This is a genomic window from Streptomyces sp. NBC_00104, from assembly GCF_045160825.1.
Classification (GTDB): domain Bacteria; phylum Actinomycetota; class Actinomycetes; order Streptomycetales; family Streptomycetaceae; genus Streptomyces.
Map to the genome: position 1 here is coordinate 3,164,101 of NZ_CP108215.1, position 57,254 is coordinate 3,221,354.

General features: G+C 71.2%; 47 protein-coding genes, 1 other RNA gene and 3 pseudogenes (2 of these 51 only partly in view). 25 read left to right on the forward strand and 26 right to left on the reverse strand.

Features of this window, described 5'->3' with window-relative positions:
- From lanKC to OG272_RS13740, 4 genes are all read left to right on the forward strand, one after another.
- Nucleotides 1-2,199: the 3' portion of a class III lanthionine synthetase LanKC gene (gene lanKC, locus OG272_RS13725; protein ID WP_405896017.1), read on the forward strand. Its footprint begins 420 nt before the window's first position; the window shows 2,199 of its 2,619 coding nt (coding positions 421-2,619); its start codon lies off the left edge, out of view; its stop codon occupies nucleotides 2,197-2,199.
- Nucleotides 2,200-2,205: 6 nt separating this feature from the next.
- Entirely contained in the window at nucleotides 2,206-2,343 is a 138-nt protein-coding gene (locus OG272_RS13730; RefSeq protein ID WP_326583229.1) for a SapB/AmfS family lanthipeptide, read from the forward strand.
- Nucleotides 2,344-2,576: 233 nt separating this feature from the next.
- On the forward strand, nucleotides 2,577-4,415 hold the full coding sequence (locus OG272_RS13735) for an ABC transporter ATP-binding protein (RefSeq protein WP_405893440.1): 1,839 nt from the start codon (nucleotides 2,577-2,579) through the stop codon (nucleotides 4,413-4,415).
- Nucleotides 4,412-6,223, forward strand: coding sequence for an ATP-binding cassette domain-containing protein (locus OG272_RS13740; RefSeq protein WP_405893442.1), 1,812 nt, complete (start codon nucleotides 4,412-4,414; stop codon nucleotides 6,221-6,223). The genes OG272_RS13735 and OG272_RS13740 overlap by 4 nt, the downstream gene beginning before the upstream one ends.
- Before the next feature lie 71 nt (nucleotides 6,224-6,294).
- Here OG272_RS13740 and OG272_RS13745 read toward each other — a convergent pair whose 3' ends face one another.
- The 3 genes and pseudogenes from OG272_RS13745 to OG272_RS13755 all read right to left on the reverse strand — a co-directional run bounded on the left by OG272_RS13745 (nucleotide 6,295) and on the right by OG272_RS13755 (nucleotide 8,521).
- Nucleotides 6,295-6,903, reverse strand: a complete 609-nt coding sequence (locus OG272_RS13745; protein ID WP_327730036.1) for a response regulator transcription factor — start codon at nucleotides 6,901-6,903, stop codon at nucleotides 6,295-6,297.
- 135 nt (nucleotides 6,904-7,038) lie between these two features.
- Nucleotides 7,039-7,127 (reverse strand): annotated as a pseudogene (locus OG272_RS13750) (VOC family protein); the annotation flags it as partial.
- A 143-nt stretch (nucleotides 7,128-7,270) separates the two neighbouring features.
- The gene (locus tag OG272_RS13755) at nucleotides 7,271-8,521 is read right to left on the reverse strand and encodes a hypothetical protein (RefSeq protein WP_327730035.1); all 1,251 of its coding nucleotides are present in this window, start codon (nucleotides 8,519-8,521) and stop codon (nucleotides 7,271-7,273) included.
- Nucleotides 8,522-8,643: 122 nt separating this feature from the next.
- Between OG272_RS13755 and OG272_RS13760 the strand changes: the two genes are divergently transcribed.
- Nucleotides 8,644-8,865, forward strand: coding sequence for a hypothetical protein (locus tag OG272_RS13760; RefSeq protein ID WP_327730034.1), 222 nt, complete (start codon nucleotides 8,644-8,646; stop codon nucleotides 8,863-8,865).
- A 113-nt stretch (nucleotides 8,866-8,978) separates the two neighbouring features.
- Here the strand turns inward: OG272_RS13760 and OG272_RS13765 are convergent, their stop codons facing one another.
- Nucleotides 8,979-9,263, reverse strand: coding sequence for a hypothetical protein (locus OG272_RS13765; protein ID WP_405893445.1), 285 nt, complete (start codon nucleotides 9,261-9,263; stop codon nucleotides 8,979-8,981).
- A gap of 28 nt (nucleotides 9,264-9,291) precedes the next feature.
- Here OG272_RS13765 and OG272_RS13770 point away from each other — a divergent pair, with 28 nt between their 5' ends.
- Nucleotides 9,292-9,627: a hypothetical protein gene (locus OG272_RS13770; protein ID WP_405893447.1), complete on the forward strand. Its 336-nt coding sequence runs from the start codon at nucleotides 9,292-9,294 to the stop codon at nucleotides 9,625-9,627.
- Between the two features lie 98 nt (nucleotides 9,628-9,725).
- On the opposite strand, the gene OG272_RS13775 is transcribed toward OG272_RS13770, so the two are convergent.
- From OG272_RS13775 to OG272_RS13790, 4 genes are all read right to left on the reverse strand, one after another.
- Entirely contained in the window at nucleotides 9,726-11,120 is a 1,395-nt protein-coding gene (locus tag OG272_RS13775) for a TIGR02679 family protein (RefSeq protein WP_405893449.1), read from the reverse strand.
- Between the two features lie 88 nt (nucleotides 11,121-11,208).
- Entirely contained in the window at nucleotides 11,209-15,519 is a 4,311-nt protein-coding gene (locus tag OG272_RS13780; protein WP_405893451.1) for a TIGR02680 family protein, read from the reverse strand.
- Entirely contained in the window at nucleotides 15,516-17,003 is a 1,488-nt protein-coding gene (locus OG272_RS13785) for a TIGR02678 family protein (RefSeq protein WP_327730031.1), read from the reverse strand. Before OG272_RS13785 ends, OG272_RS13780 begins: the two co-directional genes overlap by 4 nt.
- The gene (locus tag OG272_RS13790) at nucleotides 17,003-18,754 is read right to left on the reverse strand and encodes a TIGR02677 family protein (protein WP_405893453.1); all 1,752 of its coding nucleotides are present in this window, start codon (nucleotides 18,752-18,754) and stop codon (nucleotides 17,003-17,005) included. Before OG272_RS13790 ends, OG272_RS13785 begins: the two co-directional genes overlap by 1 nt.
- A 241-nt stretch (nucleotides 18,755-18,995) precedes the next feature.
- On the opposite strand from OG272_RS13790, the gene OG272_RS13795 reads away from it, so the two are divergent.
- Nucleotides 18,996-19,160, forward strand: a complete 165-nt coding sequence (locus OG272_RS13795; protein ID WP_326583220.1) for a hypothetical protein — start codon at nucleotides 18,996-18,998, stop codon at nucleotides 19,158-19,160.
- A gap of 17 nt (nucleotides 19,161-19,177) precedes the next feature.
- Here the strand turns inward: OG272_RS13795 and OG272_RS13800 are convergent, their stop codons facing one another.
- Complete coding sequence (locus OG272_RS13800; RefSeq protein ID WP_405893455.1) at nucleotides 19,178-21,766, reverse strand: DUF262 domain-containing protein; 2,589 nt, start codon at nucleotides 21,764-21,766, stop codon at nucleotides 19,178-19,180.
- 104 nt (nucleotides 21,767-21,870) lie between these two features.
- Between OG272_RS13800 and OG272_RS13805 the strand changes: the two genes are divergently transcribed.
- From OG272_RS13805 to OG272_RS13820, 4 genes are all read left to right on the forward strand, one after another.
- Entirely contained in the window at nucleotides 21,871-24,060 is a 2,190-nt protein-coding gene (locus tag OG272_RS13805) for a UvrD-helicase domain-containing protein (protein ID WP_405893457.1), read from the forward strand.
- Between the two features lie 368 nt (nucleotides 24,061-24,428).
- Nucleotides 24,429-24,572, forward strand: coding sequence for a hypothetical protein (locus OG272_RS13810; RefSeq protein WP_405896145.1), 144 nt, complete (start codon nucleotides 24,429-24,431; stop codon nucleotides 24,570-24,572).
- A 98-nt stretch (nucleotides 24,573-24,670) separates the two neighbouring features.
- Nucleotides 24,671-25,021, forward strand: a complete 351-nt coding sequence (locus OG272_RS13815) for a type II toxin-antitoxin system Phd/YefM family antitoxin (RefSeq protein WP_326583217.1) — start codon at nucleotides 24,671-24,673, stop codon at nucleotides 25,019-25,021.
- Entirely contained in the window at nucleotides 25,018-25,587 is a 570-nt protein-coding gene (locus tag OG272_RS13820; RefSeq protein ID WP_405893460.1) for a Fic/DOC family protein, read from the forward strand. Before OG272_RS13815 ends, OG272_RS13820 begins: the two co-directional genes overlap by 4 nt.
- A gap of 911 nt (nucleotides 25,588-26,498) precedes the next feature.
- Here the strand turns inward: OG272_RS13820 and OG272_RS13825 are convergent.
- Nucleotides 26,499-26,885, reverse strand: coding sequence for a helix-turn-helix domain-containing protein (locus OG272_RS13825; protein ID WP_326583215.1), 387 nt, complete (start codon nucleotides 26,883-26,885; stop codon nucleotides 26,499-26,501).
- A gap of 283 nt (nucleotides 26,886-27,168) precedes the next feature.
- Here OG272_RS13825 and OG272_RS13830 point away from each other — a divergent pair, with 283 nt between their 5' ends.
- On the forward strand, nucleotides 27,169-28,074 hold the full coding sequence (locus OG272_RS13830; RefSeq protein ID WP_328222878.1) for an NADP-dependent oxidoreductase: 906 nt from the start codon (nucleotides 27,169-27,171) through the stop codon (nucleotides 28,072-28,074).
- A 439-nt stretch (nucleotides 28,075-28,513) separates the two neighbouring features.
- On the opposite strand, the gene rnpB is transcribed toward OG272_RS13830, so the two are convergent.
- The 4 genes and pseudogenes from rnpB to OG272_RS13850 form a co-directional block, all read right to left on the reverse strand.
- Nucleotides 28,514-28,928: RNase P RNA component class A (rnpB, locus tag OG272_RS13835), an RNA gene on the reverse strand.
- A gap of 233 nt (nucleotides 28,929-29,161) precedes the next feature.
- Nucleotides 29,162-30,010: pseudogene (locus OG272_RS13840) on the reverse strand (DMT family transporter); the annotation flags it as partial.
- Between the two features lie 71 nt (nucleotides 30,011-30,081).
- The gene (locus OG272_RS13845) at nucleotides 30,082-30,897 is read right to left on the reverse strand and encodes an AraC family transcriptional regulator (protein ID WP_328222880.1); all 816 of its coding nucleotides are present in this window, start codon (nucleotides 30,895-30,897) and stop codon (nucleotides 30,082-30,084) included.
- Between the two features lie 59 nt (nucleotides 30,898-30,956).
- A complete protein-coding gene (locus tag OG272_RS13850; RefSeq protein ID WP_327730004.1) occupies nucleotides 30,957-31,535 on the reverse strand; it encodes a Uma2 family endonuclease in 579 nt (192 codons plus the stop codon).
- Nucleotides 31,536-31,701: 166 nt separating this feature from the next.
- On the opposite strand from OG272_RS13850, the gene OG272_RS13855 reads away from it, so the two are divergent.
- Nucleotides 31,702-32,523 carry a MerR family transcriptional regulator gene (locus OG272_RS13855; RefSeq protein ID WP_405893463.1) on the forward strand — a complete coding sequence of 274 codons (822 nt, stop codon included), beginning with the start codon at nucleotides 31,702-31,704 and terminating at the stop codon, nucleotides 32,521-32,523.
- Entirely contained in the window at nucleotides 32,520-33,167 is a 648-nt protein-coding gene (locus OG272_RS13860; protein ID WP_327730002.1) for a hypothetical protein, read from the forward strand. Before OG272_RS13855 ends, OG272_RS13860 begins: the two co-directional genes overlap by 4 nt.
- Here OG272_RS13860 and OG272_RS13865 read toward each other — a convergent pair.
- On the reverse strand, nucleotides 33,118-34,596 hold the full coding sequence (locus OG272_RS13865) for an RNB domain-containing ribonuclease (protein WP_327730001.1): 1,479 nt from the start codon (nucleotides 34,594-34,596) through the stop codon (nucleotides 33,118-33,120). The two genes, OG272_RS13860 and OG272_RS13865, sit on opposite strands and share 50 nt — an antisense overlap.
- A gap of 321 nt (nucleotides 34,597-34,917) precedes the next feature.
- On the opposite strand from OG272_RS13865, the gene yaaA reads away from it, so the two are divergent.
- Nucleotides 34,918-35,706 (forward strand): peroxide stress protein YaaA, encoded by a 789-nt coding sequence (yaaA, locus tag OG272_RS13870; RefSeq protein WP_405893466.1) that lies wholly within the window; start codon nucleotides 34,918-34,920, stop codon nucleotides 35,704-35,706.
- A 156-nt stretch (nucleotides 35,707-35,862) separates the two neighbouring features.
- Complete coding sequence (eda, locus tag OG272_RS13875) at nucleotides 35,863-36,507, forward strand: bifunctional 4-hydroxy-2-oxoglutarate aldolase/2-dehydro-3-deoxy-phosphogluconate aldolase (RefSeq protein WP_327729999.1); 645 nt, start codon at nucleotides 35,863-35,865, stop codon at nucleotides 36,505-36,507.
- A gap of 173 nt (nucleotides 36,508-36,680) precedes the next feature.
- On the opposite strand, the gene OG272_RS13880 is transcribed toward eda, so the two are convergent.
- The 3 genes from OG272_RS13880 to OG272_RS13890 are packed head-to-tail and all read right to left on the reverse strand — an operon-like array spanning nucleotide 36,681 to nucleotide 39,869.
- Complete coding sequence (locus OG272_RS13880) at nucleotides 36,681-38,147, reverse strand: bifunctional RNase H/acid phosphatase (RefSeq protein WP_405893468.1); 1,467 nt, start codon at nucleotides 38,145-38,147, stop codon at nucleotides 36,681-36,683.
- 58 nt (nucleotides 38,148-38,205) lie between these two features.
- Nucleotides 38,206-38,949 (reverse strand): C4-type zinc ribbon domain-containing protein, encoded by a 744-nt coding sequence (locus OG272_RS13885; RefSeq protein WP_326585854.1) that lies wholly within the window; start codon nucleotides 38,947-38,949, stop codon nucleotides 38,206-38,208.
- A complete protein-coding gene (locus OG272_RS13890) occupies nucleotides 38,946-39,869 on the reverse strand; it encodes a Nif3-like dinuclear metal center hexameric protein (protein WP_327729997.1) in 924 nt (307 codons plus the stop codon). Before OG272_RS13890 ends, OG272_RS13885 begins: the two co-directional genes overlap by 4 nt.
- A gap of 251 nt (nucleotides 39,870-40,120) precedes the next feature.
- Between OG272_RS13890 and OG272_RS13895 the strand changes: the two genes are divergently transcribed.
- Nucleotides 40,121-41,575 carry a hypothetical protein gene (locus OG272_RS13895; RefSeq protein ID WP_405893471.1) on the forward strand — a complete coding sequence of 485 codons (1,455 nt, stop codon included), beginning with the start codon at nucleotides 40,121-40,123 and terminating at the stop codon, nucleotides 41,573-41,575.
- A gap of 131 nt (nucleotides 41,576-41,706) precedes the next feature.
- On the forward strand, nucleotides 41,707-41,871 hold the full coding sequence (locus OG272_RS13900) for a hypothetical protein (protein ID WP_326583204.1): 165 nt from the start codon (nucleotides 41,707-41,709) through the stop codon (nucleotides 41,869-41,871).
- Between the two features lie 254 nt (nucleotides 41,872-42,125).
- Here the strand turns inward: OG272_RS13900 and OG272_RS13905 are convergent, their stop codons facing one another.
- The 5 genes from OG272_RS13905 to OG272_RS13925 all read right to left on the reverse strand — a co-directional run bounded on the left by OG272_RS13905 (nucleotide 42,126) and on the right by OG272_RS13925 (nucleotide 47,140).
- Nucleotides 42,126-43,103, reverse strand: a complete 978-nt coding sequence (locus OG272_RS13905) for a 3-oxoacyl-ACP reductase (RefSeq protein ID WP_405893473.1) — start codon at nucleotides 43,101-43,103, stop codon at nucleotides 42,126-42,128.
- 35 nt (nucleotides 43,104-43,138) lie between these two features.
- On the reverse strand, nucleotides 43,139-44,215 hold the full coding sequence (locus tag OG272_RS13910; RefSeq protein WP_326583202.1) for a Zn-dependent alcohol dehydrogenase: 1,077 nt from the start codon (nucleotides 44,213-44,215) through the stop codon (nucleotides 43,139-43,141).
- Between the two features lie 122 nt (nucleotides 44,216-44,337).
- Nucleotides 44,338-45,198 carry a MaoC/PaaZ C-terminal domain-containing protein gene (locus tag OG272_RS13915; protein ID WP_405893475.1) on the reverse strand — a complete coding sequence of 287 codons (861 nt, stop codon included), beginning with the start codon at nucleotides 45,196-45,198 and terminating at the stop codon, nucleotides 44,338-44,340.
- A gap of 362 nt (nucleotides 45,199-45,560) precedes the next feature.
- On the reverse strand, nucleotides 45,561-46,595 hold the full coding sequence (locus OG272_RS13920) for a hypothetical protein (protein WP_405893477.1): 1,035 nt from the start codon (nucleotides 46,593-46,595) through the stop codon (nucleotides 45,561-45,563).
- Nucleotides 46,592-47,140: a SigE family RNA polymerase sigma factor gene (locus tag OG272_RS13925; protein ID WP_405893479.1), complete on the reverse strand. Its 549-nt coding sequence runs from the start codon at nucleotides 47,138-47,140 to the stop codon at nucleotides 46,592-46,594. Before OG272_RS13925 ends, OG272_RS13920 begins: the two co-directional genes overlap by 4 nt.
- A gap of 314 nt (nucleotides 47,141-47,454) precedes the next feature.
- On the opposite strand from OG272_RS13925, the gene OG272_RS13930 reads away from it, so the two are divergent.
- Nucleotides 47,455-49,035, forward strand: coding sequence for an MFS transporter (locus tag OG272_RS13930; RefSeq protein WP_405893481.1), 1,581 nt, complete (start codon nucleotides 47,455-47,457; stop codon nucleotides 49,033-49,035).
- Between the two features lie 251 nt (nucleotides 49,036-49,286).
- Nucleotides 49,287-49,961, forward strand: a complete 675-nt coding sequence (locus OG272_RS13935) for a class I SAM-dependent methyltransferase (RefSeq protein WP_405896018.1) — start codon at nucleotides 49,287-49,289, stop codon at nucleotides 49,959-49,961.
- An 86-nt stretch (nucleotides 49,962-50,047) separates the two neighbouring features.
- Here the strand turns inward: OG272_RS13935 and OG272_RS13940 are convergent.
- Together OG272_RS13940 and OG272_RS13945 are read right to left on the reverse strand one after the other, a co-directional pair.
- Nucleotides 50,048-50,848 (reverse strand): annotated as a pseudogene (locus OG272_RS13940) (TerD family protein); the annotation flags it as partial.
- A 61-nt stretch (nucleotides 50,849-50,909) separates the two neighbouring features.
- Nucleotides 50,910-52,133 (reverse strand): RNA-guided endonuclease InsQ/TnpB family protein, encoded by a 1,224-nt coding sequence (locus OG272_RS13945; protein ID WP_405893483.1) that lies wholly within the window; start codon nucleotides 52,131-52,133, stop codon nucleotides 50,910-50,912.
- 417 nt (nucleotides 52,134-52,550) lie between these two features.
- On the opposite strand from OG272_RS13945, the gene OG272_RS13950 reads away from it, so the two are divergent.
- From OG272_RS13950 to OG272_RS13970, 5 genes are all read left to right on the forward strand, one after another.
- Nucleotides 52,551-53,528 (forward strand): N-acetylmuramoyl-L-alanine amidase, encoded by a 978-nt coding sequence (locus tag OG272_RS13950; protein WP_405893485.1) that lies wholly within the window; start codon nucleotides 52,551-52,553, stop codon nucleotides 53,526-53,528.
- A 175-nt stretch (nucleotides 53,529-53,703) separates the two neighbouring features.
- A complete protein-coding gene (locus OG272_RS13955) occupies nucleotides 53,704-54,213 on the forward strand; it encodes a hypothetical protein (protein ID WP_405893487.1) in 510 nt (169 codons plus the stop codon).
- A 454-nt stretch (nucleotides 54,214-54,667) separates the two neighbouring features.
- A complete protein-coding gene (locus tag OG272_RS13960; protein ID WP_405893489.1) occupies nucleotides 54,668-55,510 on the forward strand; it encodes a hypothetical protein in 843 nt (280 codons plus the stop codon).
- Between the two features lie 141 nt (nucleotides 55,511-55,651).
- Nucleotides 55,652-56,662: an LLM class F420-dependent oxidoreductase gene (locus OG272_RS13965; protein WP_327729988.1), complete on the forward strand. Its 1,011-nt coding sequence runs from the start codon at nucleotides 55,652-55,654 to the stop codon at nucleotides 56,660-56,662.
- Nucleotides 56,663-56,728: 66 nt separating this feature from the next.
- Nucleotides 56,729-57,016: a hypothetical protein gene (locus OG272_RS13970; protein WP_326583192.1), complete on the forward strand. Its 288-nt coding sequence runs from the start codon at nucleotides 56,729-56,731 to the stop codon at nucleotides 57,014-57,016.
- 216 nt (nucleotides 57,017-57,232) lie between these two features.
- Here the strand turns inward: OG272_RS13970 and OG272_RS13975 are convergent, their stop codons facing one another.
- Nucleotides 57,233-57,254, reverse strand: the 3' end of a protein-coding gene (locus OG272_RS13975) for a prenyltransferase (RefSeq protein ID WP_327729987.1). It continues 1,058 nt past the right edge of the window; the window shows 22 of its 1,080 coding nt (coding positions 1,059-1,080); its start codon lies beyond the right edge, outside the window; it ends in the stop codon at nucleotides 57,233-57,235.

Genomic DNA, 57,254 nt, shown 5'->3' on the forward strand with positions numbered 1-57,254 from the left:
CGGCCGGGCCCGTACATCCTCAGCGACCTGCGCTGGGGTGACGGTCCGCTCTACGTCCGGTACGGCGCCTTCGCCGACCGGTACTGCGTGTCGGCCGAAGGGGCGGTGGAGCAGGCGGTCGAGGACCCCTCCGGGCGGCTGGTGCCCGACGTGCGCGGCCCCACCTTCCAGGTCCCGCCCTGGGTGCGGCTGCCCGCGTTCCTCGAACCCCACCTCGCCGCGAGCCGCCGGACCACCGTGGCCGACCTGCCCTACCGGATCGACAACGCCCTGCACTTCTCCAACGCCGGCGGGCTGTACACCGCGGTGGACACGCGGACGCGGGAGCGCGTGGTCCTCAAGGAGGCCCGGCCCCACGCCGGGCTCACACCGGACGGCGCCGACGCGGTCACCCGGCTGGAGCGCGAGCGGTACGCGCTCGAACGGCTGCGCGGTCTGCCCTTCGTCCCCGCGCTGCGCGACCACTTCGCACTGGGCGATCACCAGTTCCTCGTCGAGGAGTTCATCGAGGGGTCCGCCCTGCACACACAGTTCGTCGAACGCTATCCGCTCGCCGCGTCGGACCCGGGCCCGGCGGACTTCGCCGCGTACACGTCCTGGGCCCTCGACATCGTCCGGCAGGTGGAGGACGCCGTGGCAGCCGTGCACGCCCGGGGCGTCGTGATCGGCGACGTGCACACGGACAACATCCTGGTCCGCCCCGACGGCAGGGTCGTACTGATCGACTTCGAGGGGGCGTCGGACGTGGAGCAGGCACGCCCTCAGGTCCTCGCGGCCCCGGGTTTCCTCGCCCCGCGCGACACCACCGGCTTCGACATCGACCGGTACGCGCTGGCCTGCCTGCGGCTCGCCATGTTCATGCCACTGACCGGCCTGATCGACCTGGACGGCGGCAAGGCGTGGCACCTGGCCAGGGAGGCCGCGGACCTGTTCCCGGTCCCCCGCCGGTTCCTCGACGAGGCCGTCCGCACCCTCACCGGCGACGGCGGGATCGCCGCCGGCGCGCACGACGGGCCCCGGCTGGATCCCGACCGGCCCGGCTGGCTGCGCGCCCGGACCTCGATCGCCGACGCCGTCCTCGCCGCCGCCACCCCGGAGCGCCACGACCGGCTGTTCCCCGGCGACATCGAACAGTTCACCGCCCCGGGCGGCGGCCTCGCCCTGGCCCACGGCGCGGCGGGGGTGCTCTACGCGCTGGACGTGACGGGCGCCGGACGCCACCCCGACCACGAGGAGTGGCTGATCCGGCACACCCTCGACCCGGCGCCCGGCAGCCGCCTCGGCCTCTACGACGGCCTGCACGGCATCACGTACGTCCTCGAACACCTCGGCCACCACGAGGAGGCCGTCAAGCTGCTCGACATGTGCCTGGCCGAAGGCTGGGAGGCCCTGCCCTCCGACCTCAGGGGCGGCCTGTCCGGCGTCGGACTCAACCTGCTGCACTTCGCCGCGGTCACCGGGGACACCGCCTGCCGGGACGCCGCGTTCCGCGCCGCGGACCTCGTCGCCGACCGCCTGGGCCCGGCCGACGCCGTACCGGAGATCAGCGGCGGCGCGCACCCGAGGGCGGGGCTGATGTTCGGGGCGTCGGGGCCCGCGCTGCTGTTCCTGCGCCTGTACGAGCACGGCGGCGACCCGGCGCACCTGGACCTGGCCGCCACCGCCCTGCGCCAGGACCTGCGCCGCTGCCTCGTGCGCGACGACGGGTCGATGGAGGTGAACGAGGGCTGGCGCACCATGCCGTATCTCGCCGACGGCAGCGTGGGTGTCGGCATGGTCCTCGACGACTACCTGGCCCACCGCGCGGACGACCGGTTCGCGGCCGCCGCCGACGCGATCCACAAGGCGGCCAGGGCGGCGTTCTACATCGAGCCCGGCCTCTTCGACGGCCTCGCCGGAATGATCCTCCATCTGAGCCGGCCGCACCCGCCCGGCACGGCCGCCGCCCGGGACCCCGTGATCGCGGACCACGTACGCCGTCTCGCCCGCCACGCCTGTCTGCTCGACGGCCGACTGGCCTTCCCCGGCGAGCAGTTGATGCGGCTGTCCATGGACCTGGCCACCGGCGGCGCGGGCGTCCTGCTCGCCCTGGGCAGCGCGTTCCACTCCCGACCGGTCGGACTGCCCTTCCTGACACCCGGCCCGCACGCCCAAGACCATTCCGTCCCCATGCCGGCACGCGAGCGAGAGAGGAGGTGAAAGCACATGTCGCTCCTCGAACTGCAGGGTCTGGCCATCGAGCAGGGCTCCGCACACCGCGGACCGCCGCTGGGCAGCCGGGCAAGCAAGGGCTGTCTCGTCGTCGGCGGCGGAGGCAGTCGCTTCAGCCTGCTGTTCTGCTAGCACATCACCCTGGCGGGGACACGTTCGGTGTCCCCGCCCCTCCTGCCGGAGCGGTACGACGCCCGGAGCGGTACGACGCCCGGAAGGGTACGAGGGACGGAACGGCACGACGGACGGCACGGCACGGCACGGCACGACGGACGGAACGGTACGACGGACGACCGGAACAGCAGGACGGGTGACGGGAACCACAGGACGGACGACCAGAACCCCTACGACGACGGGAGCGGCCGGTGGACCGACGCGCGGCGGACCGTCTGCTGCTGGCGGCGGTCCGCAGAGGCGGAGGGTGGGGTGGCCTCCTGGCCGCCACGTCCTTTCTCCTCGCCGGGGTCTACGTCGCCCTGCCCACCGTCATGGGCCGCGCGGTCGACGCCGTACTGGGACAGGGTGACACCGCGCTGTGGCTGACCCTGACCGCCGTCGCCGTCGGGCTGCTCGTGGTGTGCGACGCGGCGGACGACTACGCCGGCGCCGTCGCCAACGCGCGCTCCACGGCCTGGCTGCGGCACACCCTGCTCGGACACGTCCTCGACCTGGGCTCCCGCGCCACCCGCCGCCACTCCCCCGGCGACCTGGTGACCCGGCTCGTGGGCAACACCGCCCGGGCCGGGAGCGCCCCGGCGGGCCTGGTGTGGGCGGTGACCGACCTGGTCCCGCCGGTCGGGGCCGTGGTGGCCCTGGCCCTGATCGACCCCTGGCTGTGCCTCACCTTCGTCGCCGGACTGCCGCTGATCGTCCTGGTGGTCCGCGCCTTCGTCCGTGACGTCTCCGACCTCAACGACCGCTACTTCGCCACGCAGGGCCGCATCGCCGCCCGGCTCACCGACGCGCTCACGGGAATCCGCACGATCACCGCGGCGGGCACCATGGACCGCGAGGCCGACCGGGTGCTGGAGCCGCTGCCCGAACTGCACCGCCACGGCATGGGGTTGTGGCGCGCGTACGCCCGGGTCTCCGCGCGGGACGCGATGATCGTCCCCCTGCTGGAGGTCGCCGTGCTGGCGGTGGCCGGGGTGGAGCTCGCCCGGGGCCGCATCACACCGGGTCAGACGCTGGCCGCCGCCGAGTACGTCGTGCTGGCCACCGGGGTGAGTTCGCTGGTGGCCTCGGCGCGGCAACTCGCCCTCTCCCGCTCCACCGCCGGGCGGATCGCGGAGGTACTGCGGGAATCCACGCCCGCGTACGGCGGCGCGCGCCTGCCCTCCGGGGGCCGCGGCCGACTGGAGTTCCGCGACGTGACCGTACGCAGCGCCGGGGGCGACGCCCTCCTGGACGGCGTCGACCTCGACCTGCCCGCGGGCGCGCTCACCGCCGTCGTGGGCCGCTCCGGATCCGGGAAATCCCTGCTGGCCGCGCTCGCCGGGCGCCTGACCGACCCGGACGACGGCGAGGTCCGGCTCGACGGGGTACCCCTGCGCGACATCGACCCCGCCGACCTACGACGGGCCGTCGCGTACGGCTTCGAACGCCCGGCACTCCTGGGCGAGACCTTCGCCGACGCGATCGGTTTCGGACCACGGACACCCTCGGCCGAGGAGGTGTCGGCACAGGCCGCCGCCGCACGCGCCGACACCTTCCTGCGCACCATGCCCGAGGGCTATGCCACCGCCCTCGACGCCGCCCCCCTGTCCGGCGGGGAGACCCAACGGGTGGGCCTGGCCCGCGCGTTCGTACAGTCCGCCCCGTCCGGCCGCCTCCTCGTCCTCGACGACGTCACCGCCAGCCTCGACACCGTCACCGAGCACCAGATCACCCAGGTCCTCACCGGCACCGGCCCCCTGGCCACCCGCACCCGCCTTCTCGTCACCCACCGGGCCTCCGCCGCCGCCCGCGCGGACCACGTCGTCTGGCTCGACAAGGGCCGGGTCCGAGGCCGGGGCACCCACGGCGCGCTGTGGGGGCACCCCGACTACCGGGCGGTGTTCCACGCGGAGGCGGCGGCCGACGGCGAGTCCAGCGGCGAGTCCAGCGGCGAGTCCAGCGGCGAGGTCGACGGAGAGGTCGACAGGGAGGTCGTCCGAACGGAACCGGCACACCATGACCTGGAACACCACGGAGGTGTGCGGTGAACGCCGCGGGCCCGCGGCGGCTGCTGCGCTCCACGGTGCGTGTGCGGCGCCGGGAGTTCGAACGGCTCACCGGCTGGTCGCTGGTGCAGGCCGTGCCCGCGCTGCTGTCGGGCTGGCTGGTCGCCCGCGCCGTCGACGACGGCTTCCTCGCCGACCGCACCGTCGTGGGCTTCGGCTGGCTCGGCCTGCTGGCCTGCGCCGTCCTGATCGGCGCCTGGGGCACCCGCCAGGCCACGCTCCGCCTGTCCGAGGTGGTCGAGCCGTTCCGGGACGAGCTGGCCGCCCTCGTCACCACGGGCACACTGCGCGGCTCCGCCCGTCTGGAGCGGCCCGCCGACACCGCCGGCGTGGCACGGCTGACCGAGCAGGTGGAGGTCGCCCGCGAGTCGTACGGAGCGGTCGTGATGTTCGCGCAGACCTTCGCGGTCACGGTGGTGAGCGTGCTGCTCGGGCTGGCCGCACTCGACCCCGCCCTCCTCCTGTTCGTGATGCCGCCCCTGGCCGCCGGCCTGGCGGTCTTCCTGCTGGCCCTGCGCGCACTGGCGGCCCGGCAGCGCGCGGTCGTCCTCGCCGACGAGGCCGTCACCGAGCACGTGAGCACGGCGGTCGGCGGACTGCGGGACGTGACGGCCTGCGGCGCCGAGGGCGTCGTACGCGGCCGGACCGGCGCCCGCATCGAGGCGGCGGCGGCCGCGTCCCGCGCGCTGGCCCGCCTCGCCGCCCTACGGACCCTGGCCCTGGCCCTGGGCGGCTGGCTGCCGGTCGTCCTCATCCTGGCCGGCGCCCCCTGGCTCATCCGGGGCGGAGTGACGGCAGGCGCGATCCTGGGCGCGCTGACCTACGTCTCCCAAGGCCTCCAGCCCGCCCTCCAGGGCTTCGTCACGGCAGTCGGCGGCAGCGGCCTGTGGCTCCTGGTCACCGTGGGCAGAATCCTGGAAACGGCCACCGCGGCGCCGACGCGAGCACCGGAAACGGCGACAGTGGGGAGGGCGAGGCGTCCGCGTCCCGAGGACCACGTGGTGCCGTCCCACCCGCCCGACGACCAGCCGGCCGCAGACCGTCCCCCCGCCCCCCACGACGGCGGCATCGAGCTGTGCGGTGTCACCTTCGGCTACGCCCGCTCCGCCGACCCGGTCGTCCGGAAACTCGACCTGACCCTCGCACCCGGCACACATCTGGCGGTGGTCGGCCCCAGCGGCGTGGGGAAGTCCACTCTGGCCTCGCTCATCGCGGGGGTGCTGGAGCCCCAGGCCGGCCGGGTCCGGCTGGGCGGTGTCCCGGTCCGGTCCCTGGAGCCGGGCAGACTGTCACGGTCCCGCGTGCTGATCCCGCAGGAGGCGTACGTCTTCTCCGGCACCCTGCGCGAGAACCTCGCCTATCTCCACCCCACGGCCACCCCGTACGACCTGGACACCGCGGTCGACGCCATCGGCGCGGGCCCGCTCACCGAACGCCTCGGCGGCTACGAGGCATCCGTGGACCCGGCGCTGCTCTCCGCCGGTGAGCGCCAGTTGATCGCCCTGGTGCGTGCCTGGCTGCCCGCAGCGTCACTGGTGGTGCTGGACGAGGCCACCTGTCACCTCGACCCGGCCGCCGAGGCGGTCGCCGAGCAGGCCTTCGCCGCCCGCCCCGCCACCCTGGTCGTCTGCGCCCACCGCATCAGCTCCGCCCTGCGCGCCGACCTCGTCCTCGTCATGGACGGCCCGCGCTGCCGCGTCGGCACGCACGACCGGCTGCTGACCGACTGCGCCCTCTACCGCGACCTGATCGGCCACTGGGACCACTCGGCGACGAAGACCCCGCCCTGATCGGCCACCGGGACCACTCGGCGACGGAAACGACGGAGACCCCGTCCTGATCGTCCCGTGGTGATCGGGGCCTACAGCCACCCCGACTCCCGGGCGATCCGGATCGCGTCGATACGGTTGCGCGCCGCCGTCTTCCTGGACACGGCGTTCAGGTGGTTGCGCACCGTCCCCACCGACAGCGACAGGTGCTCGGCGATCTCGCGGGTCGGCGTGCCGTCCGCCGCCAGCCGCAGCACCTCGCTCTCCCGAGGGGTCAGCGGGCTCTCCGCCGAGGAGAGCGCCTGCAGTGCCAGCTCCGGTGCGATGAACCGCTCGCCCGCCGCCACCTTGCGGACCCCTTGAGCCAGGGTGTCGAAGGGGCCGTTCTTGCCGATGAGCCCCGCGACGCGCAGCTCCAGCGCCTCCCGCAGGAACTCGGGGGGCGCCGAGTCGGCCACCAGCAGGATCCCGCACTCCGGCAGCCGCGCGGCCAGCTCGCGCGAGGTACCGAGCGCCTCGTCCGCTCCTCCGTCGATGTCGATCACGACCACGTCAGGGCGGTGCGACAGTGCTCGCGGGACGGCCTGGTCGTGCCCCGGTGAGGCCGCGACCACCTCGATGTCCTCCTCCCGTGTCAGCAGGGCGGCAAGCGCACCGCGCACCAGGTCTGTCTCCTCCACGAGCAGAACACGGATCACCATCGCTCCCGCCCGGCCGTTCGCGGCCTGCATCCCGCACCACGCCCCGGTGACCCCGACGACGCCCTGGACAGTATCTCCGGATAACCCCCACAATCACCGCTTATCACCCCACCTGCCCGCCATCCCGTCCGTCACCCCACCACAGCGGTACAGCAGTCCGCCGGTCGTTCGTCGACGGGCTCCAGGCCGAGGCGCTCGGCGTAGAAACCCCGTGCCCGGTCCAGGTGTCGACGTACCCGGCGTCCGGACGAAGGACGGAACCGCCGAGATCGACGGCCACTACCCGAGCAAAGGCGCGCGGCGGGGACGGCGCACGGACCGCCCCCGCCCCGTACCCGGATAACCGGATCCCCGGATCCCCAGCGGCTCAGCGCAGCGTGCGCACGAACACATCCCCGATCAGATTCGTGTCCTCGGGAACCAGGCCGGGATAGTAGGACTCGAAGACGACCGCCGACTCGTCCGCGCTCAGTGCCGCGTCACCCACGGTGACGGGTTTGCCGTCCTGGCCCGGCGACAGCAGCTCCTCCTCCCCGCTGCACACATCACGCAGGACCAGCCCGAGCGACGTACGGTTCGCGTCCGCCGTGTTCAGCAGCAGCTTCGAACCGTTGACCGACAGATCCGAGATCAGGGTGAGATCGGTGGGGGTGTGGCCGTCGTACCGCTGAAGCGTGCCCGTGCGCAGATCGCGGACGAAGGCGTTCCAGGACGTGCTGGTGGCCCCGTTGGGGTCGGCCCCGGGGACGAGATTTCCGGCCACCGAGTTGAAGCCGACCTTGGAGCCGTCGGCGCTCAGCACCGGAGCGACCGCCGACCTGTCCGCCACCGCCCCGTCATGGGTGGCGTCCGCGTGCACGGTACGCCCGTTCACCCGGTCGTAGACGAGAATGTCGCCCTGATCGTCGGCGGCCGGCCCGGAGTACCCCTCCAGATAGGCGACCTTGCGCCCGTCGGCGCTCATCGAGACCTGATCGCACCGGTGGAAGTCCTTCGAGCCGTCGGATTCCCGGCTGACCCGCCGCACCTTCTGCGTCTGCCGGTCCAGCAGCATGACCCGGCAGGCGAACGCCCCGTTCGGGTCCGCGGCGGGCCGGGCCACGAAGGCGACGTAACGCCCGTTCGCGCTGATCGGCGCGACGCCGTACGACACCTGGTAGCCCTCGTCCATCGCGGGCGCCAGGCGCTCAAAGGCCCCGCTGCTCAGATCCATGACGTACACGGAGGACACACCGGTCGTGGCCGAGTACGAACCGAAGGTCAAGTGCCGCCCGGAATCCGACAGTTGGGGCGTCGAGGTCGTCTCCCCCGGCACCGCCACACGCTGCAACGGCTCACCGGGGGCCGTCCGGTAGTACACGCTGTTCCGCACGTCCGTGCCGGGCCCCAGGTTGGTCGCCGACGACATGAAGGCCACGACGCGCCCGTCCGCGCTGACGACAGGATCCACGGAGTGACCGTTGCCGCCGGTGCCGTCGGCGGCGACGCTGATCCGCTCGGTACCCGGCGCGACGCTCGCCACGTCGCCCTCGTCGGCCGCCTGCGCGGGCGAGACGGGACTCGCGACGGCGGCGGCCACGAGAACGCCGTACACGAGGACACGTAAGGAAGGTCTCATCAACTGGCTCCCCCTTCGACGGGGAACGGCCACAGCCGCCCCCTGTCCCCCGTTGCCCCCAGCCCTGCGCAGAGGACTCACGGGCATGCACGCGATGAAAGCGCGCCACCGGCCCGGGGTCAATGCATCGAACAGCCCGCCCTCCGCACGCGCGCCCGTCCACCGCACCCGCACCGAACCACCGTGCCGAGGGGGATCTCTTCTCACCCGCCTGGGCAGCGTTGCGCGCGGCGGTCGCCGACAAGAACGCCCTGTTGATCGGCAAGGGCCGCTGGGCGCCGACGGGTGGGGAGCGGACCGAACTCGGCTCCCTGGAAGCGAAGTTGACGCTCAGCCTCGGCTGAGATCTCCCGGGCCCCAGGGGCACATGCGTCGGGTACGCAGCGCGACGTATCCGCCGACGGTCGCGACCACCGTCCGTACCGGCATCACGGGAGAACTCCGATCCCAACCCCGCTCACAGACCGTGCTCGTCCATCAGCCGCATCAGGTTCCGCTTGCGTCTCCGGGAAGTGCGCAGGGCAGTGGCGTACTCGGTGAACGCGTCCGGTGTGCCCCAGCGGCCATGGCAGTCCCGGATGCTCAGCAGCAGGTCGACGAGCCGCTCGTAGACCGCGTTACCGGTCTGCGTGGTCAGCGGCTCGGCCAGGCGGAGACAGACGTCGAGCGCGTCGGCGGGGCGGTCGGGGCGGATCTGGTCGGCGAGAGTGCGCCACTGTCCGTCGTGGGCGCCTGTTTGCACGGCGGCCTGCCACGCGGCGGCTCCGTCCTTGTCGTCGAGCAGGGCGTCGCCGCAACTGCCGATCCTCGCCCACCTGTTCCCGCACCAGGACGAGCAACTCGTCCCTGGACAGGGCGGACAGCCACGCGTCGAGGTCCTGCGCGCGGTCCCGGGCCGCCTTCCGCTGCCGCGGCAGGCCCGCTCCCTGGGCGAGCACGGTCAGGCCGAGGGCCACCAGGTGCTTGCAGAAGTCGCCCTCCATTCCGTACGGGCAGTCGCAGTCACCGCCCAGCCCGCCGGGCCCGTCCAGGGTCAGCTCCACCTCGTACCGCTCCGTGCCGTGGACGGTGGCGCTGACCCGGTCGTCACCGACCTCGACCCCTGACACCGCGTCGAGGTAACCGCGCCCCCGCTCGAAGGAACGCGCGCCGGCCAGTGCTCTGAGGTTCGCCTCGGTGAGACTGTCCGTGCTTCCTTCCTGTCTCATGCGAGGTCTTCCAGGAGGAGGTCCAGCGCCGCCTCCTCGTGCAGAGCCACCCCCAAGGCCTCCATGGCCGGGGCCAGTTCCGCATCCCACGTCGCCTCGACCGGCGTACCGCTGAGCGGAAGCGGCGGCGTGCCGTGCAGTTCGGCTCGCGTCGCAAGATACTCGTAGTCCGACGCACTCATACGCCACGGCTCCGACGCCTGGTACCGCCCCCTGACACGGTTGGCGAGGGTGATGCCCGGCCAGTCGAAGTCGCCGTGGTAGGCGAAGACGCAGTCGGCCGCGGCCAGGGTGTCCAGGAGGGTGAGGACGACCGTCGTCGCACTGCCCGAGGTGCAGATCAACGGCGCGGTGCAGCCGGCGTCCGCCGCGGCCTCCACCACACGCGGGTTCTCGCAGACGTGGACGCGGGTGCGCGAGGGCAACTCCATCTGCAGGGTGCGCAGTTCACGTAGGGTCAGGTGGGTCTCCAGGTGGTGGTCCGCGCGTTCGCGGAGGGCCGTCTCCCGCCAGGTGGCGCCCGTCGGGCGCAGACCGTAGGTCAGGACCGTGCTGGAGACCTCGTCCGGTGTGACCGAGGCCCGGCGCCACAGCGCGCGGCGGGCCGGTGCGTCGGTCGGGAAGTCGACGTCCTGGGCCTGTGCGAGGCCCCGCAGGACCAGGCGGGCCAGCAGGGTGCCGTCGTCCAGGCCGTGGGCCGAGCCCGTGGTGCGGGTGGCCAGTTCGCCGCGGCCCCAGGTGGCGGGGGTGGGGTCGGGGCCCGTGCCGGGGTAGAGGGTGGCGAGGGTCTGGATGGCCTGAGTGATGGTGGTGAGCGCGGTGGTGGGTGGGTGACGGGTGAGCGTCCCGGACCGCCGCAGGTCCGCCATCCATCGGTGGGCCCAGGGCCGGTCGGTCAGTGATGTGGCGGTCAGGACCGATTCCGCCTTGGACCAGAGGCGGTCGCGTTCGGCCGCCGCCACGTCGCGCGCCGCGCGCCGGTCGGTCAGGGGTGGGCCCAGCGCGGCCAGTGTCGCCGCGAGGCCCCGTCCGACCGCGCTGGCGCGCAGGCGGGTGTCCAGGTCGGGCAGGCGGATCGTGACGGACGGACCGCTGACCGGTTTGGCCAGGAGGAGGGACAGGGCTTCGCGTTCCTGTGGGTCGGGGTTCTGGAGCCGGATCGTGCCGGTCGGCTGGAGACCGCCGCGTTCGAGGCGCATTCGTGCCGCCGCCCAGAGGCGGCTCAGACCGGGCCGGGACAGGAACGCCATCGCCTCGGGGGCGAGGGACGTCGTCGCGGAGGCGAGGGGCGGCTCGGGAGCCGGGCGCGGCCCGCGAGCGAGGGGCGGCTCGGCCATCGCTCGCGGGCCCGTCACACCGACGCCCTCGTCCACCACGCGCCGATCCGTCATACCGACACGCCCTCGTCCCCCGCTCGGGTGTGCCCCTTACCGGCCGTACCGGTCATGCCCGTCACACCCGCTATACCCGTCATACCCGTCATACCGACACCAGCCTCCGCTGCCGCCCGTTCCACGTGTAGTGCAGCGTCGCCACACCCCGCACATGCGGATCGCGCAGGCATTCGTAGATGTGCAGGGACGGTACGTCGGGCCAGTTGCCGATCAGGCGTTCGCTGGTGAGGACGAAGTCGAGGTCGAGGTCGACCAGGATGCGGCCCAGGCGGGCGTGGGTGGGCTCGTCGACCTTGGCGAAGGCGTCGTCCAGGAGGATGAGGCGGGGAGCGTGCGGGGCCGACTCGGCGAGGCTCGTGAAGTGGGCCGCCGACGCCGCGAAGAGGACCAGGTAGGAGAGCACCCGTTGCTCGCCCTGGCTCATTCCTGTGCGGCCGGAGAGTTTGCGGCGGCTCCCCGGTGCCGCGTCACTGACGACCCAGGGGGTGAAGGTGAACCAGTCGCGGTAGTCGAGGGCGGTTCGCAGGTGGGAGGCGTAGCCCGCGGCCGGGTCGGCGCGGCGGGCATCCTCGATACGGCGCTGGAGGACGTCACGGAGCTGTTCGGACTGCTCACGGGTACGCAGGCCGGAAGGGCTGCGCAGCAGGTCGACGGCCGCCTTGACGTCCGCTTCCACGCCGTCGGCCAGCTTCCAGTCGAGGGTGACGCCCAGACCGTGGGACGTGCGGACCGTGGACAGGATGGAGTTGAGGGCGGCCACCAGGGCGCCCGCGGCCAGGACCTGGGCGGAGAGGTGGTCCCCCAGTTCCCCGGTCAGGAAGCGCTGGAAGACCTCCCGTTCGCGTTCCGTCAGCCGGTCCCGCGCCTCGGCCGCCTGGGCCGCGATGCGCCCGCCGACCAGGGCGATGTCGTGGGGGCCGTGGTCGTCCACGAGTCGGCAGAGCTTGACGCCCTCGCGTTCCTCGATCGTCGCGTCGTAGCCACCGGAGAGCTGGTCGCGCAGGTCGGTATGACGGTGGAGGAGTGTGGTGTCCGAGACGTCATGGCGCTCGGCGTCCAGTCGACCGCGTACTGCGTCGACCAGCAGGCGTAGTGCCTGGATGCGCTGCCGTGCGTCGTCGTGGATCGGATCCGGGGACTTCAGGGCCTCGTCGTGATGATCGTCGTGATCGTCCTCATGGGTGTCGAGACCCGACCCTTTCAGCACACCGGGCAGCGACAGGGCCGTACGCAGGTGTCGGCCGCAGGCCAATGCCTGCCCCTCCTGGTCGGCCAGTGCCTCGCGCCGCCCTTTCTCGTCCTCCTCCGCACGGACGCGCTGGTCGTGCACGTCGGCCATGTCCTGCCGGGCACGCGGGAGTTGGCGCGCCACGGCGTCCAGGCGGCGCTTCGCCTCGGTCTCGCGGGCGAGGATCTCCTGCTCCGTGGCGCCGAGCGCCTCCTCCAGAGCATGGACGGTGCGGCGGGCGGCGTCCAGGCGGTCGAAGGCTCCGGCGTAGTCGGACTCGGCTTCCCGGCGGGCCGTCGCGGCACGCTCGTAGTCCGTACGGCCGGCGCCGTGGGCGTCGGCCGTGGCCACGACCGCGCGTATCCGCCGCCGGAGTTGCTCCGTGCCCTGGCCCAGCCCCTTCAGCGCGATGCGGACCGTGTCGAGTGCCGTCGGTTCGGCCGGGAGGCCGTGGGCGCTCGCCGTCGCCTCGGTCTCCCGCCTGGCGGCGACGGCACGGGCTCGCGCCTGCTCCGCTTCGCGGGCGGCCGCCTCCGCCTGCCCGGCGAGGGTCTCGGCGGCACGCTCGGTCTCGGCGGTACGGGCCCATGCGTCGGTCAGCCCACGGGCCGGGGGCGGGCGGCGCAGGGCGTCGGCAACCTGATCCCGATGCCCGGTCAGGGCGCGGTGACTGTGCTCGGCCTGCGTCAACTCGCCTTCCAATGCGGCCAGTTGATGGTCCAGCTCATCGAGCGTCCTGCGCCGGGTCTCCGCGCGCACCTCCGCGCCGACGTACTCGGCGGCAGGCTTGGTGTGACGGCCACGGGTGACGCCGAGCTTCCAGGAACCGTCGGTTCCGATGGCGGTGTGCGGTGCGGTGCCCACCGGATCCGTCGGACCGGCGTAGCGAGCCCTGGCCCCTTCCCCGGCCTCGGCCTCGGCCCCGGCCCCGCCGTCGCCGCCGTCGTCGCCGTCCCCGTCGTCGCCGTCGCCGTCGCCGTCGCCGTCGCCGATCAGCGTCACCGCCTCCAGTACCCGCTGTACCTGCTCCATCCCCACCCCGCTGTCCGGTGCGGCAACCGGACGCAGCACCCGTGCGAGCGTCGGTTCGGCCGCCGGCGCTCCCGGTACCAGAAGGGTGTCCCGCGTGGCGGCGTCCAGGACCGTGCCGTCGGCGTGGACCCAGGCGTCGAGCAGACCGCTCGCCTCCAGAGCGGCTTCCAGCCCGGCCCGCGCCTCCGGTCCCAGGCCGTCCGTGAAGTTCACCAGGCGGTACAGGGGTGCTCCGGTGCAGGGTGCGCGGGGAGCCGCGCGGTGAGACGGGGGTGGCGGCTCCGGGTCGGTTCGGCGCTCCCACTCCTCGCGCTCGCGCCGGAGGCGGTCCCGGCGGACGGTCAGTTCGCGGAGGGTCACGGCGAGGGTGTCCCGTTGCTCGCCGAGTTCCGTCAGCCACGGGTCGACCGCCGACCGGGCCGCATCGGTCACGTCATCAGGGGTCCGGGCGAGGAGGGGCCCGTCCGCGGGGTCGTGTGCGACCAGGGCGTTCACGGCGTCCAGGGGCAGCCCGGTGAGGTTCCGCAGCCGTTCGGCCCAGGTGCGGGCCGCGTCGGCGTACATCTCTGCTTCGCGCGCCGCTTCCTGCCGACGCCGTTCGACGCGGGAGCGCGCCTGGTCCGCCTGCCCCTCCAGACGCTCACGGGCGGTGTCGGCCTCCTGCGCGTCCCGTCGGACCCGCTCCGACTTCCCGATGAGCGCGCCGAGTTCGGTCACGGACCGGGAGCGGTTCCTGATCACGGGCTGCGCGGCGTCGAGCTGGGCGTCCCACGCGTGCAGGGCGGCCACGCAGGCCTCGGTGTCCACCGTCGGCACCTGGCTGTGCCGTACGAGGTGGAAGTCGCCCTCCGGGGAGGTCAGTTCCGCCGTCGTCGCGGGGACCAACGGTGTCACGGGGGCCGCGACGGAGTCCCCCAGATGCACGGGAGCGAGCCCGGACCGCTCCGCCTCTCGCGTCAACTCACTGTGCGCCGTGCTCAGTTCGACCAGTTCATCGCCGAGCCGGCCGGCGTCGGCGGTGAGGCGTCGCCCCGCCTCCTCCTGGTTGCTGTGCGCCTGGCGCAGCGATTTGAAGGCGGTGGTGGCCGCGCCGTGCAGGGCAGTGACCGTGGTCCGCTTCTCGCCGAGTTCCTTCAGGCCCCGGTACCCGGCACTGGCGTGCAGTGCCGCCAGGTCCGTCTCCGCTTCGGCCTCCTCGGTCTCCAGCGCTTCGACGCGAGCGTCGAGCTCCGCCTCGCGCTCACGGAGCGTCTCCGCTCTCCTCGCCGCGTCACCCGCGGACCTGCGGTACTCCGCGAGTCGCTCCAGTTCACCGCCCGCCTGATCCGCGCGGCGGCGCAACGCGCCGTGCAGATAGCCGCGGTAGGCGGTCAGGAAGGTGCGCAGCGCCTGGTCCGTCCGTTCGAGGCGTCCAAGATCGGCCCGTACGGCGTCGAGGTCGTCGAGGTTGCGGGCCACCTTGTCCACGATCTCGTCGTCGAGGGCGGGCAGTGTCTCGGCGAGGACGGAGACCAGACCGCCGGAGTCGATGCGGTCGCCGATCGTGGGGCGGCGCAGCCGGTGAAGGAGGTGAAGCAGGTTGCGGTAGCGGGCGGGGTCGGTCAGGCCGAACAGTTCACGAGCGACCCGGGCCCGGTGTTCCACCGCGCGGTCGGTGACGTTCTCCGGGCCGACGAGCGACTTGAGCTGGTCGACGGGGAGCGGCTGTCCGGCGGGGGCGAGGTGCAGGCCCTCGCCGACCCGGAGCGGGGTGGCGAAGAAGAAGGGCTTCGCCGTCTTGGTCGACTGGGACGCGCGGATGGCCGCGCCGAGGGTGAGATACCGTTCGGCGCCCTCCTCGTCGGTCCGCGCGAACTCCACCCACAGGTAGCCCAGCCGGTTGGTCCGCTCGAAGCCGTCGAGCATCAGCCAGAGGAGGGTGGTGCGCCCGGTTCCCGTGGCGTCCAGGGCACGCGCATCGCCGTCGAGCAGGTACGGCAGCAGCATCTCCAGGGCCTTGGACTTGCCGGCTCCGTTCTTGCCGCGCAGCAGCAGCCGGCCGTCACCGAAGGCGAACTCCTGCTCGTCGTACTGCCAGACGTTGCGGATGCCGGCGCGGTGCAGGCGGTAACGGTGCGGGGACGGCGGGCGGTTCACCGGGGCGGCTCCTTGGGGACGTCGTCCACCGGGGGCGCCGACGACTCAGGGGACACAGGGGGCAGGGGGGATGCGGGGGTTGCGGGGGACCCGGAAGGCGCCGGGGACTGGTCTGTACGGGACTTGACCGCCACGGTGGTGGCGTACCGGGCGGCAGCGGCGAGCAGGACCCAGCCGCCGTTCGCCTGCGCAGAGGATTGTCCGTGGGCGAGGGCCTGTCCGTGGGCGGGGACCTGTCCGTGGGCGGGGACCTGTCCGTCGGCGGGGACCTGTCCGCGCGCCCCCGAGACGTCGGTGACCGCACGGCCGTCGACCGCCGACTCCTCGTATCCCTCCGGCAGACCGTGGCCGCCCGCACGCACGGGCCCGGCGGGCGCCAACAGGCGCATCCGGACCAGGAGATCGAGGACGGCGGCGAGAAATCCGGCCCGGTCCTCCAGGTGGCCACGCTGCCAGTTGCTCCGCCTGCCGTACTCCTCGATCAGTTCGCCGAGCAGTTCGGACAGCAGTTCCTCCGTGACGGGGACGCCGATGACCAGCCGACCACCGATCGCGGGGTGCCCGGGGTTCTCGGGGCGCAGCCGGGCGACCAGCCGCTCCACCAGCAGCAGCGCCGCTTGGGCCACCGTGCCGGTGCCCGGCAGACGCAGGTCGGTGAGGTCGCCGTCCGGGTCGATGAGGGCGATGCCCTCGGCACGGATCTCGGCTTCCAGGCCGAGCAGTTCGGAGAACGCCTGCGACTCGCGCCGCTGCCGGGTGCGCAGCCATTCACGCTCGGCGTCCGTGAGGTCGTCGAGGTGGACGACGGGGGTTTCGACGAGACGCCTACGGACGTAGGTGCGCGGCCCTCCGAATCCGGGGTCGGCGGCCCTGCGTACGAGGTCGGCGCCGTCGCTGCTCCGGGCGAGCGGGCCGGCGACGACCGCCCGCGCGATCTCGCGGTCCACGGTCAGCAGTGCCTCTCCCTCCCGCTCCTCGGCGAGGGCCGAGACGTGGCCCTCGGTCTCGACCAGGACGCCCCAGTCGACGAGTTGCCGCAGCGCGGCGGCGAGTGTGCGCCGCTCGGCCTGCCGACCGGTGTCGGTGATCTCGATCCCGGCGTCGACGGCCGCGGCCCGCAGGTCTGCGACGAGCTGGGAGAGCAGGATCTGTTCCGGAGCGGTGACGAGGACCGACAGGGCGAGGGTCAGACAGGCGTACGTACGGGGCGTGAACGGCGTCCCGGTGGACGGCCGCTCCAGGCGGTGACCGGAGCCCGGGCCGAGGCCCGCCTTGAACAGACGGGCGTACGTCGCCTCCACCAGCAGGCGGTAGCCGAACACCTGTTGGAAGCGCTGGGCGAGCCAGTCGGCGTGACGGCGGACCAGCGGGAAGGTGTCGCTGTGCGGACCGGTGCTGGTGACCAGGGGGTGGGCCAGCAACAGTCGGGCGGCGGCGCGGCGCTCGGCCGCGAGCGCGACGTCGTGCGCGGAGGGCAGGGCCATCAGGCGCTCGCCTCCCCCGGCATCGGCAGGGACCCACTCCGCCCGGGCAGGCTCTCGACCGCGAGCGTGAGGTCGTCGACCGTCAGGTCACCGTCCACCGAGCGCAGGACCGTATGCCGGCCGAGGCTGCGCCAAGCCGTCAGCCGGATGCCGAGATCCGCGTCGCTCGCCTGCGCGCCGTCGAGGAGGATGTCGCCGACCCGGGAACCGTCATCGGCCGGAGTGCCACCCGCCGGAATGCCACCAGCCGGGAAGCTGTCGGCCGGAATGCCACCAGCCGGGAAGTCATTGGCCGGGAAGCTGTCGGCCGGGACGTCACCGGCGTCCTTGCGCAGCCGGGCGTTGCCGAGGGCGGTGGTCAACAGCTCCAGCAGCAGCCTCATGGCCGCCGCACCGAGCCTCACCTGGTCGAACCTGCCCGACGCGCTGAGCAGCTCGTGGGCCGCCGCCTGCCGGGCCTCGACCTGCTGCCGCGCCTGCTCCATGAGGAGGCGCTTCTGCGCGGAGTGGTCCTCGGCGGACGCGGCCCGCCCGCGCGGGGTCCTGCTGCCACGCTCCCGCAGCGCCACCGGTACGTCCACCACGGGCCCGGTCCACCAGCTCACGTACGCCGGCACGGACTGGTCCGGATCGGGCGCCACCCCGAGGTGCCGTGCGCCGTAGAGCCCGAAGGCGGCGACCGCGATGTCGTGCGCCTCCTCCGGTTCCGCGGCGTCGAACCAGGCCGCGAGCCGCAGCAGGTCCTTGCGGCGGGACATCTCTCCGGAGGCCGAGCGCAGCATCCGCTTGGCGTTGGCGAGGAGCGACTGCAGGGCGCGAAGGGTGGCGTCCCGGAGCTGGTCCACCTGGCTGCCCTGCTCGTGTCCGCCGGTGTCGGTGAACCAGTCGCGCAGCCCCTCCCAATCCGAGATGTCCCGTCCACGACTGCGCTGCACCCGAGTCTCGGGCAGTCCGTCGGCGAGCGCGCCGATGCCCGCCGCGTGCCCGTCGATCCGGGCGAGCAGCGTGGGCAGGTGCGGCCACACGCCGGCCAGGTGCGTGGCGATGCGCGGGGCGCGGAAGGAGATGTCCTCGGTGATCGCCTCCACGTAGTCGAGCAGCAGTTCCTTGAACCCCTGGTACTCGGCACCGTCGAGGTCGTAGCGGGCGAGCACCTGACCCAGGTAGGCGTAGAAGTCCCGTACGGACTCGGCGAATTCGGCGAACTGCACGAAGAGCGTGCTGATCCGCTCCAGCGCCTGCTGCGGATCCGCGCCACCCGGCGTGGCGACCATGGCGGCGATCTCCCCGAGACCCCGGTCGACGAGAGTGAGCAGCTCGCTGCTGACCTCACGCGCGGCGTCGGCCCCCGCCAGCACCTCGTCCGCGTCGCGCTGCACACGCTCTCCCAGCTTGGACAGCTGATAACGGGACCGGGAGCGCTGGTACTCGGCGATGCTGCTCGCTCTGACCGTGTGGGTGCTGCGCAGCAGATTGCCCCACCGCACGAGCTCGTCCAGCCTGCGTGTGAGCGTCTCGGCGTCGAGCCCCGCCGCCGCGCCCCCCGCCCGTCCCAACTTGGCCAGCACGTCGGGTACGGCCAGGTCCGCGAGCAGGGTGCCGCAGAACACCCGCATCACCGCGACGTACTCCAGGCGCTCGGGTGCACTGAGATAGGCGTAGGCGCTCAGCCGCTGCCAGGCCTCGGTGCGGCCCTCGCCGCCCTGCGGCGCCCCTTGGCGCGGCTCTTCCATCAGCTCGTCCCCCTCCATACCACCGAGCCTACGGACCTCCACCGACACTCCGGAGGAAGTCGAGCAAAACCACCCGGCTGATCCCGGCCGGCGGACGCGTCGGGATGTACGCCGGATTTATCCGAGCCACCCTTCTGACCTACGACTATGTGGGACCGAACCAGCTGTGATTGCTGGCGCCTCAGAAGAGCGAAAGCTGATCCTCGGGGTCTGGCTCTCCAGACAGGCCGATCGCCTCATTGAGATCCGGGTCCAGGTCATGCACGGCTTCAGTGGACTCGGTCAGTACGGCCTCATCCCCAGCGTCGTCCGCAGGAACCTGGAGGCCGGTGTGCTGGTCACCGGCGGCGCCGCCCCGCAGAGGGCCGCCGAGCACATACGGGAACTGCAACGACGGGGCGTGCTGAGGCCCCTTCCGGGCTGACGGGTTCGCCGACTGTTTCAGGGAACGACGGGTGTGTCCTCCATGGGGCGGCGTGCTTCTGCGAGAGCCACGGCATGGACGAACCACTCGAATACCCTGCAGAGCTCTTCGCTGTGGGCCGCGAAGACCTCCAGAGGGAATGAAGGGCGCAAGTCCAGCTTCGCCTCGGCGAGTTCGATGCCATCGATGGCGTTCAACTTGGTCAGCAGCGCCCGCCGCATCGGCTCGTCGTCGAACGGCGGGCGGCGTTTCAGGTGCTGGAAGACGACCTCCACCGTTCCCGTCACCGGGTACAGGGCGATCGGCCACAGGGTGCGCGAGGCGTGGGCGGTGCCCGCCTCCACCATCGGGAAGCAACTGGTCTCGCTTGCCCTGCCGTAGGCGCGGTAGCCACCCTGCTGCTCCCAGAAGCGAAGCGCGCTCAACACACCGTCCACGGTCTGTGCCGTCTGGTTCTCCCGCAGCTGCGCCTCGAACCGAGTGGCGGCTGTGCGCTGTTCGTCATCCGGTTCTTGAGCCGGCGCCGACTCAAGCGACTCCGACGCGTCCTTACCGAGGAGGATTCCCAGATCCCCGGTGGTCAGCCGGTGGGAGCGGCCGGCTCGACCCGCTCCGTCGAAGGGGATGCCCTCGGCCTCCAGCAGGTCCCGCGGGTCGCCAGAGTGTTGGTCGTCGGTCCAGCGGAAGCCCGCGGAGACACGGCCGTCCGCGGTCAGGACGCGATACGCGCCATGGACACCGGACTTGGACGCCAGATAGTTGCCGACCGCCACGGCGTGCGTGCCGATGAGGGCGGCGATGGCGCCGTACGTCGTCCAGGTCCCTGCAGGCATCGCGAGGAGCGCTTCCCGCAGTTCCTTCCACCCGGCCCACTCGTCGTCCGCGTGGACCGTGCCCTCGACGGGACCGGGCCACAACCGCACGGCGCGCTCTGCCAGTTCATCGGCGCGGGCCAGAATCTGGGCCCTGCCCCAGCGTTCCTCGGCCGCAATGCTCTGGTTCATCCGCAGGGCGCTGAAGTCCAGGATCTCCTGCTTACGGCGGAAGGGATGGTTCGACAGACGTGCGTTGTCACCGGAGAGCGTGAGATTCCCCAGGGTGTGGACGAGGAGAGCATGCAGCTCCTCCGGGCTCTCGCCGTCCTCGGCCTCCTCGGCAAGCAGGTCGAACCACTGCTGGGCAGGACTCTGCGGCAACACATGTTCCACCGTGAGCTGGGCCTTGTCATAGTCGACCGGCTCGCTCGCGTTGTAGCTCTCCTCAAGTCGGCGCAGCACCTGGAAACGCTGAGTGGCACGGCCCGCCTTGTAGAAGGGGCGATTTCGGATCGCCTCACGAATCGAGTCGTCGCCGGGCCACATGCGCGCTCCGGTCTTGTTCTTCGACAGGAAACGGCGCACGGCTTCTGCGACTGAACCCTCCTTGTCCAACTCCTTGGGAAGCTCCATGAAGACCCGGTTACTGCCTGTGGTCGACAGGCCCGCGAGCAGACGTCGCACCATGTAGCTCTCGGCGTACGCCAGCGCCTCGGCCGCCTCGCGGGCTGTCGCCCGACCGCTGTCCACCAGGTCGAGCAGGTGCAGAGCCAGCGGGTAGTGAGTCTGGCCGCCCCATCGGGACAGCCTCTCCAGCACGTCGCGCAGCTCCGAGTCGGGCTCCCGCGTGGGCTCCAGGATTCGCATGAGCCGCCCCGCCCTCTCGGCGAGCGAGGCGATCTCGGTCTGGAGGGCCGCTTCGTCGTCCGACAGCGGCTCCAATCGCTTCTTCTGGTCGCGGTAGATGTCGCTCTGCTTGGCGCGGCTGTTGCCGGCCACTACCAGGTCGAGCCAGACCAGAAGTTCGAGATTGACGGGCCCGAGCAGTTCCTGCATGGGCAGCCACACATTGCGGTACACGGACTCGCCGCGGGTGGGCAGGCACATGAAGAGGTAGTTGCGCAGCAGGTCGCTCTGGCTCAGGCCGACGCCCGTGTTGTTGATGGACTCGAAGATCCGGTAGACGTTGTCGCCCTCGGCGGCGGTGATCGCGACGATCGACAACAGGTCGCCGAGGACCTTCTCCACGGCGTCAATCCACTCCTCGCCCCCGTTCACCTGCCCTTCGGTGAGGGCTCCGAGGAAGAACCGGTAGGAGGCGCCGACGTTTCCCGGGCCGCCCGCCTTGGGCAGGGACTCGACGCACGCGATGAACGCCTCGCGATCAGCCTGGGTCGGCAGGAGCCGGTAATGGTCGTCGCCGTCCTGGTACCCGTTGACCAGCAGCAGATCGTGGATGCGGTCGGCCTTCTTGGCTGCCCCACGCTCCCGGTGGCGGTCCCGGAGCGCGGTGAAGGCGAGCATGAGAGTGGTGAGCCGTTGCTGCCCGTCGACTACCAGCCAGCGCTGCATTCCGCCTGCGGCGACCCGCTCCGGGGCCAGGACCACTGAGCCCAGGAAGTGGGCAGCGGGCGGCCTGCCATCCAACTGGTCTTCGACCAACTCCTGCACGTCGTCCCACAACTGCTGGAGCTGCTCCCGTTGCCAGCTGTAGGTGCGCTGGTAGAGGGGGACCTGGAACTGCATTTCGCCCTGGACCAGCTTGCTGAACGTGATCTCCCGAGCGTGCACGTACGTCCCTCTCCGCCAGGTTGTCCGGGGCCAGTTCTTCATTGTTCACCATCCGGGTACGGTGATCCGAAGAATCGACGGAGCACATGACCCGGGGGGCTGGGATGGCGACGCTGGGAATCCACAAGGACTTCCTGATGGAGTTCGCCAAGCTGGAGAAGCCGGTCCAGAAGCGCGTTCACGAAGTCTTCGACAAGTTCCGGGAACACCGGCACGCGGGACTCCATCTGGAGAAGATCGAGAAGGCTCGCGACCCCCGCATCCGAACCATCCGCATCAACCAGTTCATGCGCGGAGTTGTCCTGGCCCCCGAGTCGGGAGACAGCTTCCTGCTCCTGAAAGTCATGCCCCACGACGACGCCATCGCCTGGGCCGTCAAGCACCGGGCGACCGTCAACTCCGCCACACAGGGCATCGAGCTACGTGACGACGTCGCCCTTGAGCGGGCGACCGCCGGTGTTCGCGGTCTGCCGCAGGCGACCGACGGGCCGCTCTTCGCTCATGTCTCCGACAAGGACCTGACCAGGCTGGGCATCGACGCCGACCTGCTTCCCCTGGTACGGCACCTCAGCAAGGAGGCCCACCTCGACTCCCTGCACAAGATCCTCCCGGAGCAGCAGTACGACGTACTGGCCGGTCTCGCCGCAGGCATGGAACCGGAGGACGTCTGGCGCGAGGTGGTGCTCGTCCAGCTGGAACAGGCGTCTCTCCCCACATCCCAGCACGCCACTGCCGTGTCGGGCGGCGACCAGTCGGCGACGGCGTCTGTCGGTCAGGACGATCTCTCGGCTGCCATGGCCCGTTCACAGGGCAGGATCGCTCTGGTGTCGGGCCCCGATGAGCTGATGGAGATCCTGTCGCGGCCCTTTGATGCCTGGCGGGTGTTCCTGCATCCGAGCCAGCGGAAGGTCGCCTACCGGCCGTCGTACAAGGGTCCGGCTCGAGTCACCGGCGGCCCCGGCACCGGAAAGACCGTGGTCGCTCTGCACCGTGCACTCCATCTGGCACGGCAGCTCCCGGATGACGCACCCGACGAGTCGATTCTGCTCACCACCTTCACCAGGGACCTCGCAACAGACCTTCGAGGCAGTCTCGAACTACTCATCCCCGACGATCGCCTGAGGGCGAAGATCCGCGTCACCAACGTGGATGCTCTTGCCAACCAGATCGTGAGAGCGAACCGCAGCGGCACCCCTCTGGCCATCATCACTAGCCAGAAGGATGTCGCGGCTCGCTGGGACCGCATCGCGCGGCAACTGGGAATCGACTTCACCGACGTCTTCCTCGACCAGGAGTGGCGGCACGTCATACTCGCCCAGGACCTGCGCTCGCCCGAGACCTACCTGAAGGCATCCCGCAGCGGGCGCGGTACTCCCCTAGGCCCGTTGAAACGCGCGCAGGTGTGGCGCGCCGTCGAAGCCTTCGTCGGGCAGCTGCGGAAAGCCGACGAGTGGACCTTCCTGCAGGTGTGCGCGGAAGCCGCTCGGCTGTTGGAGGAACAGGGAGACGAACGGCCGTACCGTCATGTGGTGATCGACGAGGCACAGGACCTGCATCCGGCCCAGTGGCGAATGCTGAGAGCTCTGGTCCGGTCCGGCCCCGACGACCTGTTCATCGCCGGTGACACTCATCAGCGCATTTACGGCAACAAGGTATCGCTCCGCAGCCTTGGCATTTCGGTCACGGGACGCTCCACCCGTCTGCGGATCAACTACCGGACCACACAGGAGATCCTTGCCTGGTCAACCGAGCTGCTGACGGGTAGGCAGGTCGACGACATGGACGGAGGCGACGAGTCGTTGATCGGCTATCGATCGGCCTTCCACGGCGCTCTTCCGCATACAAGCGGCGCCAAGGACAAGGCCGCCGAACTCTCCGGTCTGGTGGCTCAAGTCAAGGAGTGGAACAGCGCCGGCGTCCTGCCTCGTGAGATCGGCGTTGCCGTGCGGTACATCCAGCTGGGCAAGGAGGTAGGCCGCGCTCTGGACGAAGTCGGTGTGCCGACAACAGTCCTGGGCGGTGGGTCGGGAAGCGGTGACGGGGTTCGGATCGGGACGATGCATCGCATGAAGGGGCTGGAATTCCGCTGCGTTGCCGTCGTCGGCGTCAACGACGGCATCGTCCCCATGCGCAGCGCCGTCACTGCGGAGGACACCGACCCCCAGCAGCACCGAGAGGACATGCTGGGCGAGCTGAGCCTGCTCTTCGTCGCCTGCACTCGGGCCCGAGAGGCGCTCAGGGTCTCCTGGCATGGGCAGCAGAGCCCGTTTCTCGGCACGGTCACGGAGTCGTAGGCGGCGCCACCATGTCGGCCGAGCTTGAATGTGGGGCAGCCAAGATTCAACAACCGTCTACTCAAGGAAGCTCGTCAAACGTTCCGCGGGGTTTCGGTAAGCGCGCAGGGGCGAGGGACAGGCACGCAGTCGTTGGAGCGGCGTAGCACCCTGTCACCCTGGCAGGACGCCAGGGCCATCACGAGCGGCGCAGCTTCGGCGGCAGACGAGTCGGGCTGTACGCCGGGGAGAATCACCGCAACGCTATGACCTGTGCAAACGTGCAGGAAGGACGTTTCCGTGGCTACCTTGATGGCTACGCAAGGAGGCGCCCCACGCCGGAGCGGTCCGGACCGGGGGCTTCGTCGTTCTCGGAGGCGCCGGTTCTGGTGGCTACCGAGGCGGACGGCATCACCGCCGACATGGTGATCACCGAACTCAACCGGCGCGATGTACCGGTGGTCCGGTTCAACCCCGCCGACATCGGCGAGGAACTCGCAGTCTCGCTGGTGGCGGCCTCCGGGACGGGGTAGGGGATACCCCCTCCAGGGCCGCCCGAGGCGGGACGCTCACCGGAATCCGTACTAGAATCTGTACAGAATCAAGCCTCTATATGGGTACGGTGAACAGCATGGAGATTCCTGAGGTCGTGACCGTCAGCGACGCGCGCGCGAGACTGTCGCGGATCCTGACCGACCTGTCGGAGTCCGGCGCGGATGCCGACCCGGTCCTGATCGGCGCCCACCGCAAGCCCCAGGGTGTCCTGCTGTCCGTCGAGGCCTTCGAGGCGCTGAGCGGCCGAGCTGCACGGCGTGCGGCCGTCGCCTCGGCCACCGGCTCCATTGAGGCCGAGGGGCTCCAGGCAACCAAGGCCTCCGACCGCGACACCGAGGCCTACGTGAAAGGCGACCTCGACGCGGACACCCTTGTCGCCCGCGCGATCGCCCGCCACAAGCAGACTTCGGAGCGGCAGGCTGGGTGAACGATCCGTACTCCATGCCCAACGGGGTGCTGCGCAACAAGCTCGGCATCACCGAGCATCAGCCGCTCGCGGCAGCGGAGGCGGACATCACCCGGGCGCGCCTCGTCATGCTCGCCGAACGCCCCCTACCCGGCGCGTACGACCTCGGCCATCTCCAAGCGTTCCATGCCGCGATCTTCGGTGACATCTATCCGTGGGCAGGCGAGTTACGCACCGTGAACATCGCCAAGCGCACACCGTTCTGCCCGGCGAGAAACCTGGTGCCCTACGCCGGAGAGGTCTTCGGCCGGCTCGCCTCCTCCGGTCAGCTGCGGAATCTCCCCCGGCAGGAATTCGTCATCCAACTGGCCACGTTGTACGGCGACCTGAACGTCCTCCACCCGTTCCGCGAGGGCAACGGCCGTGCCCAGCGGGCGTTCCTTGCCCAACTCAGCGCCGACGCGGGATACGCCCTGAACTGGTCGAGCTTGGACCCTCAACGCAACGAGGACGCTTCGGTGAAGAGCTTCCTCGGTGACAACAATCTGTTGGAGCAGCTACTCGAAGAGCTGGTCACCACGGGTTGACGCCCATCACACCGGCTGGCAAGGAAGCCCGGAACAGGGCGGCGCCCCTTGGGAACCGCCACGGGGCGCCGCACTCCGCGCATGTTTTCCGGGGGCTAGTGGGGGGTGTGATCTTCAGGTGGGGAATCCGCCGTGGGTCAGGCCGCGCTGGGAGGAGAACCCGCTCCTCGCCGAGCACGAGCCCTGGTTCATGCTCACGGAGAAGCCGACGCGGGCCGAAAGGTCGCGACGGCGGAGCGAGTTGCTGGAGGCAGGGCCCGTACGGCGCTACATGCTGCGCGAGACGCGTGGCGCTCGCATCGAACGGCACTCCCGCCATCCCAGCGACTCAGAGCCACCCCACGAACCGGAGAAGCGCCATGACTGGCTAGGCGTTCACCGGTGAGATCGATGCCGACGACTTCGGGTGCCGGGTCGTACCCGCTGAGTCAGGTCCAGTCGAGAATCCTCCGCACAACGCCCGTGACTGCCCGTCTGATCCACCCGAACAGTCCTGCCGCCACGGTCACATCGACTCCTGCCACGGCCGCGTCCGCCCGGGCCGACCCGGCGCGACACCCGGGACAGGAACGAGGCCAACGGCGCTTTCGCACGCCGCACTTCCTGCATATCGCCATGCTCCGATCCTCCTTGATCCTCCTTGATCCTCCTTGATCCTCCTTGATCCTCCTCCATCCTCCTCGAGCTTCGCCGTTCTGATCATCTGTCAGCCAGGTGGCTCGCGCGGGTGCCCTATGGCAATCAGACCGGCCTGGGGGCAGACAACAAGGGAGCATCGGTGGTGCTTATGTCGCCTGCGAAGAGGGACCCGCCGATGCTTCCGGAGGCGGCCGCACCGGCCCTGTAGTCCCAGCTCGGTACAACTCAGAGGTGTGGCTCATCCGGTGCGACACGCGCAACGCAGTGTCGAGTCAGCCAATGGAGGAGAAGCCGCCCGAGCCGCCCTCGCGTGCGTCGAGCAGCTCGTCCCAGTGCTCGGTCGCCCATCGGCACGCGGCGGCCAGCGGCTCCAGCGTGCTGCGGCCCAGCGGTGTCAGCGCGTACTCCACCCGCAGTTTCGGGTCGGCGTGCACCGTGCGTGACACGAACCCGTTCCGCTCCAAGCCGCGGAGCGACTGGGTGAGCGCCTTCGGGGTGACGCGGCCCAGTGGCACGCGGAGTTCGGAGTATCTGCGCGGGCCGTCTTCCAGGCAGCGGAGGACCAGGGGTGCCCATTTGTCACCGAAGCGGAAAGGCAGCAGCGAGGACGGGCACAGCTCGTCGAACAAGTCGGGTGGCAGCGGTGGCCGTTGGGTCATGAGGGGCTCCCGTCTCCGGTCTTGGTATCCATCTGGTGACCGACCTTCTGGATATCTTCCGGAGCATCGACTCGACGGGCGGTATTCCGACGTTGGGCAGGATCGTGGTTTTCGGGGCGGGCGGCTGCCCGCCTGCTCGGCAACCTCACCGATCCGTATCCGTGCTCCTCTGGCCGGAAGGCTGCCGGCTTGCCGATTTACGCCTCACGTCGACGTCAGGTTGAGAGTAACGGGCGTCGATTGAACACCATCATTTCGACCTATAAAGGTAAGGCAGGACATTATGCGTGCAGCCCGCTTCCATGAATACGGCGCAGCGGAGAGCCTGGTGATCGAGCAGGCCCCCGCCCCTCGCCCGGGACTTGGTGAGATCCGTGTCCGCGTCGCGGCGGCCAGTGTCAATCCCATCGACTGGAAGCTGCGCGCCGGCGCCCTGCACCAGCTGATTCCCCTGGAGCTGCCCGCCATTCCCGGGCGCGACGCCGTCGGCGTGGTCGACGAAATCGGTGACGGAGTGCAGGGGGTGAGCATCGGCGACCGCGTTTTCGGGCTGGGCGGTGTCACCGGCGCAACCGCAGAGCTGGTCATCCTCTCGGCCTGGGCCCAAGCCCCCGACACGTGGAACGATGAGCAGGCCGCGGGCGCCGGTCTTGCGTCTGTGACCGCGATGCGTGGCCTGAACGCGCTCGGCTCCCTCGCGGGGCGCACCCTTCTCGTCGAGGGAGCCGCCGGAGGCGTGGGCAGCGCGGCAGTCGAGATCGCGGTGGCACAAGGTGCCACCGTGATCGGGACAGCCAGCGAACGCAACCACGAGTTCCTCACCTCTCTCGGCGCCGTTCCCACCACCTACGGCCCCGGCCTCGCGCAGCGCCTCTCCGCCCTCACTCCGCACGGCGTCGACATCGCGCTCGACACCGCGGCCTCCGGGTCCCTGGACGACCTCGTCGCGATCACGGGCGACCCAACGCGCGTCGCGACGGTCGCCGACCACGCGGGCGGGCAGCGCCTGGGCACGCGCGTGGTCAACGCGGAGAACGACTCCAACCTCCTGTCCGCAGCCGCAGAACTGGGCCGGCAGGGCCGCTACACACCCCGTATCGAACAGACCTACCCCCTGGAGCGGATCGCCGACGCCCACGCGCACGCCGAGCGCGGACGCACACGCGGAAAGATCGCGATCTGCATCTGAAGCGGGGGCATGACACAGATACGCCAGCCCGCCAAGCGATGATCTTGGTGGGCTGGCACTGACCGTTCAGCGCCGGACGGTGTACGGGCACCTCGGCAAGGCCAAGACCGTGCCTCGCCGGCCGAAGAAGGCCGCAGCCGCGAAGCCCTGAAAGCTACCAGCGAATTACTTGCTCCCTGATGTCCGAGCTAGGACTACAGGCCGTACCCGCATCTCCGACCGCTGACCGCAGCCCACTGATCAGGACGAGTGCCCGCATGATCAGGACGAATGCCCGCAGTGGCCGCGTGGGTGGCTACTTTCGTGGATACCTTCGTGGCTACGTTCACAGCCGCGTGTACCGGTTTGAACCGGTACGGACCGGGGCCTGATGAAGCCCTTCGACTTACGGAAAAGAGCCCCTGACCAGCAACTTCCCTGGTCATAGGGCCCCTGGCGGCAGACGAGTCGGGCTGTACGCCGGGTTCTGTCGCCCGGCTGCCTCGCGGCGGCCGGGGAGACGGCCATCCATCTAGGGCCGGCGTTGCCGCCGGCCTCGTGCGGTCTACCCGCGGACTCGGGCGGGCAGCCCTCGAACGTCCGCGCAGAAGCCCTTTCCTATCCTTGGAAAGGACTCCCTCTTGACCTTGCTCCGGGTGGGGTTTACCTAGCTGCCCAGGTCGCCCTGGGCACTGGTGGTCTCTTACACCACCGTTTCACCCTTACCCAGCGCCTGAGCGCTGGGCGGTTTGTTTTCTGTGGCACTGTCCCGCGGGTCACCCCGGGTGGCCGTTAGCCATCACCCTGCCCTGTGGAGCCCGGACGTTCCTCGGGAAGGTCCACAAGGATCTTCACGCGGCCGTCCGCCCGGCTCGTCTGCCGTGTCGACCATGGTACCGGGCGCCCACCGCTCCTCCGAGCCGTCCTCGGGGACGGCCCCGGAGCCGTCCCCGGGGCAGTCCTTGTCGACGTCCCCGAGGGCAGCCCTTGTCGCCGCCCTCCCCGCCCTCGCCACCTTCGGCGCACTCGATGCCGTCGACGCCGTCGCCACCTTCGGCGCACTCGATGCCGTCGACGCCGTCGCCACCTTCGGCGCACTCGATGCCGTCGACGCCGTCGCCAGGAACGAGCCCGCCAGGATCAGGGCGAAGGAGGCCAGGATTCCGGGGGTGAGGTGCTCGTCCAGGAAGAGCGCGCCTGCCGCTACCGCCACCGCCGGGTTGACGTACGTGAAGACCGTGGCACGCGTCGGGCCGACCTCTCGGATCAGTTCCAGGAAGGCCACGAAGGCCAGGGCCGTGCAGATCACGCCCAGGGCCGCCAGCGCCATCAGGGCGGGGGGCGAGGGAAGGGTGGGTGGGCGGGTCAGGGCTGCCGCGGGGGCGTAGACGAGGGCCGCGAGGAGTAGGACCGGGGCTATCAGCTGGAGGGTGGGGACCTGCTTGAGGTGGCGGGCCATGATCAGGGGGGCCGTGGCGTAGCCGATCACCGTGATCAGGACCTCGGTGAGGGAGAGGACGTTGCCGCCGGTGAGGTGCGGGATGGTGAGGACCGCTACGCCTGCGAGGCCCAAGGCCAGGCCGGTCATGCGGCGGGCTCCCAGGTGTTCCGTGTCGCCGAAGAAGCGGGCCAGGAGCACGCTCACGATGGGGACGCCCGCGATGAGGAGGCCGGCCGTGGAGCTGGAGAGGTGGCGTTCGGCGTCGGTCAGCGTCCACCAGGGGCCGATGACCTCGATCACGGCGAAGGCGAGCATGGGGCGCCAGTGCTGCCGGACCACGCGGGTCAGTCCTCCCCGGCGGATCGCGAAGGGGAGCAGGAGGGCCGCGCCCAGGGCACAGCGTACGAAGACGACCATGGACGGGGAGACCTCGTCCACCGCCACCTTGATCATCAGGTAGGGGATGCCCCAGAGGACTCCCATCAGGGAGAAGAGGAACCAGCCGCGTGCAGTCATGGGGTGAGTTTCGAGGCATGGGGCGCCATCCGTCTTGAACGCTGTTGCGCGCCCGCTGCCCCCCGGTGTCTCTACGGCCGCACGCTCGTCCGATACGCCGTCGGCGTCACCCCCAGCACCCGTCTGAACCAGCGCGTCATGTGGGCCTGGTCCGCGAACCCCACCTGCCCGGCGACCTCCGCCGGGCGAGCGCCGGCCTCCAGCAGCCCCCGGGCTCGGCTCACCCTGTGCTGGGCCAGCCAGGCGTAAGGGGGCATGCCCATGGTCGTGCGGAAGGCTCGGAGGAGTTGGTAGCGGGAGAGGCCCAGGTCGGTGGCGAGGTCGGCGAGGGAGGGTGGGGCGAGGAGTTCGTCGGCCAGGCGGTCGCGTACGGCGAGGGCGATCGTGTCGGCGCCGGGGATCGCGTCGGGGGCTGCGCGGGACGTCGAGTGGCGGCGGGCCAGGGCCGTGAGCAGCCAGGGGAGGCGGGACTCTGCTTCCAGGGGGTCGGGGCAGGTGCTCAGCTCGGTGTGCGCGATGCGCAGGGCGGCGGCGAGTTCGGGGTCGTGCAGGAGGGGCTCGCGGAAGTGCGGGGTGCCGCCGAGGATGCCGTCGGTGAGGAGGGCGGGGGCCGGGTAGAGGGCGCGGTAGGCGTACGTGCCGAAAGCCGATTCGCCGGTGTGGACCTCGCCGGGGGCCAGGACGACGATCGAGCCCTCCCCCACCGTGAGGGCGCCGCCCCGGTAGTCGATGCACGAGGCGCCCTGGACGCAGATCCCGATGCTGAATTCCTCGTGGGTGTGCGGGGCGTAGCGGTGGTGGTCGAAGCGGGCGGTGAGGAGGTCCAGGGAGCGGTCGGGGCGGCCGAGGGTGGCACGGGTCCACCGGGTCTCGCCGCGTGGGTTCACCTCTGCCTCGCCCCCTTCGCCGGTCCCCCAGGCTACCCCCGGCGGGGTCGGTGTCGGCGTCAGAGGAAGTCCGAGGTCTCCAGGTCGAAGGCGAAGGGCTCGGGGAGGGCGAGCGGCTTGCCGAAGGGGACGGTGCAGCGCTGGCGGTAGTCCTCCTCTCGGGGATCGCTGAGGAGTGTCACCTCTGACGTGTCACGGTCGATGAGCAGATAGAACGGGATGCCCCCGCGGGCGTAACAGCGGCGCTTGACCTCGCGGTCGGCTTTGGGCCTGGTGGAGGTCACCTCCAGCACCATGGCGACGCCCCGGCAGGGCATCCAGGGGTCGGCGCCCCTGTAGAGGCGCAATACCTGGGGTGCAAACGTACCGTCAGGAATCACGTGTTCCTTCGGACAGCCCTCCGCCTTTCCCAGCTTCAGCCCCTTGTTCCCGCTGAAATCCATATCGGTCCGGGAACGCCTGATCACCTGTCTCATGATCAGATTGATGTAGTCCTCGTGGTCCCCGTCCGGCGGCGGCGTCACAACGATCTCCCCCTCGATCAGCTCCGCCCGGAATCCCTCCGGGGTGTCCAGGGCGAGAAAGCCCTCCAGCAGGACGTCTTCCTGCGAGAGCGGCTCATGGGCCATGGCAGTCATGTCACGCCCCTCCTTGTTCGGTCGCTCGCCAGACTGGGACATCGGCTGATCACCTGGCCGTGAGATCGGGAACCGTTCCCTCGATCGTGGCACATGATCCCGGTCACCGTCAGTCGCCGTGCCCGCCGCTTGACCCTGCCGCAGCGTCAACGTTTCTACTGGTCGCATGCGGATCGGAGAACTGGCCGCGGCCGTCGGTGTCACGCCGCGGGCCGTGCGGCACTACCACCACCTCGGGCTGTTGCCGGAGCCGGAGCGGCGGCCCAACGGGTATCGGGACTACACGTTGCGGCACGCGGTCGTGCTGGCGCGGATTCGGCGGCTGACGGAGCTGGGGCTCGGGCTCGCCGAGGTACGGGACGTGCTCACTGACGATGCCGGGCGTGAACTCGTCGAGGTGCTCGGGGAGTTGGACGAGGATCTGGCTCGGCAGGAGAGCGCGATCCGGGAGCGGCGGGACCGGTTGCGTGTCCTGATGGAGGACGCGAGGGCGGGGCGGCTGCCGGCCGAGGGGCCGGTGTCGTCCGAACTCGTCGCGTTCTTCGGGAGGTTCGGGCCCGTCCCCGAGTCCCCGATGGCCGCCAAGGACCGGGAGATGTTCGCACTCCTGGAGACGACCGCGACACCCGAGGTACGGGCGGAGATGCTCGCCGGGTTGGAGAGCATGATGGCGGTTCCCGGTGCGGTGGAGCGGGTGCACGAGGCGTACGCGCTGCTCGACGCGCTCGCCGATGCCGAGCCGGACGACCCCCGGGTGACGAAGGCGGCCCGCGTGCTGGCTGGCCTCATCCCGCCCGACATGATCCCGCCAGACACCAACACCAACACCAACCTCGACAAGGGCGCCAACGGCACTGGCACCAGCACCGGTGCTGGCACCGGTGCCAGCACCGGCAGCTTCCTGCGCGCCTTCTACTCCGACTTCGCCCCGGCCCAGGCGGAGGCCATCCGCCGCACGCTCCGGATACTGAGGGAGGACCGCCCATGAGCCGGGTGGGGAGCATCCATCGAATCGCCCGCGCCCTCGTACGTCATGAACTCCTGCTGCTGGCCGGCCTGTTGCGCTGGGTGGCGCGGCGGCCGCACGGGGTCGGGGGAGGCGGGCGAGCCTTCGGGTACGCGCGGGGGCAGGGGGCCATGATGTTCGGGTTCGGGTTCGTGTGTGTCGTCGAGACCGTGACCCTGTCCGTCCTGCTGCGCGACTTTCCGCTCGCGCACGGGGTCTTCCTCGTCCTCGACCTCTACACGATCCTCGTCGTCGCCGGGCTCCACGCGGCCTCCGTGACCCGCCCCCACGTCCTCACCGGCACGACGCTGCGGCTGCGCCGCTTCGCCACTGTGGATCTGTGTGTGCCGCTCACCGCCGTCACGTCGGTCCGCCGTGAGCTGCGTACGACGCACGAGAAGCGGGACGGCGAGCTCAACATGGCGGTCGGTTCACAGACCACCGTCACCGTCGAACTGGCGGCACCCATCGGGTACTTGACCTTCTTCGGCCGTCGTAGGGAGGTATGCCTGGTGCGCTTCCACGCCGACGATTCCACTCAACTCGTGGGGATCGTGCGGGAGTTCATCGGAGCGGTCACGCCGGAGCGAACCGCACCTTCTTCACTCCCGGCTCGGCCTGCGTGAGCCGTACCCGTAGCCCCTCCCCCAGAGGCAGCGGGCCGCCAGGCGCCCCCACCAGGCGGCCGATGACTGCCGGGGACGCCAACTGCACGGTTCCGACGGACAGTTGGTCCTCCTCCACGTCCACCACGCACCCCTCGAAGATTTCCCCCACCCGGTCCTTGAGCAGCGCGGCCTCGACGATGTCCACGCATTCGCGCTCCACGCGTCCGGCCAGCCGGGTGCCCTCGGTCATCTCGTCGGGGAGGGTGTCGAAGGCCGCCAGGACCCAGTCGGGGGCCGGGGTGCCGGCTGCCGCCGCGAGGCAGATCTCCGAGGCGTAGCGGTCCACGAGGCGGCGTAGGGGGGCCGTGCAGTGGGCGTAGGGGGCGGCTACGGCGGAGTGGGTGGTGATGTCGGGGAGGTCGCCGTCGCGGAACGGGGTGTAGTGCGCGCCGCGCAGGAGGGTTGTGCACTCCAGGAGGAAGGCGGCGTGGCGGGGGTCGTGCGGGTCGAGGGAGCGGACGAGTTGCGCGTACGAGACGTGGTGCGGCCAGTCGATGCGCAGGGCTTTGGCGGTACGGCGGAGACGGCCGACGGCGCCGTCCGGGGCGGCTGGGAGGGTGCGTAGTACGCCTGTGCCATGGGCCAGCATCAGTTCGGCCGCGGCCATGCCCGTGAGGAGGGAGATCTGGGCGTTCCAGCCGTCGGCGGGAAGGGGCGCCCGGTAGGCCAACTGGTAGCTCTCGCCGCCATCGCCCGGGGCGCCGTGCTCGATGATCTCCTGCTCGGGGATGTTGAGGGAGATGCCTCCGCGTTCGACTTCGAGGCGCTCGCGCAGTCGGCCGATCTCCTTCAGCAGGGCGACCGGCTCCTCGGCGGTGCCCGCGTCGATCTCCTTCTGTACGCCGGCGTAGTTCAGCTTGGCGCTGCTGCGTACGAGGGCCCGGCGGACGTCGACGGTCTCGGTGCGGCCGTCCGCGTCGAGGTCCAGCGTCCACAGGACCGCCGGGCAGGTGTGGTCCGGGAGGAGGCTGGCGGCGCCCTCGGAGAGGCAGGCGGGGTGCAGGGGGACCTTGTCGTCGGGGAGGTAGAGGGTCGTCACCCGGCGGTGGGCCTCGGCGTCGACCGCGCCGCCGGGGGTGACGAAGGCGGCGACGTCGGCGATGGCGTACCGGACGCGGTAGCCGCCGGCGCCCGGGCCCGTGGCCGGCCGTCGCGACAGGTGCATCGCCTGGTCGAGGTCGATGGAGGTGGGCGGATCGATGGTGAAGAGGGGGATGTCCGTGGCGTCGTACGACGGGAGACGCGGGTGCTTCGCGGCGTGCTCCGCCTCGACGAGGACCTGGAGTGGGAAGGCGTCGGGCACACCGAGTTCCGCGCGCAGCGCGCGCAGGGCCGCACGCAGGGGGGCCTCGGCGGCGCCCTTGACGTGGAGATGGCGGCGGGGCATGGGTCGAGCGTAGGACGGGGTGGGCGGGACGGCACCCCGGCGGTTCCTCCGGACGGGGGGCGGGACGGCACCACGGCGGTTCCTCCGGACGGGGGGCGGGACGGCACCCCGGCGGTTCCTCCGGACCGGGGGACGGGACGGCTGCGTCTGCCTCGGCGTCCACCTGGGCATCGGCATCCACCGAGAGTCCGCCTCCTCACACCGCCCAGGCCGCCCTGGCATGCCCCCTCCCCCACGCCTCCCCACCACCCTGGCAGGCCCCCTCTCCCCACCCCGTACGCTGTCGCGGAGCCCCGAGAACCCCGAGAACAAGGAGCGAACGTGCTCGTCCTGCTGCCGCCGTCCGAAGGCAAGGCCCCCTCCGCGGGTGGGGCCCCGTTGAAGCTGGAGGGGCTGTCGCTGCCAGCGCTCACCGGGGCGCGGGAGGCGGTGATCGCCGAGCTGGTGGAGTTGTGCACCGGGGACGAGGACAAGGCGCGTGAGGTGCTCGGCCTGAGTGAGGGGCTGCGCGGGGAGGTCGCCAAGAACGCGGAGTTGCTGACGGCGGGGGCGCGGCCGGCCGGGCAGGTCTACACGGGCGTGCTGTACGACTCCCTCGGCCTGGCCACCCTGGAGACCGCCGCGAAGCAGCGGGCGGCGCGTTCGCTGCTGGTCTTCTCGGGGCTGTGGGGCGCGGTCCGCGTGACGGACCGCATCCCCTCCTACCGTTGCTCGATGGGCGTCAAGCTGCCCGGCATCGGAGCGCTCGGCGCCCACTGGCGTACGCCGATGGCGTCGGCCCTCCCCGAGGCCGCCGGCGACGGACTCGTGCTCGACCTGCGCTCCTCGGCGTACGCGGCCGCGTGGAAGCCTAAGGGTGAGGTGGCCGGGCGGACCGCGACCGTACGGGTACTGCACGCGCCCACCCGAAAGGTCGTCAGCCACTTCAACAAGGCGACCAAGGGCCGGATCGTACGGAGTCTGCTGTCGGCCGGGATCGCACCCAAGGGCCCGGCGGAGCTGGTGGAGGCGCTGCGGGACCTCGGGTACGTGGTGGAGGTGGAGCCTCCCGCCGGGGCGGGGACCGGGAAGGCGTGGACGCTGGACGTGCTGGTGGCCGAGGTCCACTGACCCTCGCCCCCTCGCCCCCTCTCTCCTCGCCCCCTCTCTCCTCGCCCACTCGCCCCTTGCCCACTCGTTCCTCCCCTCCCCTCCCCTCCCCTCACAAGCGTTGCAGAATGCGCAACGCTCGTTGTACATGCTGTACCCCCGAGGCAGGATGGCGGCATGCCCTCGTCGCTGCCCCCGTCCTCGCGCGCGTCCGTCCTCGACCTGGTGCCCGTGCTGCCGGTGGTCGTCGTCGACGACCCCGTCGACGCGGTGCCGCTCGCGCGGGCGCTGGTCGCGGGCGGGCTGCCGGCGATCGAGGTGACGCTGCGGACGCCGGGAGCGCTGGACGCCGTACGGGCGATCACGGCGGAGGTTCCGGCGGCGGTGGTCGGGGTGGGGACGGTCATCACGCCCGCTCAGGTGACGGAGTCCGTCGCGGCGGGCGGGCGCTTCCTGGTCAGTCCGGGCTGGACGGACGTACTGCTGGAGGCGATGCGGGCGGCCGGGGTGCCGTTCCTGCCGGGGGTGTCGACCACGTCGGAGGTCGTGGCGCTGTTGGAGCGCGGGGTGCGGGAGATGAAGTTCTTCCCGGCGGAGGCGGCGGGCGGTACGGCGTATCTGAAGTCGCTCGCCGGGCCTCTCCCACAGGCACGGTTCTGCCCCACCGGCGGGATCGGGCCGGCCAACGCGCCGGACTATCTGGCCCTTCCCAACGTCGGCTGCGTGGGCGGTACTTGGATGCTGCCGACCGATGCCGTGGCCGCGCGGGACTGGACGCGGATCGAGGCGCTGGCACGGGAGGCGGCGGTGCTCAAGCCCTGAGACAGCGGCGCTCAAGCCCTGAGACAGCGGCGCTCAAGCCCGAAACGAAGGCACCCAGCCCCCAGGACAGCGGCGGCGTTCAAGCCCGATGCGACGGCACCCAGGCCCCTAGGGCAGCGGCGACGCGCAAGCCCGATGCCCGACGCCACGGGCCGTCGGCCTCCACGCCCCGTTCAGCGCAGGTGTGACGTGTCGTTGAGGAGGCGGAGGGTCGCGTTGCCGTCCGCGTAGTACGCCAGGGCCGACAGGGAGGCCGCCGAGAGTTCCATGCGGAACAGGGACTCCGGGGGTGCGCCGAGGGCCAGGCGTACGAGGGTCTTGATCGGAGTGACGTGGGTGACGAGCAGGACGGTACGGCCTCGGTGCGCCGCGACCAGTTCGTCCCGGGTGGCGGCGACGCGGCGGGCCACGGCCTCGAAGCTCTCGCCGCCGCCGGTGGGTTCGGCGTCCGGGGAGGCCAGCCAGGCGTTCATGTCGTCCGGGTACCGTTCCCGCACCTCGCCGAAGCTCAGTCCCTCCCACGCGCCGAAGTCCGTCTCGCGCAGCCCGTCCTCGACGGTCACCGCGAGTCCCAGCCGGGCCGCGACGATCCCCGCCGTCTCACGGCATCGGGCCAACGGCGAGGACACGACGTCCTGGATCGTCCCCCGAGCCGCCAGCGCGGCCGCGACCCGCTCCGCCTGATACCGGCCGACATCGGAGAGGGACGGGTCCGAACCCCCGCTCCCCGAGAACCGTTTCTGGGGCGTGAGGGGGGTCTCGCCGTGCCGCAGCAGCACGAAGGTGGCGGGGGTGCCGAGATCGGGTGCCGCCGAGGCGACGTTCTCGGCGGCACGAAGGTCGGCGGCGGCTTTGACCTGGGTTTCGGTGGTCCGGCTGCGACCGCCAGGGGTCGGGGCGCGCCCGGTCGTGGAAAGGGCGGAGGCCGAGGCGGTGTCAGCCGAAGAGGCCGGGAGAGGAGTAGAGGCGCGGGCAGAGGGTGCGGCCGAGGCATCGGCACCGCTCACCGAGTCCGACGGACTCGCTCCGGCACGGTCGCCGGACCGGCCCCGAGGCTCCGCCAAGGCGTTCCCCGTCTCGCCCCGGGCCCCGGCCAAGGCCGCCCTGGCCTTCGCCGCGCCCGCCGTCGCGTCACCCGGCGGCCCCGACGGTTCGGGTGCGGCGGCGGCGGCCGCTCTCGCCGCCCGCGCGTCCAGGTCCGCCATGGACGCGGCGGCCGACCACTGTTCGCCGCGCTTCCCCGCGTCCATCGCCTCGTTGGCGAGCCGGTCCGCGTGCTTGTTCTGTTCTCGCGGCATCCACTCGTACGTCACGCGACCGGGCGGGAAGACGCGCGCGGCCTCGGCGGCGAGGGGCTTCATGTCGGGGTGTTTGATCTTCCAGCGGCCCGACATCTGTTCGACGACGAGCTTGGAGTCCATGCGGACCCGGACGGAGGCCGCCGGGTCCAGCTCGTACGCCGACTTCAGGCCCGCGATGAGGCCCCGGTACTCGGCGACGTTGTTCGTGGCGATCCCGATGTACTCGGCCGCCTCCGCCAGCGTCTCGCCCGTCACCGCGTCGAGGACGACGGAGCCGTAGCCCGCGGGCCCCGGGTTGCCCCGTGAACCGCCGTCGGCCTCGACGATGAACTCCCGCACGCCAAAAGCCCCTTACCGCCGTACCCCGCGTCGCCCCGCCGTCGCTCCGCACCGCGCCCTACAGGCCGGACTCCGCCGTACGCACCAGGATGCGGCCGCAGTTCTCGCAGCGGACGACCGTGTCGGGCGAGGCCTTGCGGATGTCGTTGATGTCGGTGATCGACAGCTCCTGGCGGCAGCCCTGGCAGGTGCGCTGGTACAGCTTGGCCGCGCCGATGCCGCCCTGCTGGTCGCGCAGCTTGTCGTAGAGCTTGAGGAGGTCCGCGGGGACCGCCGCCGAGATGACCTCGCGCTCCTTCGTCACCCTCGCCACCTCGCCGTCGATCTCCTCGAACGCGGCGTCCCGGCGCGCGGTCGCGTCGTCGACCTTGCCCTGGACGGCACCGACCCGCTCGGTCAGCTCGGCGACCCGCTCCTGCGTGGACTCCCGGCGCTCCATGACCTCCAGGACGATGTCCTCCAGGTCGCCCTGCCGCTTGGCGAGGGAGGCGATCTCGCGCTGGAGGTTCTCCAGGTCCTTCGGCGAGGAGACGGCACCCGAGTCGAGGCGCTGCTGGTCGCGGGTGGCGCGCTGGCGCACCTGGTCCACGTCCTGCTCGGCCTTGGTCTGGTCGCGGGCGGTGTCGCTCTCCTCGGTCTGCGCGGCCACGAGCAGGTCGCGCAGCTGGGTGTGGTCCTTCGTCAGCGACTCGATCTCGGCGTGCTCGGGCAGCGACCTCCGCCTGTGCGCCAGCTGCTGCAGGCGTACGTCGAGGTCCTGGACGTCGAGGAGTCGGATCTGGTCGGCGGGCGCGGCGTTCAGTTGGGGGCTCCCAGTGGGTCAGAAGAAGAGGGGGTGCGCGAAGCGCTCGGGGGAAGGGCGGTGGTGGGCGACGGGTGAGTGGACGCCGCGTGGGCGGTCCAGGGGTCGGTGACCGTCTTGGAGACGTGGACGCGCAGGTCCCATCCCTCTCGGTCGGAGATCTCGTCGAGCTGGGCGGCGGCCAGCTCGCACCAGGGCCATTCGGTGGCCCAGTGCGCCGCGTCGAGCAGCGCGAGAGGTGTGTGGGTGCCTTCCGTCGTACGGGCGACGGCTTCGGAGGCCGGGTGGTGACGCAGGTCCGCGGTGAGGAAGGCGTCGACACCGGCCGCGCGTACGTCGTCGAAGAGGCTGTCGCCGGAGCCGCCGCTGACGGCGACCGTGCGGACGAGCGCCTCGGGGTCGCCGGCGACCCGGATGCCCTGCGCGGTGGCGGGCAGCCGCTCGGCGGCCCGCGCGGCCAGTTCACGCACGGTCAGGGGGTGGTCCAGCTCGCAGACCCGGCCGAGACCGCGCCGCCCGGTGGGATCGGCGGGGTCCGGCACGAGGGGGCGTACGACCCTGAGGTCCAGCGCGCCGGCGAGGGCGTCGCTGACCCCGGGGTCGGCGGTGTCGGCGTTGGTGTGGGCGACGTGCAGCGCGATGTCGTGCTTGATGAGGGTGTGCACGACCCGGCCCTTGAAGGTGGAGGCCGCCACCGTCGTCGTACCGCGCAGATACAGCGGATGGTGGGTGACCAGCAGGTCGGCGCCCAGTTTCACCGCTTCCTCGACGATCTCCCGCACCGGGTCGACGGCGAACAGGACCCGCGCGACCTCCTGGTCGGGGTCCCCGCACACCGTGCCGACCGCGTCCCACCCCTCGGCCCTCTCGGGCGGCCAGAGGGCGTCGAGCGCGGCGATGACTTCAGACAGACGGGGCACGGACAAAGGCTACCTGCACTACTCCTGTCCCCGACCTGCCACGGTTCACTTGACCAGCCGCCCTCCTGTCCCGCGCACCGCCCCGTGCCGTCCCGCGCACCAGGACGCCCCCTCCGGCCTCGTCCGCCAGCACAGGATCGCCGTTCCCTCAGGCGAATCGGGCGACGAGCATCCTTATGTGTGAAGGGGGTGCGGGTTGTCCCACGTCTGTGCGTGCGAAAACTACCTTCGTCGCCGGAGGTGATCGAACGATGACGGCCTGTGCATCCCCACCACCCGCGACGGGCCACGGGAACGAGACGGGACAGGGGCACGAGACGGGACTGGAGCACGAGACGGGACAGCGGGGCGAGACAGCGCATGGGGACGACGGGAGGAACCCGACCGGAGGGAAGGACACGAGGGGAGGGCATGGCGGGAACGGCGGGAAGGGCGGGAACGTAGGGTCCGCGCCGCCCGGCTGTGTGATCACCGCCGACGGGTCGTACGCGGCGCGCCTCGCGCTCGACGGCGAGTCCTGGTTCCCCGAGCGCTGGACCCTCGACGGCCCCGAGCCGTACGCCGTCCCCCTGCCCGGCAACCAACCCGAGGAGCCCGGCACCGAAGTACTCCCCATGACCGACGGCCGGGTCCTCATCCACCGGCTGGCCGCCGGCCGGCACCTGTTCTCGCTCCTCTACCCGACCGGGCCCGGCACCGGGGAGCTCCCGCTCGGCGCCGTCGAATGCGCCGATCCGGCGGCCGAGTTGCGGCTGCTGTCGCCCGCGCCGTGCGGGGAGCGGGCGTACGCCCTCGCCCTGGGCCGGAGCGCCACGACGGTCTGGCTGGTGGCGGGCGGCGCGTTCGGGCCCGAGTTGCTGGCGCAGGTGCCGGGGCGGTGCTCGGGCGGGGTCTGGCTGGACGGGACGGGTCGGATGCTCGCCCTGGACCAGGAGTCGGGCGGCCGGACGAAGTCCGTGGTGGTCGATCTGGAGCAGGGCGGCGCGGTCTCGCCGTTGCTGCAGATCGCGGACGACAGCAACGACCGGGTACTGCTCGCCGACCCCGACAGCGGACTGCTCCTGATCCGCTCGGACGCGCCCTCTCCCGGTCACGACCGGCTGGGCTGGGGCGTGTTGGGCAGTACGCTCCCGGTTCGCTTCCCGGAGTGTCTGCGGGTTCCCGACGGCCACCGCATCACCCCCTTCGCCATCCAGCCGGGCCAGATCCTCACCCCCGAGAGCTGCGCGGTCGCGCTGCGCGTCGACGGGCCGCGGGGCAGCTGGGTCGGTGTCTGGCGGCCGGCCGCCCGCCGGATACTCCATCTGCCCGCTCCCGAGGGCTGGTTGGCCGGGGCCGGACTGTGGAGCCGGGAGGGCGTGCTGCAACTGCCCTACACGGCAGGGGCGGTGCGGTGCGGGGTGGCTCGGGTGGGGGTGCCCTGGGAGGCGACGGCGGAAGAATCTCAGGAGGAGTTCCGGGAGGGGGGTCGGGAGCAGGTTGGGGAGGGTGCGCGGGAGAGGGGGCCGGGCAGGGGGCCGGGCTGCGAGGAAGCCCTGCGGCAGGAGGTCGCGGACACGTCACTCCCGTCCAGGGCGCCGGGCGGGGAGCCGTCCACTGCGGAGCCGTCCGGTGCGGAGCCGTCCGCGCCTGGCGTCGCCCGGCCCGTGCCGTTGCAGCAGGCGCCGTTGGAGGGGCGAGTACCGGAGGAGGTGACCGTCGGGTGAAGGTGATGTGCGGGCTGCGGGCGAAGTGGACGCGGCGCGGGCGACACGCCCTCGGGCACCTTCGAGACGCACGCGGCCGCCCGTTAAAATTTCCCGCCGGTAAGAAGATCATTCGACGGGGAACACTTCCAATGAGCGACGTGCACACCACCCAGCCGCCCACTGCCGACCCCCACGAGGCGGTAGGCCACGGCAGGCACCGGGGCCAGATCTCGGCCCACGAAGCCGAGAAGACGACCCCTCGCGGGCGCCACCGCAAGCAGGCCGAACACACGGAGTCGACGACGTCCGCCTGACCGGCGACACGAGTCCTCTCCGGTCACCTCTGGAGAAACGTCAATTCGACGCCAGAACCGACCACCACGGCATCCGGCCCCGCCCGTCACCGACGGGCGGGGCCGTTGCGTTCCGGGGGCCGATGCTTGAGGGCCCGATCCTCACCGGGGGGCCGTTCCTTGCTAGGGGCCGTTCCGTTGCGGGGCCGTTCCGTTGCGGGACCGTTCCGTTGCGCGCGGGGCCGCGGCTCCCGCGACCCTCATGGGGTCGGCGGCTACGCCGAACCGCCCGCCGTTCCCTGCCCATGCCTGAGCCCCAGCACCTCCGCCGCCGCGAACGTCTCCCCCTCCGGCCGGTCGACGTAGTACGGCGTGAGCAACCCGTCCAGCTCGTCGTACGTGAACACGTCCTGCTTGGTGTCGAACTTCGCCTGGACGCGCGGCCGTTCGACGATCGCGACCATGCCGCCGTGTACGACGAAGAGCTGGCCGTTCACCTGTGCGGCGGCGGGTGAGGCGAGGTAGCCGACGAGGGGGGCGACGTGCTCGGGGGCGAGTGGGTCCAGTCCGCCGCCGTCGCCCTCGGGCGCCCCCGGCAGGCCCGCGAAGACGTCCTCGGTCATCCGGGTCCGGGCGCGCGGGCAGATGACGTTCGCGGTGACGCCGTACTTGGCGAGCGCGAGGGCCGTGGAGGTCGTCAGCCCGACGATTCCGCCTTTCGCGGCGGCGTAGTTGGGCTGCCCGGCGGAACCGGCGAGGAAGGCCTCGGAGGAGGTGTTCACCACGCGTCCGTACACCGGCGCGCCGTCACCCGACTTCGCCCGCGCACGCCAGTGGGCGGAGGCGAACCGGATCGTGTTGAAGTGCCCCTTGAGGTGCACCCGGACGACCGAGTCCCACTCGTCCTCGGACATGGAGAAGACCATGCGGTCGCGCAGGATGCCCGCGTTGTTGACGAGGATGTCCAGCTTGCCGAACCGGGCGACGGCCAACGCGACCAGTTCCCGGGCCTGTTCGTGGTCGGACACGTCGCCGATGTGCGACACCGCCTGACCGCCCGCCGCGCGGATCGACGCCGCGACCTCCTCGGCGGGCCCGGTGGACACCTCACCGGAACCGTCCCGCCCCGGCCGGCCGTAGTCGTTGACGACGACGGCCGCGCCCAGGCGGGCCAGTTCCCACGCCTCGGCCCGGCCGAGCCCGCGTCCCGCGCCGGTGACGATCGCGGACAGTCCTTCGAGCGGCAATGCCATCCCCGAGCCCCTCTCCTCTCGCACCCGGTCGGTGGTCAGATCTCGATGCAGGTCCGCAGGGCCACCCCGGTCCGCATCTGGTCCAGCGCCTCGTTGATGTCGGAGAGGGGCACGCGGTGCGTGATCAGGCCCGCGAGGTCGATACGGCCGGCCCGCCAGAGGGCGATGGTCCGCTCGTAGGAGCGCAGGACGTCTCCGCCGCCGTACATCGAGGGCAGGATCCGCTTCTCGTCGAAGAACAGCTCGAACATGCTGAGCTGGAGGAAGTCGTCCAGCGCGCCCGCACCGACCACGACGAGTGTGCCGCCGCGCCGGGTGGCCTCGTACGCGGTGCGGGCGGTGGTCGAGCGGCCGACGACCTCGAAGACGTAGTCGAAGCCCTCACCGGCGGTGACGGACTGCTTGGCGTCGGCCAGCTCCTCCGGCGAAATCGCCCTGGTGGCACCGAACTTGAGTGCCGCCTCGCGTCGCGAGACCACCGGGTCGACGGCGACGATCTCGGCGGCACCCTTGAGCCGGGCACCCTGGATCGCGGAGATGCCGACGCCGCCGCAGCCGATGACCGCGACCGACGAACCGGCCTCCACGTCGGCGGTGTTGAGGGCCGCGCCGAGTCCGGTGGTGACGCCGCAGCCGATGAGGGCGGCGATGTCGAAGGGCACGTCGTCCGGTATCGGCACCGCGCAGCCGGCGTCGACGACGACCTCCTCGGCGAAGGTGCCGGTGCCCGCGAAGCCGAAGACGTCGCCGGCGGGCCGTTTGAAGTTGGGCGTACCGGCGTTGAGGAATCCGGCCAGGCAGAGCTGCGTCTGGCCGCGCTTGCAGGCGGGACAGCTGCCGCAGGCGGGCAACCAGCACACGACGACCCGGTCGCCGGGCTTCAAGTTCCGTACGCCTTCTCCGACTTCGACTATCTCGCCGGCTCCCTCGTGCCCGGGGACGAACGGTCCGGGCTGCGGCAGCACCCCGGCCATCGCGGACAGGTCCGAGTGGCACAGCCCCGTGGCCCGCACCCGGATCCTCACCCTGCCCGGCCCGAAGCCCACCGCCTCGACGTCGTCGAGCACGTCGAGCTTGTCCTGGCCGATCTCGTGCAGTACGGCTGCGCGCATGGTGCGGCTCCTCCCGGGAGTACCTGTCCCCTACGGTTGCGCTGAGCTGCTCATTCGTCCGCTCAGTCGTCCGTTCAGTCGTCCGTTCATTCGTGCGCTGGTTCGTCCGCTCGCTCGTCCGCTCATTCGTGCTCGACGAGGGTGTCCGCCAGCACCGGTGCGTCGTCCCGCTCGACGGCGGCCACCGTCACCCGCACCGCGTGGTCGTCCGGCCGCCACATCCGGATGCGGAGGGTCTCGCCCGGGAAGACGACGCCCGCGAAGCGCGTCCCGTACGAGCGGACGCGGCCGACGTCCCCGCCGAGCACCGTGTCCACCACGGCCTTCAACGTCATCCCGTAGGTGCACAGCCCGTGCAGGATCGGCCGGTCGAATCCGGCGCGCCCCGCGAACTCCGGGTCGGCGTGCAACGGGTTCCAGTCACCGGAGAGGCGGTAGAGCAGCGCCTGGTCCTCACGGACGGCCCGCTCGACCTCCTTGTCGGGTGCGGTGGCCGGCGGTTCCTGCCGGGCGGACGGCCCACGCTCACCACCCCAACCGCCCTCTCCCCTGACGAAGATCTGCGCCTCGTTGACCCACAACGGCCCCTCGGCGTCGGCGACCTCGGTCCGCATCACGAGGACGGCCGCCTTGCCCTTGTCGTACACCGCCGCCACGCGCGAGGTCGCGGTCGCCCGCCCCTCGACGGGGATCGGCCGATGGAGCTCGACGCGTTGGCCGCCGTGCAGGACCTTGGCGAGGTCGACGTCGACGCCGGGGGCGTTCAGGCCGCCGATCACGTCCGGTGAGCCCGCGCCCGCGACGGTCGCGAAGCTCGGCAGGACGTGCAGCCGGGACTCCAGCGTGTAGCGCAGCTCGTCGGGGTCGGTCGCGGGGAGGCCGGCGCCGACACCGAGGTGATAGAGCAGGACGTCCTTACGACTCCACGCGATCTCGGCGGAACGGGGCTCGGCCGCGAGCGCCTTGGCTGCGTCGATGGGCATGGGGCTCCTGGGCGGTGTGGGGCGGGGGGCCGCCGGGGGGTCGGGGGTTCGATGCCGGGTGGCGGGTGGCGGGTGAGGTGGGCTGAGGAACCTCGGTACGACCGTCCGCACCAGCGGCCGCACCGAGGTCGTCACGTCCGACCCGGAACCCGCCCACCTAGAACGCGTTCCAGTCCGGCGAACCTCTGTATAGCCGAGCCACGTGCACATGTGAAGACTCCTGACAGTACGTCAGATTCGCGCCCTCCGCCCGGCACCCAACCCGTCGAGCTCCCCGCCACCCGGCGCACCCACGGCCTCCCCCCTCTCCCCCCGTCATCCGCTCGGCCGATCACCCGGTCCGCCGCCGGCGCCGCCGCTTCCTACTTCGTGACCTCCGCCGACCGGTACCCCACCCCCTCCGGCGCCAGCGCCACGAACCAGCTCGCCCGGGCGCCCTTCACCTCGACGATGCGGGGGTTGCGCAGGTCCGCGTGCCAGCCGTCGTCCCGGTCGCGCCGGACGTCGACGAAGGTGTCGTCGGACCAGGTGACGCGCACGTTCTGGGCGGTGGGGGCGACCTGGCCGATGACGAGGCGCTTGGGGGTGCCCTCCTTGTCCCAGTCGCCGGTGCGCAGGACCGTCGCGTAGGCCACCAGGTCCCTGCCCGAGAAGGTGTCCGCCTCGCCGTCGATCAACGCGACCGTCCGGTCCTCGCCCACCGTCAGATGCACGAAGTGCCAGCTCTTGCCCACGAGGTCGGCTGCGCCGTCCACGCCCGTCGGCTCGTCCCCGAACAGGCCCATCGCGGCCAGCTGCTCGGAGGCCTCCTCCTTGTTCTTCGGCGCGTCCCAGACGTCGATCGCCACTCGCCAGACCGTGCCCTGATCCCGCCCCTCGGCCAGGGTGCTCCGCCACGGCTCGTTCCTGACCCGGGCGTCGGGAGTCACCACCTCCGTCGGCACCGGGGCCGTCGCCGCCGGCGCCACCCGTCCCCGGCCGCCGTCCGTCACCGCCAGCGCCAGCGTCCCCGTGGTGCCCCCGATCACCACGGCCGCGGCAGCGGCTACCACCCAGCGGCGGGCCTTGCGGCGCCGGCCTCCCCGTACGACCGCCTGGTAGGGGGCTATACCGATCTCCGCCGCGTCGGCCGCGTCCGCCAGGAGGAAGGCGATGTCTCTCTCCAGCGCGGTGCTGTGCGAGAGGTCGTGGTGCGCGAGGCCGTTGTGCGCGAGGCCGTTGTGCGAGAGGTCGAGGTCGTTGTGAGTGCTGTCGCCGTGCTTCATCTGCTGGTTCGCCTTCCCGTCCACGCCTTCCGCGCGTTCCGTGCCATCCGCGCCGTTCATTGCGTTCGTGCTGTTCATGCCGTTCGTGCCGTCCCCGCCGTCCATGCCGGCCGAGCCATCCGCGTTCCTCACTTGCGGCCCCCCTGCGTCACCATCTCCGCCAGTCCCGGTATGGCGCGGAGCTTCGCGATTCCCTTCGCCGCGTTGCTCTTCACCGTGCCCACGGAACAGCCCATCGCCTCCGCCGTCCGCCCCTCGCTCAGGTCCTCCCAGTACCGCAGGACCACGGCTTCGCGCTGGCGCGGCGGCAGTTGGGACAGGGCCGTCAGCAAGGCGCTGCGGTCGTCGGCCTGGGCGATGCGGTCACCGCTGTCGGGGAGCTCGGGCACGAGGTCCGAGTCGCTCCGGGGCGCCAGGAACTCCTTGAGGCGTCTACGGTGCTTGCGCGCGTGGGCGTTGATCATCACGCGCCGTACGTAGGTGTCCGGGTCGTCCGTCGAGCCGACGCGGCGCCAGGCCACGTACACCTGCTCCAGCGTCGTCTGGACCAGGTCCTCCGCGGCGTGCTGCTCCCCCGTGAGAAGAAACGCCGTACGCATCAGCCGTGGCCAGCGGCCGACGAGGAAGCTCTGGAACCCCTCGTCCCGAGCGTCCCTGGCCTGCTTCCGATCCCCCATGAGCACCTCCTAGATGCTTTTAACAGTCCATGAGGGCGCGGATCCGTTGCCTCGTCCCGCGAGAAATCTCCAGGCCCGACGACTGCCCTGGCCAGCCGCCCTGGTCGGCCGCCTGACCAGCCGCCTTCACCAACCACTTCGGCGAGCCGCCTCGGCGACCCACCTTGACGAACCGTCACTTTCCCATGAGCGGGTCAAGTTTTCGTTAGTCACTCAAAACAACGGAATAGTTGCCCAGGCGCACGAGGTTCAGGCGGCATCTACCGTCACCGTCACCGTCACCGTCACCGTCACCGGCCAGGAGGCCCCGCTCCATGACCCAGCCGCACACACCGCAGACGACCGGTCGGCCCACCACGAGAGCGACGAGCACCAGCGGAGCGCTCGTCCCGGTGCTGGCCTTCGCGGGGATCGTGGTCGCGGTGATGCAGACCCTGCTGGTCCCGGTGATCAAGGATCTCCCTCAACTGCTGGACACCTCTCCCGGCAACGCGACCTGGGTGCTGACCTCGACCCTGCTGTCCGGCGCCGTGGCCACGCCGATCATGGGCCGTCTCGGCGACCTCTACGGCAAGCGCCGCATGCTGCTCGTCAGCCTGGCCGTGATGGTGGTCGGCGCGCTGATCAGTGCCTTCACCAGCGCGCTCGTTCCGATGATCGTCGGCCGTACCCTCCAGGGCGTCGCCATGGGCGCGATCCCGCTGGGCATCGGCCTGATGCGGGACGAACTGCCCCGCGAACGCCTCGGCTCCGCCATGGGCCTGATGAGTTCGTCCATCGGCGTCGGCGGCGGACTCGCGCTGCCGCTCGCCGCCGCGGTCGCCCAGAACACCGACTGGCACGTCCTCTTCTTCGGCGCCGCCGGCCTCGGTGTCCTCTCCATCGTGCTGACCCTCTTCGCCGTACCGGAGACGAAGACCCGTGCGAAGGGCACCTTCGACCACCTCGGCGCGCTCGGCCTCTCCCTCGGTCTCGTCCTCTTCCTCCTGCCGATCACCAAGGGCAGCGACTGGGGCTGGACCTCCGCGACCACGCTCGGCCTGTTCGGGGCGTCGGCCCTGGTCCTGCTGCTCTGGGGCGTTCTGGAGCTGCGCATCCCCGCGCCGCTGGTCGATCTGCGCACCACCGCCCGCCGCGAGGTACTCCTCACCAACCTCGCCTCGATCATGGTCGGCGTCTCCTTCTACGTCGTCTCCCTCGTCCTGCCGCAGCTCCTCCAGCTGCCCTCCTCCACCGGCTACGGCCTCGGGCAGTCGATGATCGTCGCCGGCCTGTGCGTGGCTCCGCTCGGCCTGACGATGATGTTCACCGCGCCGGTCTATGCCCGGATCTCCGCCAAGTACGGGCCCAGGAGCACTCTCATCCTGGGGCTGCTGATCATCGCGGTCGGCTACGGCGCGGGCCTCGGCCTGATGAGCGCCGCCTGGCAGACCGTGATCGTGTCGGTGGTCCTGGGCGCGGGCATCGGCCTCGCCTACTCCTCGCTCCCGGCGCTGATCATCGGCGCCGTCGACCCGTCCGAGACGGGCGCGGCGAACGGACTCAACACGCTCATGCGTTCCATCGGTACGTCCGTGTCGAGCGCCGTCATCGGCATGGTGCTGGCCAGCACCGCGAACCAGGTAGGTGGCGTCGCGGTCCCGACGATGCACGGTTTCCGCGTCTCCTTCCTCATCGCCACGGCCGCGGTCGCCGTCGGCCTCCTCCTGGCCGTCTTCCTCCCGAGCCGCCGCCCCTCGCAGGGGCTGACGCTCCGCGCGAGCAGCGAGGGCGGGCCCGACGCGGCCTCCAGGGAGGACAGGGCTGCCGTCGCCCGCCAGGCCGAGGGGCTGCGCCCCTTCGACCCCCATCCGCGGGTGCGTGGGGGCTGGTCGCGCAGTTCCCCGCGCCCCTGAAGAGCAGGGGCTGCGCCCCATGCTCTTCAGGCCCCGCAGCCGTCGTCTTCCAGGCCCGCAGGGCCTGGTCTTTGAGGGGCGCGGGGAACTCCGCGAGAAGCCCCACCGGACCCGCACCCGCCAACCGACCGAAGCCCCCCGAACCCTCCCGCCGGTCACCGCATGGCAGCATGGGGCGCCCCCAACGACGTACGGCCCTGGCGCTCGTGCGTCAGGGCACGGCCAGCGCGTACGACGACACGGAGGACCCCATGTCCGCGGCACCCAACCCCCCGGCCACTCCGGCGCCCAAGCCGGAGATTCTCGGCGCCTTCGAGTCGGCGAAGGGGTTCATGCCGGTCGGTGAGGGGCTGGCGTTGTACGCGGCGGCGCTGGAGGCTGGGCGGCTGGGGCTGCCGTTGCTGGAGGTGGGGACGTACTGCGGTCGGTCGACGATCCTGTTGGCCGATGCCGCCCGTGAGACGGGGGTCACCGCGATCACGGTCGATCATCACCGGGGCAGCGAGGAGCAGCAGCCTGGCTGGGAGTACCACGACGAGTCCACCGTCGACCCCGAGGTGGGCCGGATGGACACGCTCCCCACCTTCCGCCGCACCCTCCACAAGGCGGGCCTGGAGGACCACGTCGTCGCGGTCGTCGGCCGTTCCCCGCAGGTCGCCGCCTTCTGGGGCACCCCCCTCGGCCTCGTCTTCGTCGACGGCGGCCACACCGACGAGCACGCCACCGCCGACTACGAGGGCTGGGCCCCGCACGTCGCCCCGGACGGCCTCCTCGTCATCCACGACGTCTTCCCCGACCCGGAGGACGAGTTCACCGGGCAGGCCCCGTACCGCGTCTACCTCCGCGCCCTCGCCTCCGGCGCCTTCACGGAGGTCTCGGCGACGGACTCGCTGCGGGTGCTGCGGCGTACGGGTCCGGGGATCTGAGCCGTACGGGTCCGGGATGCTGAGAGCCGTACGGGTCCGGGGAGCTGAGAGCCGTACGGGTCCGGGGAGCTGAGAGCCGTACGGCCCTACGCCACCTCTATGCCGTAATCCTGCATCAGTTCCTCCAGGCCGCCGCGGTACCCCTTGCCGCCGATGACGAAGTCCCAGTCGCCGTTGGCCCGGCGGCGGAAGGAGCCGAGGGTGAGTGCCGTTTCGGCGGCGCGGCCGTCTGAGACGTCCAGGCGGCCCTGTTCGGCGCGGGAGGGGTCCAGGAGGCGGATGCCGGCGTCGGTGAAGCCGGAGAGGTCGGCGTCGGGGTTCACCGCCGGGTCGATCGCGGCCACGAGGACGAGGCGGTCGGCCTCCGCCGGCAGCGCGTCGAAGGAGACCAGGATCGCCGCCTTGTCGGGATCGGTCGGCGGGACGGCGCGGACCGACCCGTCGGGAGTGCGGGAGTTGTTGTAGAACACGAAGTGGTCGTCGCTGAGGACCCGGTTGCCGTGGCAGACGAGCGCGCAGACGTCCAGGGCGACGCCGCCGGTCCAGTACATGCCGAGGACGCTGTGGTCGTCCGGGGCCGGGGCCGCCCCGTTCGAGGCGTCCGCCGGGGTCCGCTGGGCGGGCAGCACCACGGTGGGATCGGTCGAGGACATGGGAGCCGGAGCGGCGCGCTCGCCCGTCCCCAGGCGCCCCCGGAGTCCGTGCCGGTGGAGCAGGTCGACGAGTTCGCGGCCCGAGACCAGCTCCAGCGGTTTGCCGTTGGCGAAGGTGTGGGAGCCGGGGCCGAACTTGGACGTCGTCACCAGGACGCCCTTGTTGGCGCCGGCGTCCTGGAGCGTGCCGTAGAGGTCACGGACGGCGGGTCGGGTCGGCGGGACGGTGTTGCGTTGACATGCTCCTTGCCCTGAAGGGCGAGGATTCTGGCCTTCTCGACTGGTTGCTGTGCCGCTACGCGGCACGGTTTCCGGTCGGGATTCCGTGGCTTCCTGTTTCTTCGCGCCGTGCCGGGATTGCTCCCGGTCCTACCGGCGCTCCGCAGGCCGTCACCGCCAGTCCGGCGGCCGTCTTCACGTTGATCGCGGCGTTGATGTCCCGGTCGTGGACCGCGCCGCAGGCGACACACGTCCATTCCCGCACGTTCAGGGGTTTGGGTCCGTCCACGGCGCCGCAGGCAGAGCAGGTCTGGGAGGTCGGCGTGAACCGGCCGATCGCGACCAGGGTGCGGCCATACCGTTCCGCCTTGTACTTCAGCATGCCGATGAACGCCGACCAGCCGGCGTCGTGCACGGATTTGGCCAGCCTGGTGCGTGCCAGTCCCGCCACCGACAGGTCCTCCACGGCGATCCCTTGGTTCTCGGAGATCAGCTTCGTGGAGAGCTGGTGGTGGAACTCACGGCGGGCGTCGGTGACCTCGGCATGTGCGCGGGCGACCTTGAGGCGGGCCTTGGCCCGGTTCTTCGATCCCTTCTGTTTGCGGGACAGCTCGCGCTGGGCCTTCTTCAGCTTCTTCTCCGCCCGGCGCAGAAACCTGGGGGAGTCGATCTTCGTGCCGTCGGACAGGACCGCGAAGTGGGTGAGGCCGAGATCGATGCCGATGTTCCGGTCGGACTCGGGCATCCGGGCGGCGTCGGCGGCGGGGTCGGTGTCGAGGACGAAGGACGCGAAATACCGGCCGGCCGCGTCCATCACGACGGTGACGGAGGTGGGCGTGGCGGGCAGGGTGCGGGACCACTTCACCTTCACCGCGCCGATCTTCGGCAGGTTCAGCCGTCCGCTGCCGGTGATGTGCCAGCGGGCGTTGGCCGTGAACCGGATCGACTGCCGGGCGTCCTTACGGGACTTGAAACGGGGCGAGCCGACCTTCCGTCCCTTACGGGCGCCCTTGAGGGAGGCGAAGAAGTTGCGGTACGCGCTCTCGGCGTCCCGCAGGGACTGCTGCAGGACGACGGCGGAGACCTCGCCCAGCCAGGACCGCTCCGGCGTCCGCTTCGCTTCGGTGACCAGCCGCCTCGACAGCTCTCCGGCCGTCGGGAACGGCTGCCCGGCCCGGCGGGCGTCCTCCCGGGCACGCACCGCGTCGTTGAACACCACCCGGGCGCACCCGAACGCCCTGGCCAGCGCGGTGCGCTGACCGGCATCCGGGTAGAGCCTGAACGCGTACCGGAGCTGCATGACGATCACACTAGGCAGATCGCACACACGTCACCAGAGAGAACAGGCGAACGAATCATCACCCTGGCTCTTCCGCCTCCCCTGCCCACCGCAGCGTCCGGCTCCGCCGGAACAATGCCGCCACGCTCCGCGTCGCCGTTATCAGATTCGCTTCACCCCCGGCCTGAAGCCGGAGCACTGCGAATGAATCCCGGTAGCGCACGAGCAGGTGGACGGCAGCCCTCACGACGACGATCACTCTGTCCCGCCGACGACCGGCCGGTCCAGCCCGGGACGGGACACCGACGGCTACGCGGCCCGGGTCCTGCCCGAGTGCCTCGTCGGCCGCCACGCGGAGCCGGGTGCGGACTGCCGGCACCGCCACGCGGAGCCGGGTGCGGACTGTCGGCACGGGGCCCGACCCGTAAGGTGGCAGGCGTGTCGTACGTAGGCCCGGACTTCGATCCGCCCCAGCCCCGCCGGTCGCCCCTTCGCCGTCCGCTGACCGTGGCGGTGGCCTCGGTCGTGGTGGGGGCGGTGGCCGGGTGGGGCGTCTGGCAGACCGTCGGGGGCTCCGGGGGCGGGGACGGCGGGTCGGACGGCGCGGCGGCGGTCCCGCGGACCCGGGCGGCGACCACTCCCCCGGCGACCGGAGAGCCGACCGCCTCCGACGCGGGCAAGGACGGCGACGACGGCAGGAAGGCGAGCCCCTCCGGTTCCTCCTCCGCGCCCGCCGCCACCGGCCCCCTCAAGGGCAAGGTCGTCGTCATCGACCCCGGTCACAACCCCGGCAACTTCCAGCACACCACCGAGATCAACCGCAAGGTGGACATCGGGACGAACGCCAAGGAGTGCGACACGACGGGGACGACCACCAACGACGGTTACATGGAAGCCGAGTTCACGCTGGACGTCTCCCGGCGGCTGCGGACACTCCTCGAACAGGAGGGCGCCACGGTGAAGTTCACCCAGGACGGCGACCGGTCCTGGGGTCCGTGCATCGACGAGCGGGCGCGGATCGGCAACGAGGCGAAGGCGGACGCGGTGGTGTCGATCCACGCGGACGGCTCCGGCGCGGGCAACCGCGGCTTCCATGTGATCCTGCCGGGCTCGGTGAACGAGGGCGCCGCCGACACCCGGCCCATCGTCGCCCCCTCCCGTGACCTCGGCGAGCGCGTCGCCGGCTACTTCGTCCGCGCCACCGGCAGCGCCCCCTCCAACTACGTCGGCGACGGCACCGGCCTCGTCACCCGCACCGACCTCGGCGGCCTCAACCTCTCCACCGTTCCCAAGGTGTTCATCGAGTGCGGCAACATGCGCGACAGCAAGGACGCGGCCCGGCTCACCAGCGGAGCCTGGCGACAGAAAGCGGCCCGGGGAATCTCTGACGGAATCGCAAGTTTCCTGGAGAAGTAGGCTCTTTTCGGAAACCAAACAAGGCCATGGGCATGAACATGCTCAGATCCGCCTCAAGTCGCTTGCGGTCACATGCACCCCTCCAGTTGACTCCTATTGAACGAAGGTGATCGATCTCGTTCAATAGGAAACGGGGAATGTGATGAAGCGTCGCACAGTGCAGTACGGGGCAGCAGTGACAGCCCTCGCCGCATGCATGACAGGGATCGGTGGCGTAGCCCACGCCGAGCCGGTAGCACAGCCCACCGCCAACAGCCAAGCGGCCACCGGAGATAAGTGGGAAGACCGCGCCAACAGGGCGGTCAATGTCCGATCCGCAGGCAAGAAGTGCGGCAAGAAAGTGATCGCGGAGGCGTCTGGGCGCGGGCGCATGACGCTGCGAATAGACGAGACCAAGTCCATCGCCACGACCCGGTCCAAGGACATCAGCCTCACCGTCCAGGGTATCTCCGGCGCTGTTGGATGGGATGTCACGAAGTCTCGCAGCATCACGGTGAGCGGATCCAGAGAGGTTTCGCGCGGTAAGTACGGTGTCCTCGCGGCGTACACGCGGTACTCCGGGAAGAAGTTCGACGTGAAGAGCCCCGATCTCAGAAAATTCGGCGGTCCGCCCAGCAAGATCATCCAGCGGAACAAGGTGGCATGGAAGCCGATCGGCGTCTGCTTCAAGTACAAGGAGAAGTAAGCCGAGCGGTCTCGACCCGGAGGCATTGAGGGCCGACCATCCCGATGCACCCGGACTGGCCCGCCACGCGTAGTGGCGGGCCAGTCGTCCTTGCCGTCCGTACAGCGTCAGCCCGTTACACATCGGGCCCCAGACGGTCTCAATCTGCCAACAGTTCCCTCCGTGTTCATCAGATGCGTGTGGATGCGCGATATCCATGACGCGGCACCGTTGACCAGCGGTGCCTGGCGGCAGAGAGCGACGTAGGGGAACTCTGAGGGAATCGTGAGTTTCCAGCGTGGGTAGCGGGCGGGTCGTGATCATCGAGGTGATCCCGGCGGACACCCACGCCGGTCGGACGATAAGGTCGTCCCTACGATGAGGGGCCACCCCCGCGCTTCCCACCACGGCCTGACGGCGACTTGGTGACGGCGACGCCTCCACCGATGACGAGACGACTGACGAAGGACCTGAAGTGAATATCCGCTCCCTCACCAGAGGCGACGGCGTCGTGATCGGAGCAGCGGTATTGCTGTTCATCGCGTCGTTCCTCGACAACTACTCCGTTGACGGGGTTCCCGACAGCTTCGACTTCCCGAACCTCTGGGAGAGCGGCCCGGTGCTGCTCAGCGTCGTCCTGGCGGGGCTGATCGGCGCCGCGTCCATCGTCATCGCCAGGGGGCTGCCGCAGCCGCCCAAGATCGTCGGTATCGAACTCGGCCACTTCGGCATCGCCTTCGCGGTGTTCGCCGCGTGGAGCGCGCTGGGCAACATCTTCGACCCGACCGGCGGCGGTGACAACTTCGGCGGCGACGCCAGCGGCACCAGCACCGACGCGGGCATGGGTCTCATCCTCGCCCTCATCGCCACGCTGGTCATGGCCGCCGCGGCCGTCGCCACCCCGCTCGTCCCCGCCCTCAAGGCCGCCCTCGTCGGGGCCCCGCGGCCGGCCGCGCCGCAGCCCTACGGTGGTCAGCCGTCCGGTGGTTACGGCTACCCGGGTGCCGGTGCGCAGGCGCCGTTCGGTGCGGGTCAGCCGCAGCCCGGTCAGCCGGGGCCGGGGGCTCCGTTCGGTGGCGCTCCGCAGCAGCAGGCGGCGGCGCCGCAGCCGCCGGCCGGTGACTTCTCGCCGTTCTGGTTCGCGGTGCCGGTGGCCCGGCCGCTGTTCGCCGAGGACGGTTCGCAGTCGACGATCGCCGAACTGGCGCCGGGCACCTGGTACCTGGCGGTCGAGCAGCGCGGCCCCAGCCTGGTGGCCCAGACGCAGGACGGCCGTCGCGGCGTCCTGCAGGACACCAGCGGCATCCAGCGCGGCTGATCACCTCGCCGTACGAGCCCGTACAAGCCGCACGAGCCCGTACAAGCCCTACGAACGGCCCCTCGCTCTTCCGAGCGGGGGGCCGTTGTCGTACAGTCGCCTCCCGCCCGAACAGCTGACGTACCGTCAGGAGGCAGGCGTATGCGGCTCGGTCTGGCACTCGGTTACTGGGGGCGCGGCCCCTCGGCGGACCACGTCCCGCTCGCGCGGGAGGCGGAGCGGCTCGGCTACGACTCGGTGTGGACCGCCGAGTCGTGGGGCTCGGACGCCTTCACCCCGCTCACCTGGATCGCGGCGCACACCTCAAGGATCAAGCTGGGTACGGCGGTTGCGCAGATGGCCGCCCGGTCGCCCACCACCACCGCGATGCACGCCCTGACCCTGGACCATCTCTCCGGCGGGCGCGCCCTCCTCGGTCTCGGGCTGTCCGGGCCGCAGGTCGTCGAGGGCTGGTACGGGCGCCCGTTCCCGAGGTCCCCGCTGACCGCGACCAGGGAGTACGTCGACGTAGTACGCCAAGTCCTCAGGCGGGAGGCCCCTGTTGAGCTGGACGGGCGCTTCCACCCCCTCCCGTACGACGGTCCGGACGGCACCGGCGTCGGCAAGGCGCTGAAGTCGATCACCCACCCCCTCCGCGCCGGTCTGCCCGTCCTGCTCGGGGCCGAAGGGCCGAAGAACATCGCGCAGACGACCCGGATCGCGGACGGCTGGCTGCCGTTGTACTGGTCGCCGACCCGGGCCGATGTCTACGAGGCCTCGTTGACCGACGTCCCGGACGGCTTCCTCATCGCGCCCATGGCCCGGGCGAAGGTCTGCGACGACGTCGCCGAGGGGCTGTTGCCCGTGAAGGCCATGCTCGGCTTCTACATCGGCGGGATGGGACACGCCAAGCGCAACTTCCACGCCGACCTCATGGCCCGCATGGGGTACGAGGAGGAGGCCCGGCACATCCAGCGGCTCTTCCTCGACGGGCGGCGCGAGGAGGCCGTGCTCGCCGTGCCGGACGCTTTCGCGGACGAGATCTCACTCGTCGGGCCGCGCGAACGGATCGCGGAGCGGCTGGAGTTGTGGCGGAAGGGGCCGGTGACGGATCTGCTGGTCCTCGCTCCGGACCCGCACACGCTGCGCGTGCTGGCCGAGCTCAACTCCTGAGGCTCCTCGCTCAACTCCTGAGGACCCTTGAGGTTTCATCGAAGCCGGGCGGGCAACCCGTACGGCATGTCTCGATATAGCGGCTCCAATCAGGCGGGCCGGGTCATAGCGATCGTCGCCGACATCATGGCGTTCATCCTCGGCCTGTGGATCCTGATGTACCTGCTGGACGCGAACGGCACGAACGACTTCGTGCAGTTCGTCCATGACGCGGCCCGCTGGCTCGCCGGCTGGTCACACGACCTGTTCACCTTCGACGAGCAGTGGGCCAGGGTTGTGGCCGGGTATGGCCTGGCGGCCGTCGTGTACCTGTTCGTGGGGCATGCGATCGCCAACCGGATGCACCGCCACTGAGTGCTCCGCACGGCGCGGGAGAGCGCGGGAGAGCTCGGGAGGTCGGGGTTGTGGGGCGGGTGCGGGTCGGTTGTGGTTGCTCGCGCGGTTCCCCGCGCCCCTGAAAAGCGCGGGGCGAGCCCGGGTGCTTCAGGGGCGCGGGGAACCGCGCGGCCGGCCCCCACTCACCCGCGCGTGCCCCTCAACAGCACGTCCCCTTCCACAGCACTCGGAGTTTCAACAGCACTCGGAGTCATCG

Excerpts from the sequence above, each read along its gene's own strand:
- OG272_RS13860 (WP_327730002.1), top strand. The coding sequence starts at position 32,520 with ATGAGCCGGGTGGGGAGCATCCATCGAATCGCCCGCGCCCTCGTACGT.
- OG272_RS13730 (WP_326583229.1), top strand. The coding sequence starts at position 2,206 with ATGTCGCTCCTCGAACTGCAGGGTCTGGCCATCGAGCAGGGCTCCGCA.
- OG272_RS13895 (WP_405893471.1), top strand. The coding sequence starts at position 40,121 with ATGACGGCCTGTGCATCCCCACCACCCGCGACGGGCCACGGGAACGAG.
- OG272_RS13965 (WP_327729988.1), top strand. The coding sequence starts at position 55,652 with ATGCGGCTCGGTCTGGCACTCGGTTACTGGGGGCGCGGCCCCTCGGCG.
- OG272_RS13790 (WP_405893453.1), bottom strand. The coding sequence starts at position 18,754 with ATGGAGGGGGACGAGCTGATGGAAGAGCCGCGCCAAGGGGCGCCGCAG.
- OG272_RS13970 (WP_326583192.1), top strand. The coding sequence starts at position 56,729 with ATGTCTCGATATAGCGGCTCCAATCAGGCGGGCCGGGTCATAGCGATC.
- OG272_RS13850 (WP_327730004.1), bottom strand. The coding sequence starts at position 31,535 with ATGACTGCCATGGCCCATGAGCCGCTCTCGCAGGAAGACGTCCTGCTG.
- OG272_RS13865 (WP_327730001.1), bottom strand. The coding sequence starts at position 34,596 with ATGCCCCGCCGCCATCTCCACGTCAAGGGCGCCGCCGAGGCCCCCCTG.
- OG272_RS13775 (WP_405893449.1), bottom strand. The coding sequence starts at position 11,120 with ATGACGGATCGGCGCGTGGTGGACGAGGGCGTCGGTGTGACGGGCCCG.
- OG272_RS13935 (WP_405896018.1), top strand. The coding sequence starts at position 49,287 with ATGTCCGCGGCACCCAACCCCCCGGCCACTCCGGCGCCCAAGCCGGAG.
- OG272_RS13805 (WP_405893457.1), top strand. The coding sequence starts at position 21,871 with ATGGCGACGCTGGGAATCCACAAGGACTTCCTGATGGAGTTCGCCAAG.
- OG272_RS13915 (WP_405893475.1), bottom strand. The coding sequence starts at position 45,198 with ATGCCCATCGACGCAGCCAAGGCGCTCGCGGCCGAGCCCCGTTCCGCC.
- OG272_RS13945 (WP_405893483.1), bottom strand. The coding sequence starts at position 52,133 with ATGCAGCTCCGGTACGCGTTCAGGCTCTACCCGGATGCCGGTCAGCGC.
- OG272_RS13755 (WP_327730035.1), bottom strand. The coding sequence starts at position 8,521 with ATGAGACCTTCCTTACGTGTCCTCGTGTACGGCGTTCTCGTGGCCGCC.
- OG272_RS13745 (WP_327730036.1), bottom strand. The coding sequence starts at position 6,903 with ATGGTGATCCGTGTTCTGCTCGTGGAGGAGACAGACCTGGTGCGCGGT.
- OG272_RS13905 (WP_405893473.1), bottom strand. The coding sequence starts at position 43,103 with ATGGCATTGCCGCTCGAAGGACTGTCCGCGATCGTCACCGGCGCGGGA.
- OG272_RS13930 (WP_405893481.1), top strand. The coding sequence starts at position 47,455 with ATGACCCAGCCGCACACACCGCAGACGACCGGTCGGCCCACCACGAGA.
- eda (WP_327729999.1), top strand. The coding sequence starts at position 35,863 with ATGCCCTCGTCGCTGCCCCCGTCCTCGCGCGCGTCCGTCCTCGACCTG.
- OG272_RS13910 (WP_326583202.1), bottom strand. The coding sequence starts at position 44,215 with ATGCGCGCAGCCGTACTGCACGAGATCGGCCAGGACAAGCTCGACGTG.
- OG272_RS13925 (WP_405893479.1), bottom strand. The coding sequence starts at position 47,140 with ATGGGGGATCGGAAGCAGGCCAGGGACGCTCGGGACGAGGGGTTCCAG.
- OG272_RS13815 (WP_326583217.1), top strand. The coding sequence starts at position 24,671 with ATGGAGATTCCTGAGGTCGTGACCGTCAGCGACGCGCGCGCGAGACTG.
- OG272_RS13825 (WP_326583215.1), bottom strand. The coding sequence starts at position 26,885 with ATGACCCAACGGCCACCGCTGCCACCCGACTTGTTCGACGAGCTGTGC.
- OG272_RS13760 (WP_327730034.1), top strand. The coding sequence starts at position 8,644 with ATGCATCGAACAGCCCGCCCTCCGCACGCGCGCCCGTCCACCGCACCC.
- OG272_RS13900 (WP_326583204.1), top strand. The coding sequence starts at position 41,707 with ATGAGCGACGTGCACACCACCCAGCCGCCCACTGCCGACCCCCACGAG.
- OG272_RS13830 (WP_328222878.1), top strand. The coding sequence starts at position 27,169 with ATGCGTGCAGCCCGCTTCCATGAATACGGCGCAGCGGAGAGCCTGGTG.
- OG272_RS13785 (WP_327730031.1), bottom strand. The coding sequence starts at position 17,003 with ATGGCCCTGCCCTCCGCGCACGACGTCGCGCTCGCGGCCGAGCGCCGC.
- OG272_RS13855 (WP_405893463.1), top strand. The coding sequence starts at position 31,702 with ATGCGGATCGGAGAACTGGCCGCGGCCGTCGGTGTCACGCCGCGGGCC.
- OG272_RS13795 (WP_326583220.1), top strand. The coding sequence starts at position 18,996 with ATGCACGGCTTCAGTGGACTCGGTCAGTACGGCCTCATCCCCAGCGTC.